Origin of the sequence: Streptomyces sp. NPDC059009 (assembly GCF_042740175.1) — a bacterium.
Lineage (GTDB): Bacteria > Actinomycetota > Actinomycetes > Streptomycetales > Streptomycetaceae > Streptomyces.
Map to the genome: position 1 here is coordinate 1 of NZ_JBHYJB010000004.1, position 56,261 is coordinate 56,261.

Annotated in this window: 51 protein-coding genes and 1 pseudogene (1 of these 52 running past the window's edge); 12 read left to right on the top strand and 40 right to left on the bottom strand. The window is 72.2% G+C overall.

All coding sequences use genetic code 11. The features are described 5' to 3' along the window. Positions 1 to 86: 86 nt before the first annotated feature. From ACFWYM_RS05190 to ACFWYM_RS05210, 5 genes are all read right to left on the bottom strand, one after another. Entirely contained in the window at positions 87 to 1,286 is a 1,200-nt protein-coding gene (locus ACFWYM_RS05190) for a glycine C-acetyltransferase (protein ID WP_384830177.1), read from the bottom strand. Between the two features lie 64 nt (positions 1,287 to 1,350). Beyond that, positions 1,351 to 2,379, bottom strand: coding sequence for an L-threonine 3-dehydrogenase (gene tdh / locus ACFWYM_RS05195; RefSeq protein WP_384830810.1), 1,029 nt, complete (start codon positions 2,377 to 2,379; stop codon positions 1,351 to 1,353). A gap of 192 nt (positions 2,380 to 2,571) precedes the next feature. After that, positions 2,572 to 3,756 carry a Gfo/Idh/MocA family protein gene (locus ACFWYM_RS05200; RefSeq protein WP_384830180.1) on the bottom strand — a complete coding sequence of 395 codons (1,185 nt, stop codon included), beginning with the start codon at positions 3,754 to 3,756 and terminating at the stop codon, positions 2,572 to 2,574. A 202-nt stretch (positions 3,757 to 3,958) separates the two neighbouring features. After that, the gene (locus ACFWYM_RS05205) at positions 3,959 to 4,705 is read right to left on the bottom strand and encodes a hypothetical protein (protein ID WP_384830183.1); all 747 of its coding nucleotides are present in this window, start codon (positions 4,703 to 4,705) and stop codon (positions 3,959 to 3,961) included. Between the two features lie 165 nt (positions 4,706 to 4,870). Further along, positions 4,871 to 6,361, bottom strand: a complete 1,491-nt coding sequence (locus ACFWYM_RS05210; protein WP_384830186.1) for a M1 family metallopeptidase — start codon at positions 6,359 to 6,361, stop codon at positions 4,871 to 4,873. Positions 6,362 to 6,491: 130 nt separating this feature from the next. Between ACFWYM_RS05210 and ACFWYM_RS05215 the strand changes: the two genes are divergently transcribed. Next, a complete protein-coding gene (locus tag ACFWYM_RS05215) occupies positions 6,492 to 8,471 on the top strand; it encodes a DUF2264 domain-containing protein (protein ID WP_384830188.1) in 1,980 nt (659 codons plus the stop codon). A gap of 53 nt (positions 8,472 to 8,524) precedes the next feature. Here ACFWYM_RS05215 and ACFWYM_RS05220 read toward each other — a convergent pair whose 3' ends face one another. From ACFWYM_RS05220 to ACFWYM_RS05245, 6 genes are all read right to left on the bottom strand, one after another. Then, entirely contained in the window at positions 8,525 to 9,112 is a 588-nt protein-coding gene (locus ACFWYM_RS05220) for a GAF domain-containing protein (protein WP_384830191.1), read from the bottom strand. Then, positions 9,109 to 9,702 carry an ATP/GTP-binding protein gene (locus ACFWYM_RS05225; protein ID WP_384830194.1) on the bottom strand — a complete coding sequence of 198 codons (594 nt, stop codon included), beginning with the start codon at positions 9,700 to 9,702 and terminating at the stop codon, positions 9,109 to 9,111. The genes ACFWYM_RS05220 and ACFWYM_RS05225 overlap by 4 nt, the downstream gene beginning before the upstream one ends. Next, positions 9,680 to 10,051: a DUF742 domain-containing protein gene (locus ACFWYM_RS05230; RefSeq protein ID WP_384830197.1), complete on the bottom strand. Its 372-nt coding sequence runs from the start codon at positions 10,049 to 10,051 to the stop codon at positions 9,680 to 9,682. Before ACFWYM_RS05230 ends, ACFWYM_RS05225 begins: the two co-directional genes overlap by 23 nt. A 2-nt stretch (positions 10,052 to 10,053) precedes the next feature. Then, the gene (locus ACFWYM_RS05235) at positions 10,054 to 10,497 is read right to left on the bottom strand and encodes a roadblock/LC7 domain-containing protein (RefSeq protein WP_384830200.1); all 444 of its coding nucleotides are present in this window, start codon (positions 10,495 to 10,497) and stop codon (positions 10,054 to 10,056) included. Positions 10,498 to 10,551: 54 nt separating this feature from the next. After that, a complete protein-coding gene (locus ACFWYM_RS05240; RefSeq protein WP_384830203.1) occupies positions 10,552 to 12,369 on the bottom strand; it encodes a sensor histidine kinase in 1,818 nt (605 codons plus the stop codon). 254 nt (positions 12,370 to 12,623) lie between these two features. Beyond that, entirely contained in the window at positions 12,624 to 14,873 is a 2,250-nt protein-coding gene (locus ACFWYM_RS05245) for a GH36-type glycosyl hydrolase domain-containing protein (protein WP_384830206.1), read from the bottom strand. Positions 14,874 to 14,966: 93 nt separating this feature from the next. Between ACFWYM_RS05245 and ACFWYM_RS05250 the strand changes: the two genes are divergently transcribed. Further along, positions 14,967 to 16,262, top strand: a complete 1,296-nt coding sequence (locus tag ACFWYM_RS05250) for a styrene monooxygenase/indole monooxygenase family protein (protein ID WP_384830208.1) — start codon at positions 14,967 to 14,969, stop codon at positions 16,260 to 16,262. A gap of 91 nt (positions 16,263 to 16,353) precedes the next feature. Next, positions 16,354 to 17,025: a histidine phosphatase family protein gene (locus ACFWYM_RS05255; RefSeq protein ID WP_384830211.1), complete on the top strand. Its 672-nt coding sequence runs from the start codon at positions 16,354 to 16,356 to the stop codon at positions 17,023 to 17,025. A gap of 60 nt (positions 17,026 to 17,085) precedes the next feature. Here ACFWYM_RS05255 and ACFWYM_RS05260 read toward each other — a convergent pair whose 3' ends face one another. Continuing rightward, a complete protein-coding gene (locus ACFWYM_RS05260; RefSeq protein WP_384830214.1) occupies positions 17,086 to 18,270 on the bottom strand; it encodes an MBL fold metallo-hydrolase in 1,185 nt (394 codons plus the stop codon). A gap of 226 nt (positions 18,271 to 18,496) precedes the next feature. On the opposite strand from ACFWYM_RS05260, the gene ACFWYM_RS05265 reads away from it, so the two are divergent. Continuing rightward, on the top strand, positions 18,497 to 19,060 hold the full coding sequence (locus ACFWYM_RS05265; protein WP_384830217.1) for a carboxymuconolactone decarboxylase family protein: 564 nt from the start codon (positions 18,497 to 18,499) through the stop codon (positions 19,058 to 19,060). Positions 19,061 to 19,098: 38 nt separating this feature from the next. Here the strand turns inward: ACFWYM_RS05265 and ACFWYM_RS05270 are convergent, their stop codons facing one another. After that, the gene (locus ACFWYM_RS05270) at positions 19,099 to 19,677 is read right to left on the bottom strand and encodes a TetR/AcrR family transcriptional regulator (protein WP_384830220.1); all 579 of its coding nucleotides are present in this window, start codon (positions 19,675 to 19,677) and stop codon (positions 19,099 to 19,101) included. A 91-nt stretch (positions 19,678 to 19,768) separates the two neighbouring features. On the opposite strand from ACFWYM_RS05270, the gene ACFWYM_RS05275 reads away from it, so the two are divergent. Next, entirely contained in the window at positions 19,769 to 20,215 is a 447-nt protein-coding gene (locus ACFWYM_RS05275) for an anthrone oxygenase family protein (RefSeq protein ID WP_384830223.1), read from the top strand. Here the strand turns inward: ACFWYM_RS05275 and ACFWYM_RS05280 are convergent. After that, entirely contained in the window at positions 20,155 to 21,390 is a 1,236-nt protein-coding gene (locus tag ACFWYM_RS05280) for an MFS transporter (protein WP_384830226.1), read from the bottom strand. The two genes, ACFWYM_RS05275 and ACFWYM_RS05280, sit on opposite strands and share 61 nt — an antisense overlap. A gap of 115 nt (positions 21,391 to 21,505) precedes the next feature. On the opposite strand from ACFWYM_RS05280, the gene ACFWYM_RS05285 reads away from it, so the two are divergent. Further along, positions 21,506 to 22,042 (top strand): DUF6886 family protein, encoded by a 537-nt coding sequence (locus ACFWYM_RS05285; protein WP_384830228.1) that lies wholly within the window; start codon positions 21,506 to 21,508, stop codon positions 22,040 to 22,042. Between the two features lie 9 nt (positions 22,043 to 22,051). Here ACFWYM_RS05285 and ACFWYM_RS05290 read toward each other — a convergent pair whose 3' ends face one another. Then, positions 22,052 to 22,810 (bottom strand): SIMPL domain-containing protein, encoded by a 759-nt coding sequence (locus tag ACFWYM_RS05290; protein WP_384830232.1) that lies wholly within the window; start codon positions 22,808 to 22,810, stop codon positions 22,052 to 22,054. A 272-nt stretch (positions 22,811 to 23,082) separates the two neighbouring features. Between ACFWYM_RS05290 and ACFWYM_RS05295 the strand changes: the two genes are divergently transcribed. Further along, a complete protein-coding gene (locus ACFWYM_RS05295) occupies positions 23,083 to 24,978 on the top strand; it encodes a propionyl-CoA synthetase (protein WP_384830235.1) in 1,896 nt (631 codons plus the stop codon). 30 nt (positions 24,979 to 25,008) lie between these two features. On the opposite strand, the gene ACFWYM_RS05300 is transcribed toward ACFWYM_RS05295, so the two are convergent. Then, the gene (locus ACFWYM_RS05300; protein WP_384830238.1) at positions 25,009 to 25,587 is read right to left on the bottom strand and encodes a TetR/AcrR family transcriptional regulator; all 579 of its coding nucleotides are present in this window, start codon (positions 25,585 to 25,587) and stop codon (positions 25,009 to 25,011) included. 59 nt (positions 25,588 to 25,646) lie between these two features. Between ACFWYM_RS05300 and ACFWYM_RS05305 the strand changes: the two are divergent. Then, positions 25,647 to 25,739: pseudogene (locus ACFWYM_RS05305) on the top strand (PT domain-containing protein); the annotation flags it as partial. 37 nt (positions 25,740 to 25,776) lie between these two features. Next, complete coding sequence (locus ACFWYM_RS05310; RefSeq protein ID WP_384830813.1) at positions 25,777 to 26,706, top strand: zinc-binding dehydrogenase; 930 nt, start codon at positions 25,777 to 25,779, stop codon at positions 26,704 to 26,706. On the opposite strand, the gene ACFWYM_RS05315 is transcribed toward ACFWYM_RS05310, so the two are convergent. Next, positions 26,692 to 26,925 carry a ferredoxin gene (locus ACFWYM_RS05315; protein WP_384830241.1) on the bottom strand — a complete coding sequence of 78 codons (234 nt, stop codon included), beginning with the start codon at positions 26,923 to 26,925 and terminating at the stop codon, positions 26,692 to 26,694. The two genes, ACFWYM_RS05310 and ACFWYM_RS05315, sit on opposite strands and share 15 nt — an antisense overlap. A gap of 3 nt (positions 26,926 to 26,928) precedes the next feature. Next, positions 26,929 to 28,134 (bottom strand): cytochrome P450, encoded by a 1,206-nt coding sequence (locus ACFWYM_RS05320; RefSeq protein ID WP_384830244.1) that lies wholly within the window; start codon positions 28,132 to 28,134, stop codon positions 26,929 to 26,931. Between the two features lie 227 nt (positions 28,135 to 28,361). Here ACFWYM_RS05320 and ACFWYM_RS05325 point away from each other — a divergent pair, with 227 nt between their 5' ends. Further along, complete coding sequence (locus ACFWYM_RS05325; RefSeq protein ID WP_384830247.1) at positions 28,362 to 29,132, top strand: MarR family transcriptional regulator; 771 nt, start codon at positions 28,362 to 28,364, stop codon at positions 29,130 to 29,132. 90 nt (positions 29,133 to 29,222) lie between these two features. Here the strand turns inward: ACFWYM_RS05325 and ACFWYM_RS05330 are convergent, their stop codons facing one another. Together ACFWYM_RS05330 and ACFWYM_RS05335 are read right to left on the bottom strand one after the other, a co-directional pair. Next, complete coding sequence (locus ACFWYM_RS05330) at positions 29,223 to 30,053, bottom strand: SGNH/GDSL hydrolase family protein (protein WP_384830249.1); 831 nt, start codon at positions 30,051 to 30,053, stop codon at positions 29,223 to 29,225. 193 nt (positions 30,054 to 30,246) lie between these two features. Then, the gene (locus ACFWYM_RS05335) at positions 30,247 to 32,376 is read right to left on the bottom strand and encodes an alpha-galactosidase (protein ID WP_384830252.1); all 2,130 of its coding nucleotides are present in this window, start codon (positions 32,374 to 32,376) and stop codon (positions 30,247 to 30,249) included. 171 nt (positions 32,377 to 32,547) lie between these two features. Between ACFWYM_RS05335 and ACFWYM_RS05340 the strand changes: the two genes are divergently transcribed. Further along, the gene (locus ACFWYM_RS05340; protein WP_384830254.1) at positions 32,548 to 33,345 is read left to right on the top strand and encodes a tyrosine-protein phosphatase; all 798 of its coding nucleotides are present in this window, start codon (positions 32,548 to 32,550) and stop codon (positions 33,343 to 33,345) included. Positions 33,346 to 33,363: 18 nt separating this feature from the next. Here ACFWYM_RS05340 and ACFWYM_RS05345 read toward each other — a convergent pair whose 3' ends face one another. After that, positions 33,364 to 33,702 (bottom strand): ArsR/SmtB family transcription factor, encoded by a 339-nt coding sequence (locus ACFWYM_RS05345; protein ID WP_384830257.1) that lies wholly within the window; start codon positions 33,700 to 33,702, stop codon positions 33,364 to 33,366. Positions 33,703 to 33,875: 173 nt separating this feature from the next. Between ACFWYM_RS05345 and ACFWYM_RS05350 the strand changes: the two genes are divergently transcribed. After that, positions 33,876 to 35,345, top strand: coding sequence for an MFS transporter (locus ACFWYM_RS05350; RefSeq protein WP_384830260.1), 1,470 nt, complete (start codon positions 33,876 to 33,878; stop codon positions 35,343 to 35,345). On the opposite strand, the gene ACFWYM_RS05355 is transcribed toward ACFWYM_RS05350, so the two are convergent. The 19 genes from ACFWYM_RS05355 to ACFWYM_RS05445 all read right to left on the bottom strand — a co-directional run. Next, complete coding sequence (locus ACFWYM_RS05355; protein ID WP_384830816.1) at positions 35,320 to 35,436, bottom strand: DUF6126 family protein; 117 nt, start codon at positions 35,434 to 35,436, stop codon at positions 35,320 to 35,322. The two genes, ACFWYM_RS05350 and ACFWYM_RS05355, sit on opposite strands and share 26 nt — an antisense overlap. Positions 35,437 to 35,494: 58 nt before the next feature. After that, entirely contained in the window at positions 35,495 to 36,133 is a 639-nt protein-coding gene (locus ACFWYM_RS05360; RefSeq protein ID WP_384830263.1) for a helix-turn-helix domain-containing protein, read from the bottom strand. A gap of 90 nt (positions 36,134 to 36,223) precedes the next feature. Beyond that, positions 36,224 to 37,609, bottom strand: coding sequence for an aspartate aminotransferase family protein (locus tag ACFWYM_RS05365; RefSeq protein ID WP_384830266.1), 1,386 nt, complete (start codon positions 37,607 to 37,609; stop codon positions 36,224 to 36,226). Then, positions 37,606 to 39,561: a 1-deoxy-D-xylulose-5-phosphate synthase gene (gene dxs / locus ACFWYM_RS05370; RefSeq protein ID WP_384830268.1), complete on the bottom strand. Its 1,956-nt coding sequence runs from the start codon at positions 39,559 to 39,561 to the stop codon at positions 37,606 to 37,608. The genes ACFWYM_RS05365 and dxs overlap by 4 nt, the downstream gene beginning before the upstream one ends. Before the next feature lie 25 nt (positions 39,562 to 39,586). After that, a complete protein-coding gene (gene ispG / locus ACFWYM_RS05375; protein WP_384830271.1) occupies positions 39,587 to 40,753 on the bottom strand; it encodes a flavodoxin-dependent (E)-4-hydroxy-3-methylbut-2-enyl-diphosphate synthase in 1,167 nt (388 codons plus the stop codon). A gap of 4 nt (positions 40,754 to 40,757) precedes the next feature. Beyond that, entirely contained in the window at positions 40,758 to 41,777 is a 1,020-nt protein-coding gene (gene hpnH, locus ACFWYM_RS05380) for an adenosyl-hopene transferase HpnH (RefSeq protein ID WP_384830274.1), read from the bottom strand. Between the two features lie 5 nt (positions 41,778 to 41,782). Next, complete coding sequence (locus tag ACFWYM_RS05385; RefSeq protein WP_384830277.1) at positions 41,783 to 42,427, bottom strand: 1-hydroxy-2-methyl-2-butenyl 4-diphosphate reductase; 645 nt, start codon at positions 42,425 to 42,427, stop codon at positions 41,783 to 41,785. Next, a complete protein-coding gene (gene shc, locus ACFWYM_RS05390) occupies positions 42,427 to 44,421 on the bottom strand; it encodes a squalene--hopene cyclase (RefSeq protein WP_384830280.1) in 1,995 nt (664 codons plus the stop codon). Before shc ends, ACFWYM_RS05385 begins: the two co-directional genes overlap by 1 nt. Before the next feature lie 119 nt (positions 44,422 to 44,540). Beyond that, positions 44,541 to 45,671, bottom strand: coding sequence for a polyprenyl synthetase family protein (locus ACFWYM_RS05395; protein ID WP_384830283.1), 1,131 nt, complete (start codon positions 45,669 to 45,671; stop codon positions 44,541 to 44,543). Beyond that, positions 45,668 to 47,074 (bottom strand): hydroxysqualene dehydroxylase HpnE, encoded by a 1,407-nt coding sequence (gene hpnE / locus ACFWYM_RS05400; protein WP_384830819.1) that lies wholly within the window; start codon positions 47,072 to 47,074, stop codon positions 45,668 to 45,670. The genes ACFWYM_RS05395 and hpnE overlap by 4 nt, the downstream gene beginning before the upstream one ends. An 88-nt stretch (positions 47,075 to 47,162) precedes the next feature. After that, positions 47,163 to 48,113 carry a presqualene diphosphate synthase HpnD gene (gene hpnD / locus ACFWYM_RS05405; protein ID WP_384830286.1) on the bottom strand — a complete coding sequence of 317 codons (951 nt, stop codon included), beginning with the start codon at positions 48,111 to 48,113 and terminating at the stop codon, positions 47,163 to 47,165. Further along, positions 48,110 to 49,012, bottom strand: coding sequence for a squalene synthase HpnC (gene hpnC / locus ACFWYM_RS05410; RefSeq protein ID WP_384830289.1), 903 nt, complete (start codon positions 49,010 to 49,012; stop codon positions 48,110 to 48,112). The genes hpnD and hpnC overlap by 4 nt, the downstream gene beginning before the upstream one ends. Positions 49,013 to 49,359: 347 nt before the next feature. Beyond that, positions 49,360 to 50,139 carry an ABC transporter ATP-binding protein gene (locus ACFWYM_RS05415; RefSeq protein ID WP_384830292.1) on the bottom strand — a complete coding sequence of 260 codons (780 nt, stop codon included), beginning with the start codon at positions 50,137 to 50,139 and terminating at the stop codon, positions 49,360 to 49,362. Further along, positions 50,132 to 51,079 carry an ABC transporter permease gene (locus ACFWYM_RS05420; RefSeq protein WP_384830295.1) on the bottom strand — a complete coding sequence of 316 codons (948 nt, stop codon included), beginning with the start codon at positions 51,077 to 51,079 and terminating at the stop codon, positions 50,132 to 50,134. The genes ACFWYM_RS05415 and ACFWYM_RS05420 overlap by 8 nt, the downstream gene beginning before the upstream one ends. 99 nt (positions 51,080 to 51,178) lie before the next feature. Then, complete coding sequence (locus tag ACFWYM_RS05425; RefSeq protein ID WP_384830822.1) at positions 51,179 to 52,051, bottom strand: glycosyltransferase family 2 protein; 873 nt, start codon at positions 52,049 to 52,051, stop codon at positions 51,179 to 51,181. A 20-nt stretch (positions 52,052 to 52,071) separates the two neighbouring features. Beyond that, the gene (locus tag ACFWYM_RS05430; RefSeq protein ID WP_384830298.1) at positions 52,072 to 52,851 is read right to left on the bottom strand and encodes a CDP-alcohol phosphatidyltransferase family protein; all 780 of its coding nucleotides are present in this window, start codon (positions 52,849 to 52,851) and stop codon (positions 52,072 to 52,074) included. After that, the gene (locus ACFWYM_RS05435; RefSeq protein ID WP_384830302.1) at positions 52,829 to 53,893 is read right to left on the bottom strand and encodes an iron-containing alcohol dehydrogenase family protein; all 1,065 of its coding nucleotides are present in this window, start codon (positions 53,891 to 53,893) and stop codon (positions 52,829 to 52,831) included. Before ACFWYM_RS05435 ends, ACFWYM_RS05430 begins: the two co-directional genes overlap by 23 nt. Further along, the gene (locus tag ACFWYM_RS05440; protein WP_384830305.1) at positions 53,881 to 54,633 is read right to left on the bottom strand and encodes a sugar phosphate nucleotidyltransferase; all 753 of its coding nucleotides are present in this window, start codon (positions 54,631 to 54,633) and stop codon (positions 53,881 to 53,883) included. Before ACFWYM_RS05440 ends, ACFWYM_RS05435 begins: the two co-directional genes overlap by 13 nt. Further along, positions 54,630 to 56,261, bottom strand: partial view of a DUF5941 domain-containing protein gene (locus ACFWYM_RS05445; protein WP_384830825.1) — the 3' portion only. It continues 174 nt past the right edge of the window; only the last 1,632 of its 1,806 coding nucleotides appear in the window; its start codon lies beyond the right edge, outside the window — the gene reads right to left on this strand; the stop codon is at positions 54,630 to 54,632. Before ACFWYM_RS05445 ends, ACFWYM_RS05440 begins: the two co-directional genes overlap by 4 nt.

Consider the following 56,261-nt stretch of genomic DNA (forward strand, 5'->3'; position numbering starts at 1 on the left):
GCCTTGCATCTCGACGCACCACAGCCCGCTCACCAGCGACGGACGGCACAGCTCGGAATCATGCGGCCTGATCCGCCGGACAGGCCCTAGCCCGCCAGCTCCGCCCGCGCGGCGACGAAGGCGTCGACCGCCCGGTTGACGTCCTCCGTCGAGTGCGCCGCCGAGAGCTGGACGCGGATGCGGGCCTGGCCCTGGGGGACGACCGGGTAGGAGAAGCCGATCACGTAGACGCCGCGCTCCAGGAGCAGCTCGGCCATGCGGCCCGCGACCGCCGCGTCGCCGATCATGACGGGCGCGATGGCGTGGTCGCCGGGCAGCACGTCGAAGCCCTCCTCGGTCATCCGCGAGCGGAACAGGGCCGTGTTGGCGGCGAGCTGTTCGCGCAGGTCACCGGCCGACTCGAGCAGGTCGATGACCTTCAGCGAGGCCGCCGCGATCACCGGGGCGAGGGTGTTCGAGAAGAGGTACGGGCGGGAGCGCTGGCGCAGCAGCGCGACGATCTCGGCGCGGGCGGCGACATAACCGCCGGAGGCGCCGCCGAGCGCCTTGCCGAGGGTGCCGGTGATGATGTCGACGCGGTCCATGACGCCGTGCAGCTCGGGGGTGCCGCGGCCGCCGGGGCCGACGAAGCCGACGGCGTGCGAGTCGTCGACCATCACCATGGCGTCGTAGCGGTCGGCGAGGTCGCAGATCTCGCGCAGCGGCGCCACATAGCCGTCCATGGAGAAGACGCCGTCGGTGACGACGAGCTTGCGCCGCGCGCCGCCCTCCGTGGCCTCCTTCAACTGCCGCTCCAGGTCCGCGAGATCACGGTTGGCGTAGCGGAAGCGGCGGGCCTTGCTCAGCCGGATGCCGTCGATGATGGAGGCGTGGTTGAGGGCGTCGGAGATGACCGCGTCCTCCGCGCCGAGGAGCGTCTCGAAGACGCCGCCGTTGGCGTCGAAGCAGGAGGAGTAGAGGATCGTGTCCTCCTGGCCGAGGAAGGCCGACAGGCGCCCCTCCAGCTCCTTGTGCACCTCCTGGGTGCCGCAGATGAAGCGCACGGACGCCATGCCGTAGCCCCAGCGGTCGAGGGCCTCGTGCGCGGCGGCGACGACCTCGGGGTGGTCGGCGAGGCCGAGGTAGTTGTTGGCGCAGAAGTTGAGGACCTCGCCGGGGCGCCCGCCGGACGTGACCTCGACGGTGGCGGACTGCGGGGTGCCGATGACGCGCTCGGGCTTGTGCAGCCCGGCGGCGGTGATCTCGTCGAGGGTGGCCTGGAGGTCCGCGCGTACGGAGTCGAACATCGCTGATTCCTTAGGGAGGTTCGGGAGGCTGGAAGGAGGCTGGCGGAGAGGACGAGAGGTCAGGTCAGTCGGTCCAGTCGAGGATGACCTTGCCGCCGCGGCCGCTCGCCGCGTCGTCGAACGCGGCCTCGAAGTCGCGGTGGCCGTACCGCCCGGTGATCACGGGGCTGAGGTCGAGTCCGCCCTCCAGGAGCACCGACATCGCGTACCAGGTCTCGAACATCTCGCGGCCGTAGATGCCCTTCAGCGTGATCATCGAGGTGACGATGCGGGCCCAGTCGACGGCGAACTCCTGGGCCGGCAGGCCGAGCATCGCGATCTTGCCGCCGTGCGTCATGTTGGCGATCATGTCGCGCAGCGCCGCCGGGTTGCCGGACATCTCCAGGCCCACGTCGAAGCCCTCGCGCAGGCCCAGCTCGTGCTGGCCGTCCGCGATCGTCTCCTTGGCGACGTTCAGGGCGAGGCCCGCGCCGACCTTGCGGGCCAGCTCCAGGCGCTCCTCGCTCACGTCCGTGACGACGACGTTGCGGGCGCCCGCGTGCCGGGCCACCGCGACCGCCATCAGGCCGATCGGGCCCGCGCCCGTGATCAGCACGTCCTCGCCAACCAGCGGGAACGACAGGGCGGTGTGCACCGCGTTGCCGAACGGGTCGAAGATCGCCGCGACGTCGAGGTCCACCGGCACCCGGTGCACCCACACGTTGGCGGCGGGCAGCGCCACGTACTCCGCGAAGGCGCCGTCGCGCCCCACGCCGAGGCCGATGGTGGCGCGGCACAGGTGGCGCCGCCCGGCCAGGCAGTTGCGGCACTTCCCGCACACCAGGTGGCCCTCGCCGCTGACCCGGTCCCCGGCCTTGATGTCCATGACGTCGCGGCCGGTCTCCACGACCTCGCCCACGAACTCGTGGCCCACGACGAGCGGCGCGCTGATCGCCTGCTGCGCCCAGCCGTCCCAGTTGCGGATGTGCAGATCGGTGCCGCAGATGCCGGTCCGCAGGACCTTGATCAGGACGTCACCGGACCCGATCGTCGGCTCCGGCACATCCGTGAGCCACAGTCCCGGCTCAGCCTTCTCCTTGACCAGCGCCTTCAACGCCCCAGCTCCTGTCGTACGCCACTTCTGTCCCGACGTCACAGGAATCTTCCGTACGGCAGCGCCCGGGTCCATCGAGGATTTCTTAAGCACCGTCGCAGCTTTCCTTCAGGCCCTGCGTACGGACCCGCGCAGGGCCCCGTACGGACCCGCGCAGGGGCCCGCGCCCGGGCCCCGCGCACCATGCCCGGCTCAGCGGATCTGGCCCCGCTCGAAGTACCCGATCAGCTCAGGGTCCAGCACCGGCACCTCGCCCGGCGCCCCGCCGCTCCGCAGCGACTGCGTCGCCCCCACCCCGGCCGCGACCGCCATCCGCGCCGCCACCGGAGAGGTGTCCGTCCGCCCGCCCTCCCGCGCGAACCGCACGAACTCGTCGATCAGCAGCGGGTCGGCGCCGCCGTGCCCGCCCTCGTCCTCCGCGTCCGGCACGGGGTACTCGGCGTCGGCCTCGCCCCGGTACGTCGACCGGCGGGAGTTCCACACCTTCACCACTCCCCCGGGCCCGTCGCCGAAGTTCTCCAGGCGCCCGGCGTCTCCGATCACCGTGTAGTTGCGCCAGTAGTCGGGGGTGAAGTGGCACTGCTGGTAGGCGGCCAACACCCCGTTGTCGAGGCGCATGTTGACCAGGGAGACGTCCTCGACGTCGATCACCGGGTTGAGGCCGCGCTGGGTGTGCGGCGGCCAGTGGCCGTCCTTGGTGTACCAGTCGTCGGGCTTCGGCTCGCCGGGCGCGCGGCGGTGCGGGCTGTCGCCGTAGACCATGAGGTCGCCGAGGGCCTGCACCTGCCGTGCGTAACCGCCCGCGAGCCAGTGCAGGACATCGATGTCGTGGGCGGCCTTCTGCAGCAACAGGCCGGTGGTGTACCGGCGTTCGGCGTGCCAGTCCTTGAAGTACCAGTCGCCGCCGTAGCCGACGAAGTGGCGCACCCACACGGTCTTGACGGTGCCGATCTCGCCGCGCCCGACGATGTCGCGCATCAGCCGGACGACCGGCATGTGGCGCATGTTGTGGCCGACGTACAGCCGCGTCCCCGTCTCGTACGCGGTGCGCAGGATCCGGTCGCACGCCTCGACGCCGATCTCCAGGGGCTTCTCGACGAAGACGGGCTTGCCCGCGTGCAGCGCGGCGCAGGCGAGGTCGGCGTGGGTGTGGTCGGGGGTGAGGACGACGACGGCGTCCACGTCCGGGTCCTCGATGACCTTGCGGTGGTCGCCGGATATCAGGGCCTCCGGGAAGGCCCGGGCGGCCTGTGCGCGGGCGGCCTCGTCGTGGTCGGCGAGGGCGGCGACCCGGGCGCCCTTCCCCGGCCGGTGCGCGGTGCGGGCGAGGGAGCCGCGCAGCCCGTAGCCGAGGACGCCGAGACGGAGGTCGGTCATGGAACTTCCTTCGCTAGTGCCGGTGTTGCGGGGGTACGGGTACTGCGCGTCCACGGGTGCCGCGGGTGTCACGTGCGGTGCCGATGAGCTTGATCCTTATCTATCCGGCCCCGGCCTCCCGTGTCGAGAAGCGTGCATGCACCAAAGGTCCGGCCCGCCCGGTCGGGGGCGGGCCGGACCTCGGTCTCCGGTGCGGCGCGGGTCAGAGGATCCCGACGTGGAGGCCGAGCTTCACGTCGAGGGAGACGTCGATGTCGGCACCCAGCTCCACGTCGACGTCGAGGCCGCCCGCGACGGCCGTGGCCAGGTCGACGCGGAGGTCGTGGGCCAGGCTCGCGTCCAGCCGCACGGCCGCCCCGATGGACCCGGTGAGCAGCGTCTGGTCCTCCTCCAACTGCACGCCGAGAATGCCGTGCAGCCGCTCCGCGGCCGCCGCGCTGAGGTCGATGTTGTTGTCGTCGACCAGGCCGATGACGACGTAGAGCAGGTTCGAGCCCGCGTCCGAGCGCAGCCGCAGGTACTCGGTGTCGATGTAGCCGAGGACCATCACCTTGCCCGCGACGGACGCGCGGACGGTGCCCGTCGCGATGTCGATGGACACGTTCTTCAGGGCGGCCCGGTTGTTCCCGGCCTTGAGGGTGATGCTGCCGCCGAGCCTGACGACGCCACCGGTGATCCGGTGGTTGGAGTGGATCAGACTGCCGCCGGAGACCTTCAGCGAGCCGCTGCTCTCGAGGTCGAGAAGCGGGTCCACCTCCAGCGTGGTCGGGCCCGAGACGATCGGGGTGGTGCCGGCAGGCACGGCGGCGGGGGCGGTGGCACGGGAACCCACGGGGGCGTCGGCCGCGGCGGCCGCCGGAGCGGCCAGCGCGGCGAGGACCGCGACGGCGACGCCGACACTGGCGGCGCCGCGCAGCGTGCGCGAGCGGTGAAGGGAGGGGAGGGACATGAACCTCACGGTTCCTTTCCTGGGGCGAGCGGTTCCTGGCGCGGTACCGCGGTGGCGCGACTCATCACTTAGTCGGACAATTCCGTGCAATCCGCCGCCTCGCTCCCCTCGGCCGCCCCTTCCACCCGTACGGCCCCTCGGCACACCCCCTTCACCGATGCCCCCTCAGGAGGCGCCGCCCCAGTCCGGGTGCCCCGGCATCGGCGGGTTGTCCAGGTCGTACAGCCAGTGCTCCAGGAAGGTGCCCACGGAGGCGTCCCCGGTGACGGCGACCGCGTCGTCGACGAAGTCCCGGGTGCCGGCGTTGCCTTCGCGGTGCCGGGTCAGCCAGGACTTCATCACGGCGTCGAACTCCCGCTGCCCCAGCTCCTGTTGGAGGGCGTAGAGGACCACCGCGCCACCGTCGTAGATGTTGAAGCCGCCGAGCTCGGTGGGCCGTCCCGGCGGGCCGTCGCTCTTGCGGACGGCGTCGAGCTTCTCGTACGCGGTCCGCATCTTCTCCTCGAGCGGCTGATAGCCCTTCTGGTCGGCCCACACGGCCGCGTAGTAGACAGCGGGCCCCTCGTTCAGCCAGGCGTCCTGCCAGGTGGCGGGCGTGACGGAGTCGCCGAACCACTGATGGGTGAGCTCGTGGACCATGGTCGCGGAGTACGTGGGGCGGTCGAACCAGGCGGGCCCGAAGAGCGACAGGGTCTGGTTCTCCAGGGCGTCGGCGTAGCCGTCGCGCACGATCTGCACGCCGTACGTGTCGAAGGGGTAGCGCACCCCGAGGGTCCGCTCCAGCCACCGCATCTGGCCGTCGGTCTCGGCCGCGACGGGTGCGTACTTGGCGCGCTGGCCGGCGGGGACGAGGTGGCGCAGCTTCACGCCGTGCGGTCCGCGGCCGTACAGGTAGGTCTGCCGGTTGACCGAGATGCCCAACAGCTCGGGCGCCATGGCCGACTTGAGGGCGAAGTCCCAGGTGCGCTTCGTGTCGCCCTTCGTGCGCCGCGTGCCGCCCTTCGCCTTCCGTACGCCGGTCAGGTTGCCGTTCGCGGCGGGCGTCCAGCCCTCGGGGGCGGTGAGGTGGAAGGACCAGGTCGCCTTGTCGGAGGGGTGGTCGTTGACGGGGGCGAAGGTGTCGGCGCGGGACGCCTGGGCGGCGGAGGCGAACCCGCCGTCGGACATGTACCGCCAGCCCGGAGCGCCGACCGGCTTCGTCCTGCCGTTGCCGTGGTAGGTCACCTCGACGGTGAAGCGGGCGCGGTCGTGGAGCGGCTCGGCGGGCGTGACCGTGAGCTCCTGGCCGGACTGTCCCGGTCGCACCGTCCAGGCGGCCGCGGCGCCGTCGACCTCGACCCGGTCGATGGCGAGCGAGTCGACGTCGAGGTTGAAGGCCGAGAGGTCCTGGGTGGCCCGCGCGGCGATCCTCATGGTGCCCGTGAAGTCGTAGCCGACGGGCGTGAAGTCGAAGGCCAGGTCGTAGTGGCGGACGTCGTAGCCGCCGTTGCCGAGGGTGGGGAAGAGCGGGTCGCCCAGGCCGTCGGCGCCGGGCCGGGGGTCGAAGGCGGAGGCATCGGCATGGGCGGGGGCCGCCGGGGCGGCGACGGCGAGGGCCACGAGGGCGACCGCGGTCGCCGTCGCGGAACGTGCGGTACGGGTCCAGTTCTCAGCCATGGGCCCGCAAAGTAGTAATCGCTTACTGCGACCGTCAACACCGTTGACACGGCTATCACTTGGCACGCGTGACCATGAAGTCCCTCATACCTCTGGCGCTCCATGGGGTTCGCAGTACACGCTTGCCGTCATGCCCGCACCTCACTTCGCGCTCCCGCCCACCGACCGTGTCCTCTCCCCCCGCACCGGCTGGACCCGGGCGCACTGGGAGGCGCTCGCCGACCGGCAGTTGGCGGCGCTCGTGCCATATGCGACGCCGGGCGGCGCGCAGTACCGGCTGCCCGGCCGCGCCGGCTGGTCGGGGGTCGTGTCGGACGGCCTCGAGGGCTATGCGCGCTCCTTCCTCCTCGCGGCCTTCCGCATCGCGGGCGCGGGCGGCGACGTGGACCCCGCACTCGTCGAGCGGTACGCGCGGGGCCTGGCCGCGGGCACGGACCGCGACAGCGGCGAGGCATGGCCCGAACTGACCGACTGCTCCCAGCAGATGGTGGAGGCGGCCTCCGTCGCGATCGGCCTGCACGAGACCCGCCCGTGGATCTGGGACCGGCTGGACACACGGGTCCAGGAGCGGGTCGTGGACTGGTTCTCCGGGTTCGTCGGCCGCCGCACCTGGGACAACAACTGGCGCCTGTTCCAGGTGGTTTCGGAGCAGTTCCTGGCCTCGGTGGGCGCCCCGTACAGCCAGTCCGACATCGACGGCGGCCTGGACCGGATCGAGGACTGGTACCGGGGCGACGGCTGGTACAGCGACGGCGACGGGCGCAACTACGACTACTACATCGGCTGGGCCATGCACCTGTACCCGCTGCTGTGGGCGCGGATCGCGGACCCGGGCGGCACGGGCGCGGACGGCACGGGCGCGGACAGCTCCGGTACCGGCGGCACGGGCGCCGACGGCGGGCGCGCCAAGGTCTACCGCGAGCGTCTCGGTCAATTCCTCGCGTCCTACCCGCAGTTCTTCGGGGGCGACGGCGCCCCGGTGCACCAGGGCCGCTCCCTCACCTACCGCTTCGCGGCCGCCGCGCCCGTGTGGCTGGGCGCCCTCGCCGACTGCACCCCGCTCGCGCCGGGGCTCACCCGGCGGCTCGCCTCCGGGACGGCCCGGCACTTCGTGGAGCGCGGAGTCCCGGACGAGCGCGGCCTGTTGCCGCTCGGCTGGTACGGCACGCATCTGCCGACCACGCAGGCGTACTCGGGTCCGGCGTCCCCGTACTGGGCGAGCAAGGGCTTCCTCGGGCTGCTGCTTCCCGCCGATCACCCGGTGTGGACGGAGCGCGAACTGCCGCTGCCCGTCGAGGAGTCGGACCAGTGCACGGCCCTGCCGGTGCCGGGCTGGCTGCTGCACGGCACCCGGCACGACGGCATCGTGCGCCTGGTGAATCACGGCAGCGACCACAACCCACTGACCGGCCCCGCCCAGGACGATCCGCACTACGCGAAGTTCGGCTACTCGACGGCGACGGCCCCGGAGACGGCGCCGCGCGCCTGGGAGCGCGCCGTGGACGGCCACCTGGCGCTGCTCACCCCGGACGGCACCGCCTCGCGTCGCCGCCGCATCCACCCGCTGACCTGCGCGGACGGCATGGCCTCGTCCCGCCACGACGCCGAACTACCGGGCTACGCAGGGCAGTTCCCGGTCGAGACGGTGAGCGCTCTGCACGGGCCGTGGGAGGTCAGGGCGCACCGGCTGCGGGCCCCGGCGGGCGTGGCGGTCCGGGAGGGCGGTCACGCGGTGGCGGACGAGGCGCGGCCGCACGCCGAACAGGGGCCGGGCTGGGCCCTCGTACGGACGGAGTCGGGGCTGACCAGCGCGGTGGTCGCCCTGTTCGGGTGGGAGACGTCGGGCGTGGCCCGCGAGGTGGAGGCCAATGCGTACGGGCCGCACTCGGCCACTCCGTATCTGCGCATCGACGGGCACCCGGGCGGCGACACCGTGCACGTCACGCTGCACGTGCTGACGCGGGACGCGGTGCGGCCCGAGGCGCTGCGCGAGTCCGTGAGCTGCGAAGTGGCGGACGACGGGCGGGTGTTGGTGGACTTCCCCGACGGCGCCCGGCTCACTCTGCAGACCTCGGATCCCACCGTGCGAACCCCGGATCCCACCCTGTGAACCTCGGATCCCACCCCGTGAATCCCGAATCCCGAATCCCGGATCCCGGATCCTCAGATCCCGCCCTCGCCCCGCCGTCTGATCTGCTCCACGAGCTCCGCCGCCATCGACTTGATCGTCTCCAGGCCCGAGCGCCCCCAGGGCCGCGGTTCGGTGTCCACGACGCAGACCGTGCCGAGCGCGAGGCCGCCGCGGTCGATGAGCGGGGCTCCCAGGTAGGAGCGGATGCCGATCTCGTCGACCACCGGGTTCCCGGCGAACCGCGGGAAGTCGCGGACGTCCTCCAGGACGAGGGCCTTGCGGCGCACCACGACGTGCGGGCAGTAGCCGTGGTCGCGCGCCATGTAGCGGCTCGCGACGCAGGCCCGGCCCTCCTCCTCCGCGGCGGGCTCGTCCGCCGGGTCGGCCTCGCCCCGCTCGCCGTCGGGGGTGTGCAGCCCGGCGAAGAACTGCCGTTCCTCGTCGATGAAGTTGACCATCGCGTACGGCGCGTCCGTGATCTTCGCGAGCCGGTCCGCGAACGCGTCGAACGCGGGGTCCGGCCGGTCCCCGATGCCGAGTCCGCGCAGTCGGCGCACCCGTTCGGGCGCCTCCTTGTCGACGGGGGTGAGCAGCAGGTGACCGGTCGGGTCGTACATCACGTGTGTGCTCCGTAGCTGGGGGCCGGGGCGTGGGCGAGCAGGTGCTTGACGAGGGTGAGCAGGGTCTGGATGCCGGAGCTGGAGATGCGGGCGTCGCAGCGCACGATGGGCACCTGGGGGTCCAGGTCGATGGCGCTGCGCACCTCCTCGGGGTCGTAGCGGTAGCCGCCGTCGAACTCGTTCACCGCGACGATGAAGCCCATGCCGCGCTGCTCGAAGAAGTCGACGGCCGCGAAGCAGTCCTCCAGGCGCCGGGTGTCGGCGAGCACGACCGCGCCGAGCGCGCCCTCGGAGAGCTCGTCCCACATGAACCAGAAGCGCTCCTGCCCGGGCGTGCCGAAGAGGTACAGCACATGCGCCGGGTCGAGGGTGATCCGGCCGAAGTCCATGGCGACCGTCGTGGTGGTCTTGTGCTCGACGCCGGACAGGTCGTCGGTGCCCTCGCTGACCGTGGTGAGCAGCTCCTCTGTGCTCAGCGGGGCGATCTCACTCACCGCGCCCACGAAGGTCGTCTTGCCGACCCCGAAGCCACCCGCGACGAGGATCTTCAGCGCGGTGGGGAAGGGGTCAGAGCTGTCGTCGTAGTCCATCGAGCACTGCCTCCAACAGGGAACGGTCAGTGGGGTTGTGGTAGGTGTCCGGGGCCCTCTCGGTGAGAGCCCCGCAGTCAATGAGGTCGGAGAGCAGCACTTTGGTCACGACCGCCGGGAGCTTGAGCTGCGCGGCGATCTCGGCGACCGACACGGGTGCCTCGCACAGTCCGAGCGCCGCCGTGTGCTCGGGCCCCGGGTGGCCGAGCGGGGGCGCGCCGGTGGCCATCACCAGGGACAGCAGGTCGAGGCTCGCGGTGGGTCTGGTCCGTCCGTCACTGATCGTGTACGGACGGACCAGTCGTCCCGCCGCGTCGTCGAGCCACGGCCCGTCGTGCGGGGCCACCACGTTCAGGGCCCCATCGGCGCGGGCTGCGCGGCGGGCCGCGCGGGCTTGCGGGGTGCGGTGATCAGGTACGGGCGGACGCTCTTGACCAGCATCGCCATCTCGTAGCCGAGGACGGCCGCGTCGGCGTCCCGGCCCGCGAGCACGGCGAGGCAGGTCCCTGAGCCCGCGGTGGAGACGAACAGGAGCGTGGAGTCGAGCTCCACGACGACCTGCCGCACGTCGCCGCCGTCCCCGAAGCGCACGCCCGCGCTGCGGCCGAGGGAGTAGAGCCCGGAGGCGAGGGCCGCCATGTGGTCGGCGGCGTCCGGGTCGAGTCCGTGGACCGACTTCACCAGGCCGTCGGAGGAGAGCAGAACGGCGCTGCGGGTGTGCGGGACGCGCTGCACGAGACCGCTCATCAGCCAGTCGAGATCGGACACCTGGCCGGTGGGCACATCGCTCGGCATGGGATCGACTCCTTGAGTACGAAAGGTACGTGCGGGGGGGTGAGGTGGACCGGCTCAGCCGTCCGGCGCCTGGTCGCGGGCCTCCTGCGCCTGCGCCAGGCCGATGCCGCGCTGGAAGGCGGCCATCAGGCCCGGGTCGTGGCCGACGAGGTGCTCGCCGTCCTGACGCGCGGCCGGCGCGGGCCCGTCGCGGAGCTGGGGCGCGAGGTGCTCCTGGGCGCGCCGCTTGGGGAGTTGGGGCCTGCCGACGCGGCCGCGGACCGGTCCGGCGCCCGCGCCGCCCACGGGCCGCGGGGGCGTCGCGGAGTTCTCGACGGCGGTCCGCCGGTCCTCGGGGCGGATGCCGGGCAGGGCGTCGGCGGGCGTGGGCCGCTCCTCGCGGGCGCCGCGCACCGGGAGGGGGGTGTGGGTGTGCCCGTTGGTGGCGGGCCGGGGGGCGGGAACGGGCGCGGGGGCCGGGGCGGCGGCGCGGGCCTCGTCCCGAAGGGGCTGCCGGGGCACGGCAGCCGGGGCCTGCCGCCGCTCGTGTACGTCGGTGGGGGCGGCGTGCGGGGCGGGGGGCTCGGTCGCGGTGGGGGCGGCGGGGGCGGGTGCGGCCGGGGCGGCGCCCGGGCGGGGCGTGCCGGTCGCGTTCTGCGTCGGCACCGGCGCCGGCACGGAGCCCAACAGGCCCTGCGGAACGATCAGTACGGCCTGCACGCCGCCGTAGATGTTGCCCTGGAGGCGCACCGCGATGCCGTGCCTGCGGGCGAGGGCCGAGACCACGTAGAGCCCGATGCGGCCGTCCTGGAGGAGGCTCGCGACGTTGACCTGGTCGGGGTCGGTGAGCAGCTGGTTCATCTTGTTCTGCTCGGTGACGGGCATGCCGAGTCCCCGGTCCTCGACCTCGACGGCGAGCCCGGCCGTGACGTGGTTGGCGCGCAGCAGCACCTGGGTGTGCGGGGCGGAGAACACCGTGGCGTTCTCGACGAGTTCGGCGAGGAGGTGGATGACGTCGGCGACGACGTGGCCGCGCAGGGTGCCGTCGATCGGGGGCACCAGCTTGACCCGTGAGTACTGCTCGACCTCGGCGATGGCGGAGCGCAGCACCTCGGTCATGGAGACGGGCTTGCTCCACTGGCGCCGGGAGACGGCGCCGCCGAGGACGGCGAGGTTCTCGGCGTGCCGCCGGATGCGGGTGGCCAGGTGGTCGACGTGGAAGAGGCCCTTGAGGAGCTCGGGGTCCTCGACGTCGTTCTCCAGGTCGTCGAGGATCGAGATCTCGCGGTGCACGAGGGACTGCAGCCGGCGCGCGAGGTTCACGAAGACCTCGACCTTCTGCTCGCTGCCCGCGTGGCTGGAGAGCTGGGACGCCTGCACGACGGCGGTGACGGCGCCGTCGTGCGCCCGGGTCAGCTCCTCGGCGAGCAGCCCGAAGTCGTCGCCCGCGGGGGTGCGCGGGGTGACCGCGCGGGCGGCGGTGGCGCGCACCGGCGGCCCTTCGCCGCGCCGCAACTGCTCGACGAGGGCGCGGAGTTCGGCCTGGCCGCGGGCGGTGCTGCGGCGCAGGGCGCCGACCCGGTCGCAGACGGCCTGCGCGGTGCGGTCGGCGGCCACGACGGCGCTGACGATCCCGGCGACCGCGATCGCGGCGGCCCCGCCGAGGACGGCGAGGAGCACGGGGTCGGGCCGGGTGCCGGTGGACCGCAGGAGATACAGCACGGCCGCGCAGGCGGAGAGCGCCACGGCGACGGCGGGCAGCACCGTGATGCGCAGGAGCTGGGGCCGTATGTGGGTCTCGGGCAGCGGGGGGACGGTGCGGCTCGCGGTCCTGCCGTGCCGTCCGCCCTCCCGGCGTTCTGCGCGTGCGGCCGGTGCGCGAAGGTGAGACATCTGCGTCCTCGGTACGGTGCGACGAGCGACGGGCGTGGGGCGTGCCGGGCGGAGGATCACGGGTGTGACCGCGGTGGCCCCGCGGGAACCCCCGGAGCGATCACCGTGATCGTTCCGTGGACCGGCGACCACTCACCGTAGTCGGCAACGCATCATGTGCGGTGGGCAGTTGACAAAGTCCGGTGGCCGAGGTCCCGCTCTGGTATGAGCCCTCGTACGGGCGGCCGATTCATGCGCGTGCCCGTCCTCGCACGTCAGTTCCAGGACAGCTCCGGGCCGCCCCGGTGGACCCTCCCGTCGCCGGTGACCACCTCGACGGGCCCGCGCCCCCGCAGCCGCCCCGACCCGTCGTCGCGCACCGTCAGGACCCGGCTCTCGAACAACCCTCCGCCGCGCACGCGGAGTTGACCCGTGGCCGTGGGGGCGACGCCGAGCAGCCGCAGATAGCCGAGCAGCGGCTGGCTGTGGGCGTGCTGGTTGGCGACGGGCCACGCCTGCATCGCCACCCCGAGCCCCGGCAGCCCCCAGGTGTGCCCGGCGCGCCCGGACTCGGGCGGCAGGTAGGCGTCGGGCCCGGACAGGGTGCCCTCCCAGATGTCCGGGTAGGCGGCGGCGTGCGCGTGCAGCGTCAGGCGCCGCCAGTGCGCCCACGCGAGCTCCGGTTCGACCCCCGCGGCGGCCCAGACGAGCGTCTGGTTGACGGCGTACCAGATGGTGCCCCGGTCGCTGTCGGGGGACGGCCACCGCAGGCGCGCCCCCAGCGGCGACCCGCCCGCGCACAACTCGTCGACGGTGTGCAGGAGTTCGCGCGCCCTGGCGTCGTCGGCCGCCCCGCACAGGATCGCCCAGGGCTGCACCTCCAGCCACAGGTCGTGCTCGCCGACGGTCTCGTCCCCGGGCCCGCGCCCGCGCCGGAACCACCGCCCGTTCCACTCCCCCGCGACCACGTCCCGCAGCCGGGCCCCGAAGGCGCGCGCCTCGGCGGCGGTGTCCGCGTCCCCGAGCCGCTCGGCGAGCCCCGCGTACACGGGCAGCACCCACGCCGCCATCGCGGAGTTGAGCACGGACTCCCCGCGCTCGATCATCACGTCCCTGGACAGCCCGGTCTCGTCGAGCACCAGGTCGTTCCAGTCGGCGTTGCGGATCCGCAGATGTCCGTGCGCGCCGGTCCCGACGACGTCGACGAGATACCGGAACTGCCGCCTCAGATGCTCCCCCAGCGGCACCTCGCCGGCTCCGTGCGAGGGATGGAAGCCGACCGGCGCGGCGAAGGCCGCGAGGTCCCCGGCGGCCGCCGCGTACTCGGCGGCCAGCCACAGCGCCCACAGGTTCTGGTCGGAGGGCCGGAACAGATCGGTGCGGGGCTGCTGCAACGGGTCGAGCGCGTACGGCAGTTCACCGTCCGGGCTCGCCCAGGCGCAGGTGTTGCGCAGCACGGACAGGGCCAGGTCCGGCTCCGTGTAGACGAGGGGCAGCGCGTGCTGGAGCGGATCGCGGGCGGCGCCGTTGAAGCCGTGCCGGAAGGAATAGGCCGAACCCTGGTCGAGGGAGTGTCCGCCGAGCAGCCCGTCGGCGCAGGCGCCGCCGCTGAGCAGGGCGGCGTGCCAGGGGATCTCGACGGCGGCCTCGGGCGCACGCCGGGCGGCCGCGCGCGGCAGCCGTTCCCGCAGGGCACGCAGGCTCCGCTCGTACGTGGCCTCCGGATCCCCGTACGTGTACGGGTCGTTCCCGTCGGCGCCCTGCGGCGGCGCCGCGATGCCGCAGCGGAACCAGACGGTGCGGCTCTCGCCGGGTGCGAGGTCGAGGGGGACGGTGGCGCGGAGGGTGCCGTGGTCACCGACAGCGGGCGGAATCCCGTCGCGCCCCGGTCCCACGGCCGCCACCGCGAGCGGCACGAGCCCCTCCCCCGCGGGCGCCGCCTCGCGCGGCCCCACCTCCAGGTACTCCAACTGCCGCTGTCTGACGTCCCATTCCTCGCCGAGCCGCCACCGCACGCTCTCCGCACGGTGGTTGGTGACCCGGACCCGGACCAGGACGCCGGGGTCCTCGCCCTCCGGGCACAGCACCGTGCGCTCCAGCTCGGCGCCGTCGGCGCGGGTGCGGGCGCGGGTGTACGCGGGACCGAAGAGCACGTCCGGTTCCGTGTCCGAGCGCAGGGCGACGCCGGTTCCGTCCAGGGTGCTCACGCCCGTGCCGTCCGGCTCCGGTTCGGTGAGCCAGCGCAGCCCTTCGTGCTCGTCCCACAGGCCGCTGCGTCCGTCGGTGTCGGCGACGAGGGCGATGCGCCGGTTGCCGAGGTGGATCCAGCGGCGGCGGGTGGGCGGGTCGATGAGCCGGTCCCACGCGGTGCGGGGCGCGTCGGGGCTCATCCGGAAGGCGGGCAGTCCGTGGTCCTCGGTCCAACTGCCGTACGCGCTCACCGGTTTGGGAGCTCCCACGGTGTCACCGCTCCCCTCCGTGCCCTCGTCCATCTCGCGCTCGCTCCCGCCCATGAAGTCCTTCACGGTTCCCAGCGTTCACAACAACGTCCGCTTCCGCACGCCCGACGTGCCGTTCGCATCTGGACATCTCCTGATATCAGCCGAGACAGTGAACCCATGCGCAGGATCGCGATCGTCGGTGCCGGTCAGGCCGGGCTCCATCTCGCCCTGGGGCTGCGGGCCCGGGGCTACGACATCACGCTCGCCGCCGAGCGCACACCGGACCGGGTGCGTTCGGGGCCGGTGCTCTCGACTCAGGTGATGTGCGGCCCGGCCCGCGCCCTGGAGCGCGCCGAGGGCCTGAACTTCTGGGACGCCGAGGTCCCCGCCATCCACGTCCTGCGGGGGTCGATGTGGGACCCCGGGGAGCCGGACGCCGTGCCCCTGACGGTGACGGGACGCTACGGGGAGCCCGCGCACTCCGTGGACCAGCGCGTGAAGATGGCGCACTGGCTGGAGAGGTACGAGGCCGGGGGCGGCCGGGTGGAGTACGGGGCCGTGGACGGCGACCGGCTCCACTCCCTGGCCGCCGCCCACGAGTTGACGATCGTGGCAGCCGGGCGGGGCGACCTCGGGCGGCTCTTCCCGCGCGACCCGGACCGCTCCCCGTACGACCGTCCCCAGCGCGCCCTCGCCTGCTTCTACCTCCGCGGTGTGACGCCCCACCCCGAGCTCGGTGCCCCGGCCGACCGGCCCCTGCGCACCTGTGGCCTGAGCGGCGTCGGGGAGGTCTTCTCCATGCCCGCCCTCACCGTCGGCGGGCCCTGCGACATCCTGCTGATCGAGGGCGTGCCGGGCGGACCGTTCGACTGCTGGCAGGACCGGCCCGCGCCCCGCGCCGGGGTGGCCCGCGCCCTGGACCTGCTGCGCACCCAGGTGCCGGAGGAGTACGCCCTGCACAAGGCGGCCGAGCCGGCCGACGCGGGCGCCGCGCTCTACGGCGCGCTCACCCCCGTGGTGCGCCGCCCGGTGGCCCGGCTCGCCCCGGGCCTGCACGTCCTCGGCCTCGCGGACGCCGTGGTCACCAACGACCCCGTCACCGGCCAGGGCTCCAACAACGCGGCCAGGGCCGCGGCGAGCCACCTGGCCGCCGTCGTCGAGCGCGGCGACGCCCCCTTCGACCCGGACTGGATGCAGCGCGCCTTCGACACCTTCTGGTCGCAGGTCCGGCACAGCACCGAGCTCACGAACCTCACCCTGCGCCCCGGCCCGCCCCCCGGCCACATGCGGCGCTTCCTCACGGCCGCCGCCCGGTCCCCGCGCATCGCCGGCCGCTGGGCCGACACCTTCGCCGACCCGTCGACCCCGCCCCACTGGTTCCTCGAACCGGACGCGGCGGACGCGTACGTGGCGGCGCACGCCGGGCCCGCCGAAGGGCCCGGGGCGCGGCCCGGCAGCGAATCGAGTGCCTGACGCCGGATCCGGTGCCGGGCACCGCCGCGCAGCCGCCGAGGCACCAGTGGCAGAGTGGAAGAAGTGTTCCGTTCTGTGGAGGTAGCCCCGCATGCGTCTGCTGCTCATACGCCATGGCCAGACCCCGTCCAACGTCAAGCACCTGCTGGACACCGCGGCACCGGGCCCCGCCCTGACCCCGCTCGGTCAGGAGCAGGCGGCCGCCCTGCCTGAGGCCCTGGCGGCGGAGCGGATCGACGCCCTGTACGCGTCGACGCTCGTGCGCACCCAGCTCACCGCCGCTCCCCTGGCCGCCGCCGAGGAGCTGGAGATCCAGGTGCGGGACGGCATCCGCGAGGTGGCCGCGGGTGACCTGGAGATGCGCGGCGACGACGATGCCATCACCACGTACATGACGACGGCCTTTGCCTGGTCCGCAGGGGACACGGACCGCCGTATGCCCGGCGGTGAGAACGGCGTGGAGGCCCTCGGCCGCTTCGACGCCGTCGTGGCCGAGGCGGCCGCGACCGGGGCGCGGACGGTGGCCATGGTCAGCCACGGCGCCGCGATCCGCACCTGGGTGGGCGCCCGGGCCCACAACATCGACGTGGCCTTCGCCTCCCACCACGCGCTCGGCAACACCGGGCTCGTCGTGGTCTCCGGCTCCCCCGAGGAGGGCTGGCGGGCCCTGTCCTGGGAGGGCCGCTCGCTGGGGCCCGAGGCGGACGACCCGGAGGGCAGCGGCCCGGCCGGTACGGAGACGGTCCCGGCCTCTTCGGCCTGAGAGCCCGGCCCTCGGCCCGCCGGCCCTACAGCCGCCGGCCCAGGGGCGCGGAACTCCGGTTCACCCCAGGGACGCGGCCCGCTCCGCCTCCGGGACGGACTCGGCGGCGTCCTCCGGCAGGGCGGGCCAGCCGCCCGCCGGCTCCACCGCGACACCGCGCCACCACGGGCGGTCGGGGACGGCGTCGCCCGTGGGCTCGAAGGGCTCGCCCGGCACCGGCAGCGCGACGCGGGCGCCCGCCTTGCGAGCGGCGGCCAGTGTGCCCTCGCCCGGCTCGGACCACGCGTGCGGCGCGAGGTTGAAGGTGGCCCAGTGGATGGGCAGCAGCACGCCGTGGCCGGGCTGCCCGGACTGGAGGTCGACGTGGGCGCGTACGCCCTCGTCGGGCGTCATGTGGATGTCGGGCCAGAACTCCGAGTAGGCCCCGATCTGGATCATCGTCGCGTCGAACGGGCCGTGCTCGGCGCCGATGTCCTTGAAGCCGTCGAAATAGCCGGTGTCGCCGCTGTGGTAGATCCGGTGCTCGGGTCCCGCCACCGCCCAGGACGCCCAGAGGGTGTGCTGCTGGTTGCGCAGGCCGCGGCCGCAGAAGTGGCGGGCCGGGGTCGCCGTCAGGACGAGCCCGGCGATCTTCGTCGTCTCGTTCCAGTCCAGCTCGCGCAGCCGGTCCGCCGGGACGCCCCAGTGCTCCAGGTGGGCGCCGACACCGAGGGGGACCGCGAACACGGTGTCCGTGCCCGCGAGGGCCTTGATGGTGGGCAGGTCGAGGTGGTCGTAGTGGTCGTGCGAGATCACGACCGCGTCGACCGGGCCAAGGGCCTCGATCGGCACCGGCGCCGGGTGCAGCCGCTTGGGCCCGGCGAAGGCGAACGGGGAGCAGCGCTGCCCCCAGACCGGGTCGAAGAGCACCCGCCGCCCGTCGATCTCGGCGAGCACGCCGGAGTGCCCCATCCAGGTCAGCCGCAGTCCGCTCGCGGGCGGCCGCGCCAGGTCGGCGAGGGTCGTGGCGTGCACCGGCACGGTGCCGACGGGGCCGCGGCGGGCCCGCTCCTCCTTGCGGAAGTAGACCTTCGCGAACTCGAGCATGGAGCCGGAGGGCCGGGTCCTGGCCCCCACGGGGTTCTGGAAGGACCCGTCGGCGAAGTTCGGCGACGTGCGGATCCTGGCCAGCCGCTCGCCCGCGGGGTCCGCGCCGAAGGCGGCGGGCCGCAGTGAACGGAGCCCGGAGCTCAGGGACCGGTTCACGGCACCTCCTGATGGGGGGGGATCGTCAGGCCCCATTATGTGCAGCCCTCCGTGCGCGGGCCCTGCGGCGGGGTGGCCGCCCGCCGTCGATCGCGGGCATCGGTGCAGGTCCCGCCGATGTGACAGCCGGATTCCGGCCGATGTCACATCCGCGGCCGCTCGTTCCGTCGCATCAGTGAAGGACAACGAAAGACAAGCCGACTCGCTCCTCCCGGAGGTGGCCCCCATGGCCCGTATCTCGCTCGCTCCGCGCCGCACCCTCTTCGTCCGCGCCGTGGAGTGGTACTCGAAGCGGACGTACGGGAAGGTCATGGACCCCACCATGGCGATGGCCCACAACCCTCGGGTGCTCTCGACCTACGCCCGCTTCGAGATGTCGCTCAAGAAGTGGAAGAAGCTCGACCCCGAGCTGAAGGCGCTCGCGGTGATGGCGTCGGCGGCCTCGATCGGCTGCTCCTGGTGCATGGACTTCGGCTACTGGGAAAATCACGAGCGCGGCATGTCCCCGCAGAAGCTCCGCGATGTGCCCGCCTGGCGCGACAGCGACGTCTACACGCCCCTGGAGCGGGACGTCATGGAGTACGCGGAGGCGATGTCCGCGACGCCGCCCACCGTGGACGACGACCTGGCCGGCCGACTGCTGTCCGCGCTGGACGAGGCCGCGTTCGTGGAGCTCACCGAGATGATCGCGGTGGAGAACCTCCGCTCGCGCACGAACGCGGCACTCGGTCTGACGTCGCAGGGATTCAAGGACTCCTGCGACATCCAGCGCCCGCAGACGGCCAAGTGAGGCCGAGCAGGACCGACTGAGGCCATCCGGACGGCGTGTCAGAGCACGGCGAGCCGGTCGACCAGCAACGTCACCCTCTGCTCGGCGTACTCGGGCGGCAGCCGTCCCTCCCGGGTCAGGGTGGCGACGCCGTGCAGGCACGCCCAGAACACTTCCGTGAACAGCCCTGGGTCGACGTCGTCCCCGGCGACCTCGCCCAGGGTCTCCAGGAGTGCGGCGAAGCCGTCCTTGAGCTGCGCCGGGGTGTCCTCCTGCGCGAAGGCCAGGCCGCCGTCGAGCTGGAACATGGCGTCGTAGACCGCCGGGTTGCGTGCGGCGAAGTCGAGGTAGGCGCGGGCCAGGGCGGTGACCCGCTCGCGCGGGCCGTCGGCGGCGGAGGTCGCGGCCCTGACCGCCACGGCCATCTCGGCCGCGCCCTCCAGCGCGACGGCGCCGATGATCTCCCGTTTGCCGCGGAAGTGGCTGTAGAGGACGGGCTGGCTGTATTCGATGCGCTCGGCGAGACGGCGGGTGGTGACGGCGTCCCAGCCCTGCTGCTCGGCGAGTTCGCGGGCGGTGGCCACGATGAGGCGCTCGCGTTCCGCCCGTTCGCGCTGCTTGCGTTCCTGTACCGACATGATTCGACCCTAGCATCGCTAGACAAGCGAGCGGTAGCAGTACTAGCGTTGCCCCATCAGCTAGCAACGCTAGTCATTCGGAGGGGTCGTCATGCTCAACGCACTCGAGGTCATCACCACCGTGGTCGTCGGCGTGATGGTGGGGGTGGAGTTCGCCGTCCCCTTCTTCATCAACCCGATCATCAAAGCCCTGCCCGAGGACAGCGGCCAACTCGCCCGCGCCCACAGCGGCCGCCTGGGCGGCGCCATCATGCCCTTCTGGTACATCGGCTCCCTCGTCCTCGTCGCGATCTGGGCCGTCGCCGGACGGCACCACGACGGCACCGCCCTCGTCGTCACCGCCGGCGCACTCCTGATCGTCAGCGTGCTCCTGTCGGTCCTGGTGCTCGTCCCGATCAACAACCGGGTCAAGGCGTGGACCCCCGAGAACCGGCCCGCCGACTGGAAGGAGCAGATGCACCGCTGGGACCGCTGGCACTACGTCCGCGTCGCCGTCATCGTCGCCGCCTTCGCCTTCCTGGCCGCCGCCCTCGCCTGAACCGCCACGGTCGCGAGCGCGAGCAGGGCCACACCCCCGCCGTACGTCATGAGGGCCGCCTCCGAGGTGCGGTCGAGGACGGCTCCGCCCGCGAGGGCGCCGAGCGAGAAGGTCGCCTGGAAGGCTGCGGTGAACAGGACGGACGCCGCCTCCGGGGACCGCGGTGCGGCGGCGGCGAAGCAGCGCTGCGAGACGACGGGCACGGCGCCGTAGGCGATGCCCCACAGGACGAGCAGCGCCACGGCACCCGCTTGCGCGTGCCCCGCCACGGGCAGCGCGAGGGTCACCGCCGCGATGCCGCTCGCCGCGGCCGCGGCCGTGCCCCGTGGCCACCGCGCCACGGCCGCGCCCCCGGCGAAGTTGCCGAGGACCCCGGCCACCCCGTAGACCAGCAGGAACACGGTGATCCGCCCGGGCCCGACGCCGGTGACCCGCTCCAGGAACGGCGTCACGTACGTGTACGTCCCGAAGTGCGCGAGCACGAGCAGGAACGTGAGCGCCAGCGCGTACCGCGTACGAGCGCCCCGCACCAGCCCGCGCAGCACCCGCAGCCGGGTGACGCTCCGGGGCGGCAGCGGCGGCACGACGGCCAGCATGAGCCCGAGCACGGCCACGGTGAGAACTCCCAGCACCACAAAGGCCGTTCGCCAGCCCGCGAGGTCTCCGACGAGGGTCCCCGCGGGCACCCCGAGGACCGAGCCGAGCGGCACCGCCGAGAAGATCACCGCGGTGGCGCGGCCCACCGACCGTTCGGGCACGAACCGCTCGGCGAGTCCGGCCGCGATCGACCAGAAGCCCCCGATGACGACGCCGACCACGACCCGGGACACCAGCACCAGCCAGAAGCCGGGCGCCGCCGCGAGCAGGTCGCCGAGGGCGAGCAGGACCATGAACCCGCAGAGCATCCGCCGCCGGTCGACCCGGGCCGTCGCGGCCGTGAGCAGCGGTGCGCAGGCCGCAGCGAGCAGCCCCGGCAGGGTCATCATGAGCCCGGCCGTGCCGTCGGAGACGGTGAAGTCGCCGCCGATGGAGGTGAGCAGCCCGATCGGCAGGATCTCGGCGGTGACGATGACGAAGATCCCGAGCGTCACGGAGCCGACCGCGGCCCAACCGCCTTTACGGGTACGGCCGTTCGGAGACGCTGCGGCCGGCGCGAGAGTGGGTGTGCGTAACATGCATCCACTCCAGCACCGCTACGGCGCCCGATCCGGCAGGAATTCGACGTCGTAGTCGCGGGACCGGCAGAAATGCGACGCCCGTACCCCCACCGGCCCCGCACAATCAACTCCCATGAGACCAGCGCCCGATGAAGTCCTGCACTTCTCCGAGGACCCCGCCATCACGGTGTTCCACCCCCACGTCGCCGCGACGGCCCGCCAGGCCGAGCCCTATGTGTGGGCCGTCGACGCCGAGCAGGCCCCCGCGTACTGGTTTCCCCGGCAGTGCCCGCGCGCCATGGCCTGGGTGGGGCCCGCCAGCACCGACGAGGACCGGCGGGCCGTCCTGGGCGCGGGCCGCGAGCGGCGGGTGCACGCCGTCGAGTACGCCTGGGCCGAGCGGTTCCTGACCGCCCGCCTGTACGCGTACCGGCTGCCCGCCGCCGCGTTCGAGCCGTTCGGCGCCCCGACCCCGAACGCCTCGGTGGCCACGCGGAGCGTGACCCCCCTCGGGCCGCCCGAGCCGGTGACCGGGCTGCTCGGCCTGCACGCGGCGGCGGGCATACAGCTGCGGTTCGTCACCGACCTGTGGGAGTTCTGGGGCGCCGTCACCCGCAGCACCCTCGAGTTCAGCGGCATCCGCCTGCGCAACGCCGCTCCCGCGCGGTGACCGCGCCGGTCAGCGCAGCTCGTACACCGCCGTGACCGTCACCTGGTCCTCGATCTCGCCGGGCGCGACCGGCACGCTCTCCTTGTCGAAGGCGATCGCGGGGACCGGCACCGGGCGGGGGCGGCCGCCGTCGGTCTCGTCGAGGGAGACGAGGGGGCCGAGCTTCTTGCCGGTCAGGCGCGCGTACTGGCGGGCCTTCTCGTGGGCGTCGTCGTGCGCGGCCTCGCGGGCGGCGCTACGCAGCTTCTCCGGGTGGGCGAGGTCGAAGGTGATGGAGCTGATGCGGCCCGCGTCGCCGGTCGCGTCCATGGCGGACTGCAGCACCGCGCCGGTCCTGGCGAGGTCCCGCACCTTGATGGAGAAGCTCTGCGCGGCCTGGTAACCGGTGAGCTTGGACTGGCCGTTGGCCTCCTGGTAGACGGCGGACAGGGCGAGGCTCTCGGTGCGCACGTCCCGCTCGGCGACGCCCGCCTTGCGGACGGCGGTCAGGAGCGCGTCGGCCGCGGAGCTCTGGGCGGCGAGGGCCTGCTTCGCGGTGGGCTTGGTGACCTCGACGCCCGCGCTGACCACCGCGAGGTCGGGCGCGGCGCTCGCGGCGCCCATGCCGGTCACGGTCACGGTCGCGGGCCTCGGGGCGGACGCCGTGGCGAGCGGGGCCGCGGGGGCGGTGGCGGGGGCCGCGAGCGCCGGGGTGCCGATGGCGGTGACGGCGAGGGCGAGCGCGAGGGCGCTGACGGGGCGGGCGGGCAGCTGGGGCAGCACGGGCATGAGAGCGGGTCCTTCCGTTTCCGCCGCCCTCCGAGGGGGCGGTCCGCGGTCATCCCAGCACCGCCCGCCGACCGGCACGCGCGCGTGCCACCGCGCCACTCCGCCCTGTCACCTCACCGGTCGATCCACGGGGCGGTGCATGCGGCGTCCGCCGGGGCGGTGCGCGGACGGTCGCCATGGACAGCCCTCCCCCGTACGGGAGTTCGCGCGCCGTCTTCCCAAACCGGCCCGTCCATGACGTACTCGTGCCGACACGGAGAACGGAGTGACGGTTGTCCCGCTACCAGACCACCCACCGCGAGAGCCTCCTCGACCCGGCCGCCTTCTGGGGCCGCGCCGCCGAGGCCGTCGACTGGTACGAGCCCCCGCGGCAGGTCCTGGACCCGGCCGCGCCCGCCGCGCCCCGCTGGTTCGCGGGCGGCGAGCTGAACACCTGTCACAACGCCCTGGACCGGCACGTCCTGGCCGGGCACGGCGACCGGACGGCGCTCATCCACGACAGCCCCGTCACCGGCACGGTCACCCGCCGCACGTACGCCGAACTGCTCGACGAGGTGGCGCGGACGGCCGGGATGCTCACCTCGCTCGGCGTCGGCAAGGGCGACACCGTCGTGATCTATCTGCCGATGGTGCCGGAGGCGGTCGTGGCGATGCTGGCGTGCGCGCGCGTCGGCGCCGTGCACTCGGTGGTGTTCGGGGGCTTCGCCGCGCCCGAGCTCGCCGCGCGCATCGACCACGCCCGGCCGACCGTGGTGCTCTCCGCGTCCTGCGGCATCGAGGGCAGCCGCGTCATCGCCTACAAGCCGCTCCTCGACCGCGCCCTGGACCTCGCCGAGCACCGCCCCGACGCCTGTGTGATCCTGCAACGACCGCAGGAAGAGGCCGAGTTGCTGCCCGGCCGCGACCTCGACTGGCAGCGCGCGCTGAGCACCTCGCGGGGCGTCGAGTGCGTGCCGGTGGCCGCCACCGACCCGCTGTACATCCTCTACACCTCCGGCACGACCGGCGCCCCCAAGGGCGTGGTCCGCGACAACGGCGGGCACGCGGTGGCGCTGCGCTGGACCATGGAGCACATCTACGACGCCCGGCCCGGGGAGGTGTTCTGGGCCGCGTCCGACGTGGGCTGGGTCGTCGGCCACTCGTACATCGTGTACGCGCCGCTCCTCGCGGGCTGCACCACGCTCCTGTACGAGGGCAAGCCCGTGGGCACCCCCGACGCGGGCGCGTTCTGGCGGGTGGTCGAGGAGCACCGGGTGCGCACCCTGTTCACCGCGCCGACCGCGTTGCGGGCCATCAAGCGGGAGGACCCCAAGGGTGAACTCGCCGCGCGCCACGACCTGTCGTCGCTGCGCGCCCTGTTCCTGGCCGGGGAGCGCCTGGACCCGGACACCTACCACTGGGCGCGCGGCCTGTTTGACGTCCCGGTGGTCGACCACTGGTGGCAGACCGAGACGGGCTGGCCGATCGTGGCCAACCCCCTCGGCATCGAGCGCCTTGCGGACCGCCCCGGCTCACCGGGGGTGCCCATGCCCGGCTGGGACCTGCGCGCGCTCGACGACGAGGGCCGCCCCTGCCCGCCCGGCACCGACGGCACCCTCGCCTTGAAGCTGCCGCTGCCCCCGGGCGCCCTCACCACCCTCTACCGCGACGACGCCCGGTTCGCCGCCTCCTACCTGGAGCGCTTCCCCGGCCACTACCTCACCGGCGACGGCGGCCGGATCGACGAGGACGGGCACGTCTTCGTGATGGGCCGCCTCGACGACGTCATCAACGTCGCCGGGCACCGCCTCTCGACCGGCGCCATGGAGGAGGCCCTCGCCGACCACCCGGACGTCGCGGAGTGCGCGGTGGTGGGCATCGCGGACCCGCTCAAGGGTGAACTCCCGCTGGGTCTGGTGGTGTTGCGGCAGGGCGCGGACCGGCCGCCCGCCGATGTGGAGGCCGAACTCCGCTCCCTGGTGCGCGAGCGCATCGGCGCGGTGGCGACGCCCCGCCGGGTGCTCCCGGTGGCCCGTCTGCCCAAGACCCGCTCGGGCAAGATCCTGCGCGCCACGGTCCGGGCGATCGCCGACGGCAGGGAGTTCACGGTCCCGGCCACCATCGAGGACCCGGCCGTGCTCACGGAGATCCGCGAGTCGCTGCGGGTCCTCACGGCCGCGCGGGACTGACGCCCGGCCCCGCCTCCTGGAGCGTGCCGCTCAGGCGCGCTCCAGGAGTGCGCCCGCCCACTCCCGTACGGAACGCGTGAACCGCCGCGGCTCGTCCGCCGTCGCGACGTGCCGCACGAGGTCGCCGTCGAAGAGGGCGAGCAGCGCGTGGGCCGCGAACTCCCCGTCGAGCCCGGGGCGTTCCTCGGCGAGCAGGGCGCCGAGGTGGCGGTGCCAGAACCGGTAGCTGGGGTCGGCGAACTTGTCCTCGGCGCAGGCTCGTTCATGGGCGGACAGAAGCAGGGCGTTGCCCTCGGCGATGGCGCACAGCGCGTCGAGGAAGGCGAGGAGCCGCTCGCGCGCGGGTGCGCCGGGGCCGAGCGGCGGCGGGCCGTCGGTGACCGCTTCGCGCAGCGCCCGCGAGCGCTCTTCGAGGAGCGCCTGCAACAGCCCGGCACGGCTCCCGAAGCGCCGGAACACGGTGCCCTTGCCGACCCCGGCGAGGGCGGCGACCCGGTCGAGCGAGACATGGTCACCACCGCCCTCGGCGAGCAACTGCTCGGTGGCGCGCAGCACCGACTCCCGGTTCCGCACCGCGTCGGCCCGCTCCCCGCGTCGCTCGCTCGCCACAACTCCCCCTTCCAAACGGCCCGTTGGTCCGGTTACTGTAGCGCCACGCTAACCGGACTATCGGTCCGCCTTGCCCTCCGTGTCGGCCGTCCGTTCAGCCGTCCGTTCAGCCGTCCGTTCAGCCGTCCGTTCAGCCGTCCGTTCAGCCGTCCGTTCAACCTTCCGTACGCGAGGAGCTCACCCATGCCCATGCACGCTCTCGTCGTCGACCCCGCCGCCCCCTGCGCCCTGCGCCGCGGCGACGCACCCGAGCCGGAGCCCGCCCCGCACCAACTCGTCCTGGCGGTACGGCACTTCTCGCTGAACCGGGGCGAGGTGGCGTTCGCCGCGCGCCGGCCCGCGGGGACCGTGCACGGGTACGACGCGGCGGGTGTGGTCGTGCGGGCCGCGGCGGACGGCACCGGGCCCGCCGTCGGCGCCCGGGTCGCGGCGTTCGGCGCGGGCGCCTGGGCGCAGCGCATGGCCGTCGACACCACCGCGGTCGCCGAGGTCCCGGACGGGGTCGGCCTCGCCGAGGCGGCCGCCGTGCCGATGGCCGGGATCACCGCGCTGCGCACCCTGCGCACCCGCTCCGTCCTGGGCCGCCGGGTGCTGATCACCGGCGCGGCGGGCGGCGTCGGCCGGTACGCGGTCCAGCTCGCGGCCCTCGGCGGGGCCCACGTCATCGCCTCGGTGGGATCGCGGGCCCGCGCCGCCGGGCTCACCGAACTCGGCGCCCACGAAGTGGTCGTCGGCCTGGACGGGGTCGACCGGCCCGTCGACCTCGTCCTTGACAACGTGGGCGGACCGCAGCTCGCCGCCGCCTGGGACCTGCTGGCCCCGGGCGGCGACATCCAGGTGATCGGCTGGGCCTCCGACGCACCGGCCGAGTTCGCCCCGTACTCCCTGTTCCACGTCGGCACCCCCAAGACGATCACCACGTTCGGCGACGTCCACGAGGTCGGCTCCGACCTCGCCACCCTGCTCGGGTTCCTGGCAGACGGGCGGCTCTCGGCGGAGGTGTCGTGGCGGGGCCCCTGGGAGCGGGTGGCCGACGCGGCGCAGGCCCTCCTCGACCGCAGGGTCGCGGGCAAGGCGGTGCTCGACGTCGAGCCGTCAGACCAACTAGCCGTCCGCTGACGCGGCTTGACCCGGCGCGCCGCCGGACGCGTCGGCCGTGATCACACCGGCCGGACAGAGCCCGGCGGCCTCGTGCGCCGCCTCCGCCGCCACCCCCGTGGGCGACGGGTCGAGCACGAGGACGAGGCCGTCCCCGGCGTCCTGGTCGAAGACCGTGGGCGCGGTCAAGGCGCACATCCCGGCACCCTGGCACTGCTCCCGGTCGATCCGGACCCGCATCGGCTACACCTCGTCCCAGGCGACCGGGAGGCCGTACACCCCGATGAAGGAGTCCTCGCGCGTCCGCACCTGGTCCGCGGGGACGGCCAGGCGCAGGTGCGGGAACCGGCGAATCAGCCCCCGGAAGCCCACCTGCATCTCGATGCGGCCGAGCTGCTGACCGAGGCACTGGTGGACACCGTGCCCGAAGCCCAGCTGTCCGACGGCCCGCCTGCGCACGTCGAGGGTGTCGGGGTCGGGGTACTTCTCCGGGTCGCGGTTGGCGGCGTGCATCGCGACCGCGACCGTCTCCCCCGCCTTGACCTGCCGGCCGCCGAGCTCGATGTCCTCGAGGGCCGACCGCGCCGAGACGGGGGCGATGGTCAGAAAGCGCATCAGCTCCTCCACGGCCCCGTCGATGAGCTCCGGCTCCGCACGCAGGGCCGCGAGCTGCTCGGGGTGGGAGAGGAGCGCGAAGGTGCCGAGGCCGATCATGTTGGTCGTGGTGTCGAGGCCGCCGCCGAGCAACAGCAGGGCGATCTGGATGAGTTCGGGTTCGGTGAGGTCCTCCTTGGTGAGGTCGCTGAGCAGGTCGTCGGTGGGGTCGGCGCGCTTGGCCTTGACCAGCTCGTAGAGGAAGGCCCCGGCCTCGTTCAGGGCTTGCTCCATCACTTCGGGGGTGGCGTCGGCGTCATTGATCGTCGCCGTGCGCTCCTGGAAGAACTCCCGGTCGGCGTACGGGACGCCGAGCAGGTCGCAGATGACCAGGGCGGGCAGGGGGCGGGCGAACGCCGTCACCAGGTCGGCCGACGAGCCCTGCCGCTCCATGGCGTCGAGCAGCTCGGACGCGAACTGCTCGATCCGGTCGGTGAGCTGACGCATGCGGCGGACCGTGAACTTGCCGGTGAGCATCGTCCGGTAGCGGGAGTGCTCGATGCCGTCGGCCCGGATGAACATCCCCGGGTCGGCGGGAGGCATCCGCTCCAGCGCGTTCGCCCCGGGCAGCGGGCTGTGCATCAGCTCCTGGCGCGAGCTGAACCGCGGGTCGGCGAGTACCTCACGGACCAGGGCGTGGCTCGTGGCCAGCCAGCCCACGTGGCCGTCGGGAAAGGTGAGGCGGCACAGCGGCTGCTCCGCGCGCAGCCGGGCGAACTCCTCCGGGGGGTCCCACGGGCGGCCCTCGGGGCGCGTCATGGGCAGTTCGGCCACCGCGGGAAGGGAGTTGGGCATCTCGGATTCCGTTCCGTCAGAAGTCTTCAGGACCCAAGAAACGCTAAGTTGCGTTTACAAACTCGTCAAACAATCACCCATCAATTCCAGCCGTTACAGGGCGTCGTGACGTTTTTCGTTGCAATGATTCTGAAAGGAAATGCATAAACGATCCCACAGCCATTGCAATGAGCTGAAGATGAACGCACACTGTCCACCGGGCCGGAGCACATCAGGAGGCGAACCCCATGCCGGGAGGCAGACTCACCGACCAGGACCGACGCGACATCGCCGCGGGCCTGGCCGAGGGACTCACGTACGCGGAGATCGCACGGCGCATGGAGCGCCCGACCTCGACCGTCAGCCGGGAGGTCACACGCAACGGCGGCCCCGGTGACTACCGGGCCGAGCGGGCGCGGCGGGCCACCGCACACCGCGCCCGCCGCACCAAACCGCCCGCCTCGGCCACATCGCAGGACGCCTTGGACGCCCTGGACACCCCGGACGCCCAGGGCCGGGACGCCGCGTCGGTGCGGGAGTTCGAGGAGCGGTTCACCGCGCTCCTCGTCCAGCAAGGGCTGTCCCGCATGACGGCGCGGATTCTCACTTGCCTGTATATGACCGATACCGGCGCGCTCACCTCGGCCGAATTCGTGCGCCGACTGCGGGTCAGCCCGGCGTCCGTCTCCAAGTCCATCGCTTACCTGGAGTCCCAGGAGCTGGTGCGGCGTGAGCGCGAGGGCGGCCGGCGGCCCGAGCGGTACCTGATCGACGACGACGTCTGGTACCGCGCCTGGCTGGCCAGCGCACGCACCAACGCGATGCTCGCCGACGTCGCCCGCGAGGGCGCCGCGATCCTCGGCGAGGGCACGCCCGCGGGGACCCGGCTCAGCGACGTCGGACGGTTCCTGCACCACGCGAACGAGGACGCGTTCGCGGCGGCCGAGCACTGGCGGCAGGTCATCGCGCGGGAGCGAACGGCGACAGCCCGTACCCCCGAAAGGCCCAGAGCCACCTGAAAGGCCCCGAGACACCGGCACGAGAACCGACGGAGGGCCACCGGACAACCGGTGACCCTCCGTCAGGACGCACAGCGCACGGGGCTCAGCTCAAGTCGCCGACTCCAGCTGGATCTTGATGGCGGTCGGGTCGACGAAGCCCTTCGCCTCCACGTGGTCGCCCGACGACTCCCCGCGCAGCCGTCGCCCGATCCACGGCACCAGGTACTCGCGCGCCCAGTGGATGTCGTCGCGGCGCACCTCCAGGGTGTTTCGCGGGGGCTGCGGCGGCCACGGCTGGTCCGGGTCGGCGGGCACGTCGAGGCCGAGGACCTGACCGGCCCGCAGCGCCACCCGGGTGTGCCCCTCGGCGGACAGGTGCAGCCGGTCGCCGTCCCAGGCCCTGCGGTCCTGCACGGTCTTGAGGGACCACAGGTCGAGCACCGGGCAGCCGTACCGGTCGGCCACCGCGCGCACATGGCCGTTGTACGTGGCGATCTTGCCGCGCAGATGCTTGAGGACCGGCACGCCCCGGGTGTCGAAGCCGGTGGTGACCATGACCGTGCCGACCGCCGAGGCGAGGTCCGCGACGGCCCGCTCGAAGCGCTCGGCGACCTCGTCCGGGTCGGTGCCGGGGCGGATGATGTCGTTGCCGCCCGCGCAGAACGTCACCAGGTCGGGGGCGAGCTTCTTCGCCTGCGGCACCTGGTCCGCCACGATCTGGTCGAGGAGCTTGCCGCGCACCGCGAGGTTCGCGTACCGGAAGGTGTGCTCGGGGACCCGGTCGTCGAGCAGCACGGCCAGACGGTCGGCCCAGCCGACGAAGGTCCCGTCGGGCCCGGGATCCCCCACGCCTTCGGTGAAGCTGTCGCCGACCGCTGCGTAGGAGGTGAATGCGGCGCTGTCCGCGCCCTGGTGGGAGGTTGTCGACTCTGCTGTCACAACGTCACATCCTTCACTCCTCTAAGTGACTTACGCCACCGTAGGGAGGGGTTGACGCGGGGTGAGATAAGCCACCCGTCAAGTTTCCTTCAAGCCGGAATAACCCGGAACGTGCGGGTGCGCCCCGCGCGCGTCGCCGGTCACGTCCCCCCTCGCGCCCCCCTCATCCCCCTCGTCCACTGCTCCCGCTCGCCTACCGCTCCCGCTGCCGCCGCAGCCGGAACACCCTCGCGTCCAGGTCCCCCCGCAGCCCCGTGCGCAGCCCGTGGTGGAGCAGCACCGCGCCCCGGTGCACCGCCCCGGTGTCCGGACAGACGTACGCCGCCCGCGGGTCGAGGCCGCGCAGCCGCAGCGGCGGGGCCTGTTCCCCGTACGACTGGCGGGGCAGCCAGGCCAGCACGACCACGTCGTCCCCGTGGACGTAGCTCACCGCGCTCAGCCCCGCGCCGCCCGGCGGCCGCAGCCGGTAGAGGTCGCCGAGCTGCACCACCGGCCTGATCTCCTTGTAGAGATCCACCCAGCGCTTCGCCTCGGCACACTCCTCCTCGCTCCACCGGGCGAGGTCGCCGCCGATGCCCAGCACGCCCGCCATCGCACTCACGAAGCGGAACCGCAGCGAGCTGACGCGGTCGTTGAGCTGGGTGTTGGGGCTGTCGGTGACCCAGGCGGCCATGACGCGCGCCGGGTGCACCTGGCTGAAGCCGTCCTGGATGGCGAGGCGGTCCAGCGGGTCGGTGTTGTCGGAGGTCCACACCTGGTCGGTGCGGGCCAGGATGCCGAGGTCGATCCGGCCGCCGCCGCCCGAGCAGGACTCGAAGGCGACGCCGGGGTGTGCGGCCCGCAGCCGGTCCACCAGTCCGTACAGGGCGTGCACATGGCCGTCCCACAGGTGCTGCGGATACTCGGCCCCCGGCCAGCCGGCGTCGCTGAAGCTGCGGTTGAAGTCCCACTTCACATAGTCGACGGGGGCGGAGGACAGCAGCGCGTGGAGCCGCTGCCACAGATACTCCTGTACGTCGTCCCGGGCGAGGTTGAGGACCAGCTGGTTCCTGAACTCGGTGCGCCTGCGGCCTGCTTGGTGCTGCACCCAGTCGGGGTGGGCGCGATAGAGCTCGCTGTCGGTGTTGACCATCTCGGGCTCGACCCAGATGCCGAAGCCCATGCCGAGGGCGTGCACGCGCTCGGCGAGCGGCCGGAGCCCGTGCGGGAATCGGTCGCGGTTGGGGGTCCAGTCCCCCAGGCCCGCCCGGTCGTCGACGCGCTGCCCGAACCACCCGTCGTCCACCACGAAGAGCTCCGCGCCGAGGGCCGCGGCCCGCTCGGCGAGCTCCGCCTGCCGCTCCTCGGAGATGTCGAAGCCGGTCGCCTCCCAGGAGTTGTAGAGGACGGGCCGGGGGGTCCCGGCGTCCGGGATCACGTGCTCGCGCTGGTACGCGTGCCAGGCACGGCTGGCCCCGCCGAAGCCGCCGTCGCTCCACAGCCCCGCGAACACGGGCGTGACGATCGATTCGCCCGGCTTCAGCAGCGCCTGCCCGGAGTCGTCGTGGCCGCTGCCGCCGGTGATCTGCACGGCCCCGTCCGGGAGTTGCTGCACGGCGATGCGCCACGACCCGGACCAGGCGAGGGCGCAGCCGTAGACCTCACCGTGCTCCTCGCCCGCACCTTCTGAACCATCCGGACCGGCCGCGTCGAGCGCGACCCAGGGCAGGTGCTGGTGGCTGGTGTGCCCCCGGCGGCTGCCGATGACCTTCTCCCCGTACGTGAGCGAGGCGCGCACCAGGCGGGACTCGGCGGCCCACCTGCCGTGCAGCTGCGAGAGCCGCCAGCCCTCGCGCACCGGGAGCGTCCAGGTGGCGGAGTCGGCGCGAAGGAGCTCCAACTCCGGGGAATCCGGGGGCCCTTCGTGCTTCATGTACACGAAGCGCTCGATCACGTCCCCGCGCATGCGGTAGGAGAGCGTGATCCCCAGCTGGTGCACGGAGTCCGTGAAGTACAGCCACAGCTCGCCGTGGCGCTCCCCCCAGTCCGCGAACCGCCACTCGCTCCCCCGCACTCCCCCGCCGCGCACCACGAGTGCGGGCCGCACGAAGCGCGGACCGCCCTCGACGGGGTACTCCTCGCGGCCGTCGAGCGGCGACTCGAAGCCGCGCGCGGCGGGCGGGGGTGCGGCGGCGAGCTCCTCCGCGTCGGCGAGCGCGATGCGCGGACCCCAGTGGAGGTGCACCAGCTCATCGCGGTCGGTGATGTGCAGCGCGTAACTGCTGCGGGGCCCGGAGAGCACCCACGTACGCCCGTCCTTCGCCGCTTCGACCCCTTCGACCACCGGGACCCCCTCCGTCGCCCTGCGCCGCCTGCGCGCCGCCCATCATCGAGCCGGGTCCACCGCACGGGCAACGGCCTCGCAGCAGGTGATTGCCCGAGGAACCTATGTCGTATGGTCGAAGGCGCAGTCATCCGGCGAGCAGCGCCGACACCCCCACCAGGAGGAGCCCCCGTGACGCAGCAGGTCCCGTCGACCGAGCCCGAGCTGGCCGGAGTGCGTAACTTCCGCGACGTGGGCGGGCTGCCGACGGTGGACGGCCGCCGGGTCGCGCCGGGCCGCCTCTTCCGCAGCGGGCACCTGGCGCACGCCACCGAGGCCGACGCGACATTCCTGTCCTCGCTCGGGCTGCACACGATCTTCGACTTCCGCAACGCCGCCGACCAGCGCCTGGAGGGCCCGGACGTCGAGCTGCCCGGCGTGCGGAACGTGAACCTGCCGCTGAGCGACCCGGCGGACGGCGCCGAGTTCTGGACGATGGTGCGCGACGGGAACACGGACCAGCTGCGCTCGATCCTCGGCGACGGCAAGGCCGCGGGCCGGATGACCGACTCCTACCGGTCGATCGTCACGGAGCGCACCGCCGAGCACAGCCGCGTGCTGCACTCCCTCGCGGACGACAGCGTCCCCGCCCTGATGCACTGCGCGGCGGGCAAGGACCGTGCGGGCCTCTCCATAGCCGTGACGCTGCTGGCCGTCGGCGTCGAGCGCGACGCCATCGAGGCGGACTACCTGGAGTCCAACGCCGCCCACCGCCGCTACAAGGTGCGCCGCCACAGCGACTCGGCCGAGGCGATGTCCCCCGAGATCATGGAGCTCCTGAGCCCCCTCTTCGACGCCCGCGCCGAGTACCTCGCCGCCGCCTTCGACCAGATCGAGCGCACCTGGGGCGACACGGAGACCTACCTCACCCAGGGCCTTGACCTCTCGGCGCAGACCCGTGAGCAGCTGCGCGCGCGGCTGCTGGACTGACCGGCCCCGCTTTTCCCGCTACTTTCCGCGCTCCCCCTCCTCCTCGGACTCCTCGTCGGTGCGCGCACCGACGAGGACCGAGTCGAGCAGTCCGGGGTAGCGGCGGTCGAGGTCCTCGCGGCGCAGCGAGAGGAGATTCTCGCGCCCCGAGGGCCGCTGCCAGATGACGCCGCTGTCCCGCAGGACCCGCCAGTGGTGGGTCATCGTCGACTTCGACACATCGCCGATCAGGCTTCCGCAGGTGTGCTCCCCGCCCCTGTCCAGGACCCGGACGATCGCGAGGCGCTTGGCATTGCCGAGCGCGGTCAGGACGTCCTGGATCCGGATCTGCTCGGGCGTGGGATGACGTGACGACATAGTTCCACTGTACCCAAACAGTCGAAGGATGCCACAGCTCCAACTCCCTTCCGCTGCCTGATTGTACGTATCTTGCCAAACAGTCGGACTGTACGTATGTTTCCGTACCGTCGATCCGACAGCGGGCCAACCCCCCGTGTTTCCCTGCGTCTTCAGGAAGGGCCCACCGCCCCATGTCCGCTTCAGCCGTCACCGCAGGACCCCGCCGCCCCGGCCTGGTCCTCACCCTGCTCGCGCTCGCCCAGATGACCTTCTCGCTGGACCTCAACATCGTCTTCGTCGCACTGCCGGACATCGGCGCCGACCTCGGATTCCCGGGCCAGACCCAGCAGTTAGTGGTGAGCGCCTATGTCGTGCTCGCCGGCGGCTTCCTGCTGCTCGGCGGGCGCGCCTCGGACCTCTTCGGGCGGCGCCGGATCTTCGTCCTGGCCCTGTCCCTGTACGCGGTCTCGTCCCTCGCGGGCGGTCTGGCCACCTCGCCGGCGACCATCATCGCGGCCCGCGCCGTCCAGGGCGTCGGCGGCGCCCTGATGCTGCCGTCGACCCTCGCGCTCATCAACACGCTGTTCGAGGAAGGGCCGCGGCGCAATCGGGCCCTCGCGGTCTGGGGCGGTGCGGGCGCCACCGGGCTCACCCTCGGCGCCCTGCTCGGCGGCGTCCTCACCGAGGCGTTCGGCTGGCCCGCCGTCTTCTACGTGAACGTCCCGCTGGCCGGACTCGTGGCGCTCGCCGCCCTGTTCGTCATCCCGCGCGACGAACTCCGCACCGAGCGGCGCACGTTCGACCTGCCCGGCGCGCTCACCGCGACCGGCGGCTCGACCCTCCTGGTCTTCGCCCTGGTCGAGGGGCCGGAGCTGGGGTGGGGATCAGCCGCGGTGCTCGGCGCACTCGTCGCCGCCGCCGTCCTGCTCGCCGCGTTCACGGTCATCGAGTCGCGCACCGCGGACCCGCTCATGCCGTTCCGGCTGCTGCGCAACCGCAGCCTGAGCGTCGGCAGCGCCATCACGTTCCTCTACATGGCGACGTTCGGCACCCTGCCGTACTTCCTGACCGTGCTGCTCCAGAGCGTGCACGGCTTCAGCGCCCTGCAGACCGGCCTCGCCTTCCTCGTGCCCTCGCTCGCCATCGCGGCGGGCACCCAGCTCGCCGAGCGCCTGACCGCCCGCCTCGGCACCCGCACCACGCTCCTGTCGGGCCTGGTCGTCGGCGCCCTCGGCACGGTCGCCCTGGCCTTCGGCTTCGACAGCGACGCGAGCTACCTGGCGCTCGTCCCCGGCCTGATCGTCTCCGGCGTCGGCCAGGGCATCGTCTGGACGGGCATGTGGATCACGGCGGCCACCGGCACCGCCGCCGAGGAACAGGGCATCGCCAACGGCGTCGCCTCCACCACCATGAACATCGGCAACGCCATCGGCCTCGCCGTCCTCACGGCCCTCGCCGACACGGGTACGGAGGGCAGGTCCGGCGCCGCACTGCGGGCCGCGACCGCCGACGGGGAGTTCCTGGTGGTCCTGCTGACGGCGGCGGGCATGGCGGTGGCCCTGGCCATCGCGCTCCTGCTGCCGCGCTCCGCCCCGGACCGGGTGCACGCCCCGGCCCCGGAGCGCGCACCCGAGCTCACTGGTTCTGGGCGCCCAGCGTGAACAGCAGATAGATGAAGGCCGCGAAGAGGTGGCCGACGGCCACGTAAATGATGAGCCGTATCCACAGGCCGCGGGGGAACTTCTCCTGCATCGTGTTCCGCGCGGGCCGGCCCGGCACGGGCTCCGGCGTCTGGTTCGTCTCAGCCGTCTCACTCATCTCGCATCTCCCTGTTGCTCGAACTCTGCGGAGCCCCGCCCAGGCACAGCGCCGTGGCGGGGCTCTGCAGCAGTGTGTGGACGAAGAGAAGGTCGGCACCGGCCGCGTCCGCCGCGGCGATGCGGTGCGGAGTCAGCGAGTCGAAGTGCGCGCTGTCACCCGGGGCGAGGAGGTGCGCGGTGTCCCCGAGGCGCAGCCGAAGCCGCCCCTTGAGGACGTACAGCCACTCCTCGCCCGGGTGGACGCGCACGATGTCGCCCTGCTTCCCCCTCGGCACATGCACCCGCAGCGCCTGCATCCCCCGCCCCGGCGCCCCCGCCTGCCAGTAGGTCCAGCCCCCCGCGTGGCTCGCCTCCATGTCGTCGGCGCGCACGACGGCGTCCCGTTCGGCGACCGTCTCACCGAGCAGCTCCGAGACCGTCGTACCGTAGGCACGCGCGAGAGAGAGCAGCATCGGGAGGGACGGCTGCCGCTGCCCGGTCTCCAGCCGGGAGAGGTGGGCGGGCGAGAGCCCGACGGTGCGGGCGGCGGCCTCCAGCGTCAGGGAGGCGCGACGCCGCAGCTCACGCAGTTGCGGCGCGACGGCGGGCAACTGCGGATCCGGCTGCGGATCCGGTTCGGCAGGGCTCATATGTCCGATTGAGCCAGAGTCTTACCTCTCGGGCAAATTCCTTGCCCGAGAGGCAAAAGGGAGCGGGCGCCCCGTGCGCACCCGCGGGCCTCAGCGGTTGGCGACGGCCTGCTTCACCAGCGTCTTGCCGAAGTCCCACATGAGCCCGCCACCACTGTGCGCGTCATCCATCACGGCGGTGAACGCCGTCACGAAGCGCTCCACCTCCGCCTCGCCCACGGTCAGCGGCGGAATGAGCTTGATCACTTCCAGGTGGTCGCCGGACACCTGCGTGAGGATCCGGTGCTTCTGCAGCAGCGGTACGACGACCATCTGCGCGAAGAGACCCTTGCGCGCGGCCTGCAGCATGGTCCAACGGCTGCGCAGTTTCAGCGACTTGGGCCTGCCGAACTCGATGCCCACCATGAGGCCGCGCCCGCGCACGTCGCTCAACAGCTCGTAGCGGTCGACGAGTTCGGTGAGGCGGGACGTGAGGAGCTCGCCCGTCGTGCGGGCGTTCGCCACGATCTTCTCGTCCTCCATCACCGCGAGGACCGCGAGCCCCGCCGCCATGGCCTGCGCGTTGGAGCCGAAGCTCGCCGAGTGCACCAGGACCCGGTCCATCGACGAGTAGACCTTCTTGAAGATCCAGTCCTTGCCGAGCGTCGCGCCCACGGGCACGTACCCGCCCGACAGCGCCTTCGCCACGCACACCAGGTCCGGCTCCACGCCCTCCTCGTGCTGGTAGGCGTAGAAGTCCCCGGTCCGTCCGAGCCCGGTCTGCACCTCGTCGGCGATGAGCAGCGCCTTGTGCTGGTGCAGCAACTCCTGGGCGGCGCGCAGATATCCGGGCGGCGCCTCGTGCACGCCCTTGCCCTGGATCGGCTCCAGGATCAGGCCGGCGACGTCGCCCTTCTTCAACTCCTTGCGCAGGGCGTCGAGATCGCCGAGCGGCACCGGGGTGTCGGGAAGCAGCGGCGCGAAGCCGTCCCGGAAGCCGTCCTCGCCGTTGACGGACAGGGAGCCCGTGGTCAGCCCGTGGAAGGCATGCGAGCAGTACAGCACCCTCGGCTTCCCGGTCGCGTACCGGGCGAACTTCAGCGCCGTCTCGACCGCCTCGGTCCCGCTGTTGCCGAAGAACACCCGGTCCAAGTGCGGGCTGTGGCGCAGCAGTTGCTCGGCGAGCAGACCCGGCAGCGGCTGGCAGTCGAAGCGCGTCAGATCCGCGAGCGAGGCGTCGAGCACGTCGTGCAGCGCCTTGCGTACGACGGGGTGGTGGCGGCCGAGGCCCATCACCCCGAACCCGGCGAGCATGTCGAGGTAGTCGTTGCCCTCCGCGTCCCAGAAGTAGGCGCCCTCCGCCCGCTCGTAGACCTTGTCGAAGCCGATGGTGTGCAGCATGCGGGGCAACTGGTGGTTCAGGTGCCGCGCGTGCAGTTCGTAGCGCTCGGCACCGCGCTCGGCGAGCAGCTGGCCGAGGTCGAACTCCTTGCTCATTCCTGGTTCTCCTTGACTGGGCCGTCCGGGCCCGGACCGGCCTTGGCCGCGTCGCCCTCGGCCGCCTCGTTCCTGGCCGCCTCGGCCTTGGCCGCCAGCGACGCCCCGACCCGCCCCGCGATCTCGACCGGGGTGAGCCCGAGGTCCGCGAGCACCTCGCCCCGCTTGGCGTGCGCCAGGAACTGGTCGGGGATCCCGAACCGCCGTACGGGCACGTCCACATCGGCCTCGCCGAGCGCGAGCGCCACCGCCGAGCCGACCCCGGCCTCCTTGCTGTTGTCCTCGACGACGGCGACGATCCGGTGGCGCGCGGCCAGCCCCGGCAGCTCGGCGTCGACCGGCTTGACCCAGCGCGGATCGACGACGGTGCAGCGCAGCCCGCGGGCGGCGAGCAGCTCGGCGGCCTGAAGGCAGACGGGCGCCATCACGCCGACGGACACCAACAGCACGTCGGCGTCCGGCTCTTGGAGGAGGACGTCCATGCCGCCGATCCGGTCGACCGCCGGGATCGGGGCGCCCACCGACTCCTTGGGGAAGCGCAGCATCGTCGGCGCGTCGTCGACGTTGACCGCCTCCCTGAGTTGGAGGCGCAGCTGGTCGGCGTCGCGCGGCGCGGCGATCCGCATGCCGGGCACGACCTGGAGGATCGACATGTCCCACATGCCGTTGTGGGAGGCGCCGTCGGGCCCGGTGACCCCGGCCCGGTCGAGCACGAAGGTGACGCCGCAGCGGTGCAGCGCGACGTCCATGAGGAGCTGGTCGAAGGCCCGGTTGAGGAACGTGGCGTAGAGCGAGACGACCGGGTGGAGCCCGCCCGTCGCGAGCCCGGCCGCGGTCACGGCCGCGTGCTGCTCCGCGATCCCGACGTCCCAGACCCGCTCGGGGAACTCCTCCGCGAACTTGGTCAGCCCCACCGGGTGCAGCATCGCCGCGGTGAGCGCCACCACGTCCTCGCGCTCCCGCCCGATGCGGACGATCTCGTCGCCGAACACCGAGGTCCAGGAAGGGCCGTTGGAGGGGGCGAGCGGTTCGCAGGTCAGCGGGTCCATGACGCCGACGGTGTGGAAGCGGTCGGCCTCGTCGGCGAGCGCCGGTTCATAGCCGCGCCCCTTCTCGGTGAGGCAGTGGACGAGGACCGGGCCGTGGAAGCGTTTCGCACGTCGCAGCGCCGACTCGACGGCCGCGGTGTCGTGCCCGTCGATCGGCCCCACGTACTTCAGGCCCAGGTCCTCGAACATGCCCTGCGGCGCGAAGGCGTCCTTGAACCCCTTCTTCGCGCCGTGCAGCGACTCGTACAGCGTCCGGCCGACCACGGGCGTGCGCTGGAGGACATCCTTGCCCCAGGCCAGGACCCGCTCGTAGCTGTCGGTGGTGCGCAGCGTGGCGAGGTGGTTGGCGAGGCCGCCGATGGTCGGCGCGTAGGAGCGTTCGTTGTCGTTGACGACGATGATCAGCGGCTCGTCCTTGGCGGCCGCGATGTTGTTGAGCGCCTCCCAGGCCATGCCGCCGGTGAGCGCCCCGTCCCCGATGACGGCGACGACGTGCCCGCGCTCGCCCTGCACCCGGCGGGCCTTGGCCAGCCCGTCGGCCCAGCCGAGCGCGGTGGAGGCGTGGCTGTTCTCGACGATGTCGTGCTCGGACTCCTCGCGCGAGGGATAGCCGGAGAGGCCGCCCTTGCCGCGCAGCTTGGAGAAGTCCTGCCGCCCGGTCAGCAGCTTGTGTACGTAACTCTGGTGCCCCGTGTCCCATACGATGCGGTCAACGGGCGACTCGAAGACCCGGTGCAGGGCGATGGAGAGCTCCACCACGCCCAGGTTGGGCCCGAGATGACCGCCGGTCCTGGCCACCGCGTGGACCAGGAACTCCCGGATCTCCTCTGCCAGTTCGTCGAGCTCCGCCTCGGTCAGCGCCTTGAGATCGCGCGGCCCCCGAATGGTTTCCAGAATGGTCATGCTCGGGCCCCCTAGCTGGTTGTCCTCAACTCACGGTGACGTCGGGCGCTCCCGACGCGATGCCCGCGTCCTCCATCTGCGCGGCGATCTTCATCGCCTCTTCGATGAGGGTCTCCACGATCTTCGACTCCGGGACGGTCTTGATGACCTCTCCCTTCACGAAGATCTGGCCCTTGCCGTTGCCGGACGCGACGCCGAGGTCCGCCTCACGGGCCTCCCCCGGCCCGTTCACCACACACCCCATGACGGCGACGCGCAACGGCACCTCCATGCCGTCGAGCCCCGCGGTCACCTCGTCGGCCAGTTTGTAGACGTCCACTTGCGCCCGCCCGCAGGACGGGCACGAGACGATCTCCAGACGGCGTTGGCGCAGGCCGAGCGACTCCAGGATCTGGATGCCGACCTTGACCTCCTCGGCGGGCGGCGCCGACAGCGAGACCCGGATGGTGTCCCCGATGCCCTCGCTCAGCAACGCCCCGAAGGCGACCGCCGACTTGACGGTCCCCTGGAACGCGGGACCGGCCTCGGTCACCCCGAGATGCAGCGGATAGTCGCAGGCCGCGGCGAGCTGCCGGTAGGCGTTGACCATCACCACGGGGTCGTTGTGCTTCACCGAGATCTTGATGTCGCGGAAGTCGTGCTCCTCGAAGAGGGAGGCTTCCCACAGCGCCGATTCCACCAGCGCCTCGGGGGTGGCCTTCCCGTACTTCTTCAGGAGCCGGGCGTCCAGCGACCCGGCGTTCACACCGATGCGGATCGGAGTCCCCGCGTCCTTGGCGGCGCGCGCGATCTCCCGCACCTTGTCGTCGAACTGCTTGATGTTGCCCGGGTTCACGCGGACCGCCGCGCAGCCCGCCTCGATCGCCGCGAAGACGTACTTCGGCTGGAAGTGGATGTCCGCGATCACCGGGATCTGTGACTTGCGCGCGATCGTCGCCAGGGCGTCCGCATCGTCCTGGGTGGGGCACGCCACCCGCACGATCTGACAGCCGGACGCGGTCAGTTCGGCGATCTGCTGCAGCGTGGCCCCGATGTCCGAGGTGCGCGTCGTCGTCATGGACTGCACCGAGACGGGTGCGTCGCCGCCCACGGCCACCGGCCCGACCTGGATGCGCCGCGAGACGCGACGCTCCGCGATCGGCCGGACCGGCAGCTCGGGAAGGCCCAGAGAAACGGGTTCTCCAGAGGTCATGACGTCACCGGTTCCCGGCGACGCTCTCGCGGGCCGCGCGGATCGACTCCTTCAGGGAGCCCATCGTGGCGAGGACGGCGGTCGGCTCGTAGCCGCAGTGCGCCATGCAGTTGTCGCACCGCGGGTCCTTGCCCCGGCCGTACTTGCTCCAGTCGGTCTCCTCGATGAGCTCCCGGTACGTGGGCACGTATCCGTCGCTCATCAGGTAGCAGGGTCGCTGCCAGCCGAAGAGCGAGTAGTTCGGGATCGCCCACGCCGTGCACTGGAAGTCGACCTTGCCCTCGAGGAAGTCCAGGAACAGCGGCGAGTGGTTGAGCCGCCAGCGGCGCCGGTTGCCGCCCGCGAACGCCTTCTTGAAGAGCTCACGGGTCTGCTCCACGCCCAGGAAGTGGTCCTGGTCGGGGGCCTTCTCATAGGCATAGGCGGGCGAGAGCATCATCTCGTCCACCTTCAGGTCGTCATTGAGGAAGTTGAGGACCTCAATGATGGTCTGCGGGGTGTCCGTGTTGAAGAACGTCGAATTGGTGGTGACGCGGAAGCCGCGCCGCTTGGCCTCCTTGATGGCCTCCACCGCCTCGTCGAACACGCCCTCCTTCGCGACGGATTCGTCGTGCCGCTCCCGCATCCCGTCGATGTGCACGGCAAAGGCGAAATAGGGAGAGGGCTTGAACTTGTCCATCTTCTTGCGGAGCAGCATCGCGTTGGTGCACAGGAAGACGTACTTCTTCTTGGCCACCAACTGCCGCACGATCTCATCGATCTGAGGGTGCATCAGCGGTTCACCGCCGGCGATGGAGACCATCGGCGCGCCCGATTCCAGGACGGCGCCCACGGCCTGCGCGACGGGCATGCGCTGCTTGAGGACTCCAGCCGGGTGCTGGATCTTGCCGCAGCCCTCGCACTTCAGATTGCACGCGAAAAGCGGCTCCAACTCGACGATCAGCGGGAACTTGTCCCGCTTGCGCAGCTTCTGTTCAAAGAGATACGTCGCGACCTTGACTGACTGGCGCAGCGGCATAGCCATCTGGCTCACCTCCGGGGGAGCAGCGAAGAACGGTGCCATTCGAAGAAAGCGGGAAGCACGGCACGGAGAACGCGGAAAGCTGATATTCCACCGCGCACCGTGCCGATGCGGACGAGTTCGTGCTGTGGGGCGTCCACGACCACCCGGACGGCCGCAACGGGGCGGTGTCCGGCGCGCACGGCGCTGCGCAGCGTCGCGGCGGACTCCATGTCCACCGCGATCGCGCCCGTGGCGAGCAGGTCGGCGCGCTCATGGCCGCGCACGACGTGGTCGGATCCGGTGAGGGGTCCGGTGTGCACGGTGCGGCCGGGCACGGCCCGCACCAGCTCCTTGACGAGCAGGTCGGTGCCCTCGCACGCCGTGCGGCCGTGCGGGTCCCGGGTCTCCTCGGCGACCACGAGGTCGCCGGGGTGCATTCCGGGGGCGAGCCCGGCACAGAAGCCGGTGGCCACGACGGCCGCGCCGGACAGGGCGTCCCGGCCGAGCGCCTTGATGACGGAGCGCTCGGCGTTCTTGGGCCCCATGCCCGTACGCAGCACGGTCACGGCCCCCGGCGAACCGCTGCGGTCGCCGGTGCGCAGGGCGAGGTGCTCGATGCCGAGCGCGCAGGCGATCAGCAGCGGCGCGGAGCCAGCCGTGGTTCCGGCCATCAGCTCCCCTTGCCGGAGCCGCCCGTGAACGGCTCGCCGTTGACGTACCGGCCCAGAGCGGTCAGCGGGAACACCTGCCGGTACAGGTGGTAGTTGATGGAGAAGTCCCAGGGGAACCCGGTGCCGGTGAAGTACGGCTCGTCCCAGGACCCGTCCTCGGCCTGCGTCTCGGCGAGCCAGGCGACGCCCCGCTCCACGGCCTTCGACTCCTGCTCACCGGCCGCCAGGAGGGCGAGCAGCGCCCAGGCGGTCTGCGAGGCGGTCGAAGCGCCGTGCCCGATCCACTTCTCCTCGCGGTAGGAGCGCAGGTCCTCGCCCCAGCCGCCGTCCTCGTTCTGCACCGACTCCAGCCAGCTCACGGCCCGCCGGATCGCCCGGTGCGAGCCGGGCAGCCCGGCCGCGGTCAGGGCGGGCACCACCGACCCCGTCCCGTAGACGTAGTTGACGCCCCAGCGCCCGAACCAGGCGCCGCTCGGCTCCTGTTCGGCGAGCAGCCACTCGATGCCGCGCCGGGTGCGCGGGTCGTGGGCCTTGCCCTCGATCGCGAGCATCTCCACGACATGCCCGGTGACGTCGGCGGACGGCGGGTCGATGACCTCGCCGAAGTCGCAGAACGGCAGCTTGTTGGGGAGCGGGCTGGTGTTGTCGACGTCGAAGGCGCCCCAGGCGCCGTTCTTCGACTGCATGCCGATGTTCCAGCGCACACCCCGCGCGATGGCGTTCTCCACCCGCTCCGGGTCCGGGTGCTTGACCCGCCGCAGCGCGAGGACGACCTCCGCGGTGTCGTCGATGTCGGGGTAGTTGTCGTTGTGGAACTCGAACGCCCAGCCGCCGGGCGGCAGTTGGGGCTTGCGCACCGCCCAGTCACCGGGCCGGACGATCTCCTCGCCCAGCATCCAGTCCGCGGCCTTCACCAGCTGCGGGTGGTCGGCGGGCAGGCCCGCGTCGGCGAGCGCGATGGTGGCGAGGCAGGTGTCCCAGACGGGCGACTGGCACGCCTCGATCATCCGCGCCCCGTCCTCGCGCCACACGGCGAACCGGTCGAGGGACTCCAACCCGCTCTTCAGGACCGGGTGTTCGAGGTCGTAGCCGAGCAGGTGGAGCGCGATGACGGAGTAGACCGCCGGGGGCTGGATGCCGCCCCAGCAGCCGTCGTTCTCCTGCCGCTCGATGATCCAGCGGGCGGCGCTGTTCATCGCCGCCTTGCGCAGCCGGCGCGGCGCGACCTTGTGGTACATGTGCAGCGCCTTGTCGAGGCGCTCGAAGACTCCGTCCCAACTCGCCACCGGGGAGGGGGCCTTGGGCGGGTTCGGTACGCGCGCGTCGGTGTGCAGCTCGTCCAGCGGGAACGGCGCCGGGCGGACCGGACGCTTCGCGGAGACGATGGTGAGGGGCACGATGGTCTGCCGCGCCCAGCACCCGAAGTCGTAGATGTTGAGCGGGAACCACTTCGGGAAGTAGATGAGCTCCGGCGGCAGTTCGGGCAGGTCGTCCCACTTCCACCAGCCGAAGAGGGCCAGCCAGATGCGGGTGAAGACCCGGCTGGCCGCGATGCCGCCCTGCGCGCGCACCCACGCGGACGCCTTCGCCATGTGCGGGGCGTCCGGGGCGTCACCGGCGAGGCGCAGCGCGACGTACGCCTCGATGGTGGTGGAGAGTTCGCCGGGGCCGCCGTAGAAGGTGGCCCACGTGCCGTCGTCGCGCTGCTCGCCGCGGATGAAGAGCGCGGCGGCGCGCGTGGTCTGCTCGTCGCGGATGCCGAGGAACTGGCGCAGGAGGAGGTCTTCGGCGTCCATCGTCACGTTCGTGTCGAGGTCGCCCTTCCACCAGCCCTGGGCGTCCTGCCGGGAGAGCAGGAAGTCTGTCGAGCGTTGTATGGCTCGCTTGGCGGCGTCTTGTGTCCCGGCCGTCTCGGGGGTCGTGTCGGCTGTTTCGGTGGCCGAGGGCGCAGGGGGCGTCACCGCTCCGGTGCTTCCGTCGGTCGTCGCTGTCATGGCTTCCCCTTCGTGCAGCTGCAGTTGGTACCTCTGCTGTGGGTCGACCGTCGGCCGGCGCGCCCCGAAGACGGGCGCGCTCCGGCCGGCGACTGCGAGTCATATCCGCGCGATAGTGATCATCTCTTTCGTACGACGACGAAGTCGGCGAGCGCGACCAGCTGCGCCCGCACCCGGTCCGGCATCTGGATGCTGTCCAGCGCCTCGATGGCGACGGCGTGCTGGCGCCGGGCCTCCTCGGCGGTCCACTCGCGTCCGCCCGCCTCTTCGATGAGAGCGGCGCGCGCGGCGAACTCCTCCTCGGAGAAGTTGTCGAAGTCATTGCTCTTGGCGTCGGCGGCGAGGAGCTCGCCGAGCCGCTCGGAGGCGGGACCGCCCGCACCGAGCGCGGCCACGACCGGCAGGGACTTCTTGCGCTGCCGCAGGTCGCTCCAGGTCTGCTTGCCGGTGGCCTCCGGGTCGCCCCAGATGCCCAGCAGGTCGTCCACGGCCTGGAAGGCGAGGCCGAGGTGGTAGCCGTACTTCTCCAGGGTGTCCGCGGTGTGGTCGTCGGCTCCGCCGAGCACGGCGCCGATGGACACCGCGCAGGCGAGCAGCGCGCCGGTCTTGTTGCCCTCCATCTCCAGGCACTCGACGACGCTGACGCGCTCCCGGTGCTCGTACGAGATGTCCTGCGCCTGGCCGTCGATGAGGGCGCGGGTCGCGGTGGTGAGGCGGCGGGTGGCGCGGCCCGCCTCGACGGTGCCGAGCTCCAGGAGGATCTCGTTGGCGAGGGCGAACAGGGCGTCGCCCACGAGGATGGCCTGCGCGGGGCCGTGCACCTTCCACACGGTGTCGCGGTGGCGGCGCTGTTCGTCGCCGTCCATCAGGTCGTCGTGCAGGAGCGAGAAGTTGTGGACGAGCTCGACGGCGACCGCGCCGGGCACGCCGACCTCGGGGGCGGCACCGGCGGCCTCGGCGGAGAGCAGGGCGAGCGCGGGGCGCACGGCCTTGCCGCCGTCACCGTCGGACGGGTTGCCCGCGGCGTCGATCCAGCCGAAGTGGTAGGCGGCGACGGTGTCCATGGGGGGCGCGAGGCGGTCCACCGCGGCCCGCAGCACCGGGGTGGCCAGCGTCCTTCCGCGCTCGAGCAGTGAGGTCACGTCCACCGTGTCGGCAGCCGTTTCGGCCGAGGGCACAGTCGGCACAGTCTCTCCTCTTGTTCCGGTGCGGGGTTCCTGGGGACCTGACCCCAGGACGTCGAGCTTCACGCCGCCTCCTCGAAAGCGAAGAGATGATCGCGGGGGCGGTCGAGTGTGGAGAGAGCGGCCCTGGCCGCGCTGATGCCACTGCGCACGGCGCTCTCCATGGTCGCGGGCCAGCCGGTGGCGGTCCACGCGCCGGCCAGGTACAGGCCGGGGGCCCGGGTGCGGGCGCCGGGCCGCAGCCTGCCCACTCCCGGGGTGGGCGCGAACGTCGCGGTGCGCTCGCGCGTGACGAAGAAGTCCCGGACCTCGGCGCCGTGCGCGGCGGGCAGCAGCCGCTCCAGCTCCGGGAGATAGCGCTCTCTCAGTGCGGCGACGGGCGCGTCGATCTCGTCCTGCGCGGCCGACTGGGAGACCGCCAGATACTGCCCGTCGGCCAGGCCCGAGGCCTCGGTCCGGTCGAAGACCCACTGGACGGGGGTGCCGAGCGCGGCGAAGAAGGGCTGCTTGAGCACCTTGCGGTCGTACACGACATGGAGGTTGAGGATCGGCGCGGTGTCGATGTCCAGGAGCCGGTCGGGCTCGTCGAGGGCGCCGTCCGGCAGCAGGTCGTGGGTCTCGGCCTGCGGCACGGCGAGCACCACGGTGTCGGCCTCGATCCGCTCACCGGGAACATCGACGCCCCAACTGCCGTTCTCCATACGGGAGATGGAGGTGACCTTTGTCCTCAGTTCCGTACGTACGCCCGCGGAGTCGAGCGCCTTGCGGGCGAGCCCGTCGTGCAGGTCACCGAGGGGCACCCGGGCCCAGCCGATGTCCGCGGCGCCCGGGTCGGAGAGCAGCCCCGTCTTGAAGACCATCGCGGCGAGGCCGAGCGAGGAGTCGCCCGCGACCGCGTTGAGCGTGGCGACGCCGACCAGGTCCCAGAGCGCCTCGATGGCGCGCGGCGACTGCCCGTGCCTGGCGAGCCAGGTCCCGAAGTCCTGGGTGTCCAGGGCGGGATCGGCGAGGTCCAGGCCCTTGAGGGCCAGCGCGGCGCGGCCCACCTTGGCACGCTCGGCGAGGGAGAGGTGCGGGTAGGTGGCGAGGCTGGCGGCGAGGTGCAGCGGCACGGGCAGCGCGGCCCGGCGCAGGCGTCCGAGGCGCTTGCGGTCGGCGTCGAGCACAGGTACGTCGAGACGTTCCTGCAGCGGCGCCAGGTGGCGACCCTCGACCCGGTCGAGGAACCACCGGTAGGCGGTGCAGCAGCGCAGATAGACGTGCTGGCCGTTGTCGACGGTCAACTCGCCGCGCTGGAAGGAGAAGGCGAGCCCGCCCAGGCGCGGCCGCCCCTCGAGCAGCGTCACCCGCATCCCGGCATCGGCGAGCGAGAGGGCGGCGGTGATCCCGGCGAGACCACCGCCCACGACTACAGCGGCCGTCCTTCCCGGACGGCCCGCACGATCCTCTTCGACCCCGCCGGGCCGCATGTCGTCACTGCTCATGCACCCTCCCCTTCGGTCGTTGCAGTCTGGGACGCCGCCTCGGCGCGGAGGGTTGCCTGCCGCTGTCCGCGCATCACGTACGCCTCCTGACGGTCTGCCGGGAGACGGAGCGCGCATCGAGCCCGGACAGGCCGCGCACGGCGACGTACGCCTTCTCGCGGCCGGGCAGCGAGACCCGGCCCCGCAGCACCGCCTCGGGCTCCCGCTCGATCCGGTCGAGCAGGCGCCGGTAGATCCCCGCCATCGCCGCGACGCAGGCCCCGCTGCGCCGGTCGAGCAGGGGAAGCAGCCGGTAGCCCTCGGCGAACAGGGCCCGCGCGCGCCGCACCTCGAAGTGCACGAGCCCGGCGAAGTCGGAGCCCGCCGGCGGCGTGGAGCCCGAAAAGCCCGCGGAACAGCCGAACTTGGCGAGGTCGTCGGCGGGCAGGTAGGTGCGCCCGCCCTGGGCGTCCTCGCGAACGTCCCTGAGGATGTTCGTGAGTTGGAGCGCGAGGCCGAGCGTGTCGGCATACTCCGGCGCGCGCTCCGCGTTCAGCGCCCCCCGCTCGGTGCCGAAGACGCCGAGCGAGAGCCGCCCGATCGCCCCGGCCACACAGCGGCAGTAGACCTTGAGGTCCTCCCACGTCTCGTAGGTCTCACCGCGCACGTCCATCAGGACGCCGTCGATGAGCTCGTCGAACCCGCCGAGCGGGAGCGGGAAGTTCGCCGCGGCGTGCGCGAGCGCGACGGCCACCGGGTCGGTGTCGTCCTCCGCCACGTCCCCCTCGCGGATGCGGGCGAGCAGCGCCCGGGTCTCGTCGAGCCGCACCGCCTTCACGTCCACGGGGAGCTCCCCGTCACCGATGTCGTCCACGCGCCGTGACAGGGCGTAGAGCGCCGACATCGCGCGGCGTTTGGGCGTCGGCAGCAGTCTGATGCCGTACGCGAAATTACGTGCCTGCTGCCCGGTAACGGCCTCGCAGTAGCTGTACGCGGCGAGTACCGGCGCGGACACGTGCGGGTCTCCCTCCACGGTCCGGCTCACCCCTCTCCTCGCAGAACCGCTCCCACCTCGCGCACCAAACGGAGCTTCGTGGGCTTCGGCGGCCTTGGAAGTACGTCGTATCCGGCGGCGGCGATCGCATGGACCGTCGCCCTCCCCCCTGCCACGAATCCGGCCAAGAGCACCTTCAGCCTGCCGTGGACGCTACCCACCAGGGGGGTGCCTTCATTCAGGAGGCAGTGGGCGCGTTCTGCTTCATATGCAACCAGTGCGCGCACCGACGCGCCTGCCGTGGGGACGGCCAGATCCCGCTCCTGGACGTGGAAGCGCTTCATGTCCTGGGCGGGCAGGTAGATCCGGTCCCGGCCGAGGTCCTCGCTCACGTCCTGGAGGTGCTCCACGATCTGGAGGGCCGTGCACACCGCGTCCGAGCGGCGGATGCGCTCGGGGGTCGCGGTGCCGGTGAGGGCGAGGACGAGGCGGCCGACCGGGTTCGCGGAGAGCTCGCAGTAGGCGAGGAGGTCGTCGTAGGTCTCGTACCGGCCGACGAGCTGGTCCTGGCGGTTGGCCTCGATCAGGGCCAGAAAGGGCTCGGGGGTGAGCTCGCGGCGGCGCACGGTGGGGCGCAGTGCGCGCAGCAGCGGGTGGCCGGGCTCCTCTGTGGTGCTGAAGACGCGGCGCAGGTCGGCCTCGAAGGCGTCGAGCAGGACGAGCCGGTCGTCGGCGGCCTCCGGGTCCACGCCGAGGAAGCGGGCGTCTGCGCCGCCGGGGGCGAGGTCGCCGTCACCGATGTCGTCGACGAGCCGGGCGAAGCCGTAGACGGCCATGAGGTCGGCGCGCCACGCCTTGGGGAGGAAGAAGGGGGCCACGGGAAAGTTCTCGTCCGCTGCCTTGTCGAGGACGGCTGACGCAGCGTGGAGCTGGAGATCATCCGTAGCCATTGCCGTCACGACTCCCGTTCTACACTGCCGACCCAATACATCCTATTTCGGACACGCCGCTCGGCACCCCGCCTGGCGCAGCAGGCCCCTCCCCCAGGGCCCCGTGCGATATCACCCCACTTGCCGCGAATCAGCACCGGTACAGCTTACGTTGTACAACCAACGGCGCTTCGTCGGGGTGTTCCGCACATCACAACAACGCACCGATTGGCGTCAATCTTCCCTGAACTACCGGGAGTTGAGAGGCAGGCGGGGCGAATGTCGGCTGAAAAGGCGTCAGGGTCCCGCCGGAGGTAATTCCGGTGGGACCCTGACGCTCGGGACGGGCTGGGGAAGGAACCCGGGGGCTACTTCCCCGTGAACTTCTCGTACTCCTTGATGACCTCGTCGGTCGGGCCGTCCATGCGCAGCTCGCCACGCTCCAGCCACAGCACGCGGTCACAGGTGTCGCGGATCGACTTGTTGTTGTGGCTGACGAGGAAGACGGTGCCCGCCTCCTTGCGCAGCTCGCGGATGCGGGCCTCGGAGCGCTTCTGGAACTTCCGGTCGCCGGTGGCGAGGGCCTCGTCGATCATGAGGACGTCGTGGTCCTTGGCGGCCGCGATGGAGAAGCGGAGACGGGCCGCCATACCGGAGGAGTAGGTACGCATCGGGAGCGTGATGAAATCGCCCTTTTCGTTGATTCCCGAAAAGTCGACGATCTCCTGATAGCGCTCCCGGATCTGCTCGCGGGACATGCCCATCGCGAGCCCGCCGAGTATGACGTTGCGCTCCCCCGTCAGGTCGTTCATCAGGGCCGCGTTGACGCCCAGCAGCGAGGGCTGGCCGTCGGTGTAGACCTTGCCCTTCTCGGCGGGGAGCAGACCGGCGATGGCCCGCAGCAGCGTCGACTTGCCGGAACCGTTGGAACCGATCAGGCCGATGGCCTCGCCGCGGTACGCGGCGAAGCTGACGCCGCGCACGGCGTGCACCTTGCGGACCCCGCGCTCCTCGCCGCGCTTGAACATCCGGCTCAGCGCCGCGGTGGCGCTGCCCTTGCCCGTCTTGGCGCCGTTGACGCGGTAGACGATGTGCAGCTCGTCGGCGATGACGGTGGGGATATGGGCGTCGGCCCTCTGCTCAGCCACGGCCGTACCTCTCCTCAGCCTTCCAGAAGTACACGAAGCCGACGACGCCGGTGACGACCGCCCAGCCGAGCGCGAGCGCCCAGACGTGCGGCGGCAGCTCCTGGTACTTGCCGATGTCGTCGATCAGCGCGTACCGCATCAGGTCCATGTAGACCGCCGCCGGGTTGGCGAGGAGCGCGTCCGCGACCCAGGACGGGGCGCTGGCCTTCTCCAGCATGTGGCTCAGCGGGAACATCACGCCGGACGCGTACATCCAGGTCCGCAGGACGAAGGGCATGAGCTGGGCGAGGTCGGGCGTCTTGGATCCCATCCGCGCCATGATCATGGCCAGGCCGACGTTGAAGAGGAACTGCAGCGCCAGGGCCGGCACGACCAGCAGCCACGACCAGGCCGGGAAGTGCCCGAAGCCGAGGAGCACGACCACCAGGACGATCATGGAGAACAGCAGCTGCTGGAGCTGCTGCAGCGAGAAGGAGATGGGCAGCGAGGCGCGCGGGAAGTGCAGCGCCCGCACCAGACCCAGATTCCCCGAGATCGCCCGCACACCGGCCATCACGGAGCTCTGCGTGAAGGTGAAGACGAAGACACCCGTCACCAGGAACGGGATGTAGACGTCGTTGCCCATGCCGCCCCGGCCGCCGAGCAGCAGGCCGAAGATGAAGAAGTAGACCGCGGCGTTCAGCAGCGGCGTCGCCACCTGCCACAGCTGGCCGAGCTTGGCCTGGCTGTACTGGGCGGTGAGCTTCGCCTGCGAGAAGGCGAGAATGAAGTGGCGCCGTCCCCAGAGCTGGTGGACGTACTCGAAAAGTCCGGGCCGGGCGCCGCTGACGGTCAGACCGTACTTGGCGGCGAGCTCGGCCAGGGAGAGCCCGTCATCGGGCGACGGAGTCGACGGCGATGCTGTCACCGCGACCCCGCCGTCATGCGTTGTCTCACTCACGAGTGGAAACTTTCGTCTTCAGAAGCGCAGGCCGGTCGGGCATAGGCATGGAGGGCCAGGGACCGGGGTATGGCCCGCATGCTCTCAGATCCGAGCTTGTCAGATGACAGGAGGTCGGCCCAGTCGGGTCAGGCGCCACACCGTACGCCACTTCATGGGGCGGCGCGGACCGCACGGGGTGGCCCAGCCCTCCTTGAAGCCGCCGAACCACGCCTTGAGGGCAGGTCCCGAGGGTCGCCGGGCCAGCGTGAGCAGCATCCAGACGCCGAGGTAGACCGGCACCAGGAGCGCGGGCAGATTGCGGCGGGCCAGCCAGACGCGGTTGCGGGCCACCATGCGGTGGTACACCGCATGCCGGGAGGGGGCGGTCGTCGGGTGGAACAGGACCATGTCGGAGCGGTAGTCGATCATCCAGCCCGCGTCGAGGGCCCGCCAGGCGAGGTCGGTCTCCTCGTGCGCGTAGAAGAACTCCCCGGGCAGCCCGCCGACCTCGGCGAGGACCTTCGTACGGACGGCGTTGGCGCCGCCGAGGAATGTCGTCACGCGCGAGGAGCGCATCGGGTCGGAGGCGCGCAGGCGCGGCACGTGGCGGCGCTGGGTCTCGCCGGTGTCCGGGTCCGCGATGCGGAAGCTGATGATGCCGAGCCTGGGGTCGGCGGCGAACGCCTCGCGGCACAGCTGGGCCGTGTCCATGTTCGCGAGCAGGCCGTCGTCGTCCAGGAAGAGCAGGACGTCGACGTCGGTGCCGCCGGGGCCGAACGCCTCGATGCCGACGTTGCGGCCGCCGGGGATGCCCAGGTTCTCGGGCAGCTCGACGGTGCGCACCCCGGCGGGCACCTCCGGGACGGGGGCGCCGTTGCCGACCACGACCACCTCGACCGGGTCGCCGTCCTGCTTGGCGACCGAGTCGAGGAGGGCGCGCAGCTCCTGCGGCCGGTTGCCCATCGTGATGATGACCGCGCCGACCTTCATCGTCTTGTCCCCTGCCGTACTCACTTGAGCCTGCTCGAAGCCAGGATGGACACGAGGTGCAGCAAGGTCTGCAGGAGCGCGATCCCGGCGAGGACGGCGACGCCGAGCCGCGAGAAGAACAGGTCGCCCCGGATCTGGTCCACGATCGCCAGGACCAGGATCAGCAGGGACGCCTCGATGCCCAGGATCAGGCGGTGGAACTTCAGTGCGGCGGCGGCCTTGCGGGCCAGGGCCATGCCGGAGCCGCGCATCTCGGACGCGGCTTCCTTCACCTGCTCCTTGCCGCTCTGTGCGCGGGCCACGGCGACCAGGTCCGTCTCGGCCTTGATCAGGATGGCGCCGAGAGCGGCGAGCGTGCCGAGGAACGCCCACAGCCAGTCGATCCGGCCCGAGCCCCACAGGTCGGCGGCGCGCAGCCCGAAGCCGACGAGGACGGCCGCGTCGGTGAGGTAGGCGCCGACGCGGTCCATCCAGACACCGGCGAGCGAGTACTGCTTCCGCCACCGGGCGATCTCGCCGTCGACGCAGTCGAGCAGCAGATACAGCTGGACCGCGACGACACCGAGGGCCGCGCCCCAGATGCCCGGAACGAGCAGGGCCGGGGCCGCGAGGACGCCGCAGACGGTCATCAGGTAGGTCAGCTGGTTGGGCGTGACCTTGGTGTTCACCAGGTGGCGGTCGATGCGCAGCGAGATCTCGCGCATGTAGAGCCGTCCGCCCCAGTGCTCGCCGCTCCGCCGGTCCTTCACCCCCGCGGGGTGAACGACCGGGCGGAGCTCAGCTACCGATGGCTTTTGCATAGTCGGCGTATGCGTCCCTGATCTGGTCGGTGGAGAGGTCGAGGTGTTCGAGGATCGTGTAGCGGCCCGGACGGGTCTGCGGCGCGAACTCCACGACCTGGACGAACTCGTCCACGGTGAAGCCGATCTCCTCCGGAAGGACGGGCAGTCCGTGCCTCCGCAGGACCTGCGCCATGAAGGCCGACTCCTCGTGGGCCCCGCGCAGGTGCATCGCGAAGGCCGCGCCCAGGCCGCACTGCTCGCCGTGGCTGGCCGCGCGCTTGGGGAAGAGCAGGTCGAAGGCGTGGTTGATCTCGTGGCAGGCGCCGGACGCGGGCCGGGAGTCGCCCGAGATCGACATGGAGATGCCGGTGAGGACCAGGCCCTCCGCGAGGACCTGCAGGAAGCCGTCGTCGCCGACGCCGCCGGGGTGGCGGAGCACGGCCTCGCCGGCCTGCCGGGCCATGGCCGCGGCCAGCCCGTCGATGTCCTCGCCGCGCTCGCGGGCCGCGAGCTCCCAGTCCGCGATCGCGGAGATGTTGGACAGGGCGTCGCCGATGCCCGAGCGCACGAAGCGGACCGGGGCCTCACGGATCACGTCGAGGTCGATGACCACCGCGATCGGGTTCGGCACCCCGTACGAGCCGCGGCCCGCGTCGTTGTCGAGGGTCGCGACCGGCGAGCACAGGCCGTCGTGCGACAGGTTCGTCGCGACGGCGACCAGCGGCAGGCCGACGCGCGCCGCGGCGAACTTGGCACAGTCGATGATCTTGCCGCCGCCGAGGCCCACGACCGCGTCGTAGCGGCCCTTCTTCATGGCGTCGGCGAGCTTGATGGCGTCGTCGAGCGTGCCGCCGCCCACCTCGAACCACTCGGCGTTGGGCAGCGAGGGCTCCAGGCGCTCACGGAGCACCGCGCCGGAGCCGCCGCTGATGGCGATGGCGAGCTTGCCGGTCGACGAGCAGATCCGCTGGTCGGCGAGGACGGTGGCGAGGTCGTTGAGCGCCCCCGCCCTGATGTCGACGACGACCGGCGAGGGGATGAGCCTCGTCAGTACTGGCACGCGATCTCCCTGCCCTTGGCGAGGTCGTCGTGGTTGTCGATCTCGACCCACGAGACGTCGCCGATCGGCGCGACGTCGATCTTGAAGCCGCGGTTGACGAGCTCCTGGTAGCCGTCCTCGTAGTAGAGGTCGGGGTCGCGCTCGAAGGTGGTCTTCAGGGCGTCGGCGAGCTCGTCGGCGGCCTCTCCCTCGATGAGCGTGACACCGATGTACTCGCCGGTGGCCGTCGCCGGGTCCATCAGCTTCGTGATCTTCTGGACGCCCTTCTCGGGGTCCACGATGACCTTCATCTCCTCGTCGGCCAGGTTCTTCACCGTGTCCAGGGCGAGGATGATCTTCTTGCCGTCGCCGCGGGCGGCGAGCAGGGTCTTCTCGACGGAGACCGGGTGCACGGTGTCGCCGTTGGCGAGGATCACGCTGTGCTTGATCGCGTCACGGCCGCACCACAGGGAGTAGGCGTTGTTCCACTCCTCGGCCTTGTCGTTGTCGATCAGCGTCAGCTTGAGGTTGTACTTCGCCTCCAGGGCGGCCTTGCGGTCGTACACGGCCTCCTTGCGGTAGCCGACGATGATGGCGACCTCGGTCAGGCCGATCTCGGCGAAGTTCTTGAGGGTGAGGTCGAGCACAGCCAGCTCGTTCTCGGTCCCCTCGCCCACGACGGGCACCAGCGCCTTGGGCAGCGTTTCGGTGTAGGGACGCAGACGCCGTCCGGCGCCTGCCGCAAGGACGAGGCCGATCATGCGGGTTCTCCTTCATCGTGTACGGCGGGTGCTCCGGAGGACACCCAGAAGCGGATGCTCTCGATGAGCACCACGAGTGCGACGGCCACGGCGAGAGCCGTGAGCGCGACGCGGAAATCTGTGTCGGTCAGCAGGACGGCGGCCAGTGCGACCACCAGGGTCCTGCCCTCTTGCCCGCCGATCGCCCGCACCAGCCAGTGCGGGGGCGCGCCGGCGTTGCCGCGGATGCGGTACACCGTGTCGTAGTGATGGTAGGCGACCGCGGACACCAGGCCGAAAGCCGCGGGCAGCGCCCCGTTCACATCGGCTTTGGCCGCCAGTACCAGTACCGTCCCGTACTCGGCGGCGCGGAAGAACGGCGGAACCAGCCAGTCGAGGGGGCCCTTGAGGGGCCGGGCGAGGGCGAGGCCGGAGAAGGCGACGTACACCGCGGCGCCCACCACGACGACGATGCTGCCGTAGGAGTTGGCCAGTGCCGTGCCGATGAGCGCGGCACCGCCCGCGAAGGCGAACACCGGTGCTCCCTGCGTCCGGGGGCCGAGCACGAAGCGCGAGAAGAGCCCGGCCAGCGGGCCGTTGTCGGCCAGGTCGCGCAGCGCCTGTGCGGCCCGGTCGGTGCGGGTCGCCTTGCGAGTCAGTGAGCGCAGGACGCGCCCCGCCGTGGTGTAGCAGGCGGCGATCGCGCAGCCGATGAGGAGCACGACGAGGGTGATGCGCGGGGTGGTGACCGCCGTCAGTACGGCGATCATGGCCCAGCGCTCACCGATCGGCAGCACTATCATCCGGCGCACCCAGACCGTCCAGCCGACGCTGTCGAGCTTGTCCGAAAGGGCCGCGGTGGGGCTGGTGTTGGCGGTCGCGTCGTGGTTCGCCTCGTTGAAGGAGAAGTCCACGACGTGGCGGCAGGTCTGCAGGATCATCGCGCCGAGCGCGAGCGCCCACACGTCGTCGCCGCCGCGGGCCGCGCCGAGCGCGAGGCCCGCGTAGTAGGCGTACTCCTTGGCGCGGTCGAACGTCGCGTCCAGCCAGGCGCCGAGCGTCGAGTACTGCAGGGAGTAGCGGGCCAGCTGCCCGTCCGTGCAGTCCAGGACGAAGGAGAACAGGAGCAGCAGCCCGGCCGCGACGAAGCCGCCGCGGGAGCCGGTGGCCGCGCAGCCCGCCGCGATCAGGGCGGTGATCAGGGACGCGGTCGTGACCTGGTTCGGGGTCAGGCCGCGCCGGGCGCACCAGCGCGCGATGTAGCGGGAGTAGGGGGAGATGAAGTGCGTGGTGAAGAAGCCGTCACGCGACTTGACCGCGGTGCGCAGCCGCACGGCCTCCTCGTCGACGGCGTCCACGGCCTGCCGGGCCTCGTTGCGGGCCTGCGGGTCGGAGGGGACGGCGGCGACGAGGGTGCCGAGGTCGGGCCGGTGCACGGCGTCGCCCTCGGCCTCCATGGCGGCGGCGAGGTGGTCCGGCAGCGCGGCCTGCGTGGTGACGGTGGTGCCGCCCTCGGTGGGGGCGGCCGCCGCCGCGCGCAGGGCACGCGTCAGCTGACCGCGCGCCTGCGGCTGTACGGAGACGGCGCCGGGCACCGCGGAGGCGTCGAAGCGCGGGTCGGTGAGGCCGAGGCGCAGCGCGTGGACATG

Coding starts and splice junctions, on each gene's coding strand:
- ACFWYM_RS05190 (WP_384830177.1), bottom strand. CDS start 1,286: ATGTTCGACTCCGTACGCGCGGACCTCCAGGCCACCCTCGACGAGATC.
- ACFWYM_RS05200 (WP_384830180.1), bottom strand. CDS start 3,756: ATGACCGACCTCCGTCTCGGCGTCCTCGGCTACGGGCTGCGCGGCTCC.
- ACFWYM_RS05205 (WP_384830183.1), bottom strand. CDS start 4,705: ATGTCCCTCCCCTCCCTTCACCGCTCGCGCACGCTGCGCGGCGCCGCC.
- ACFWYM_RS05210 (WP_384830186.1), bottom strand. CDS start 6,361: ATGGCTGAGAACTGGACCCGTACCGCACGTTCCGCGACGGCGACCGCG.
- ACFWYM_RS05215 (WP_384830188.1), top strand. CDS start 6,492: ATGCCCGCACCTCACTTCGCGCTCCCGCCCACCGACCGTGTCCTCTCC.
- ACFWYM_RS05225 (WP_384830194.1), bottom strand. CDS start 9,702: ATGGACTACGACGACAGCTCTGACCCCTTCCCCACCGCGCTGAAGATC.
- ACFWYM_RS05235 (WP_384830200.1), bottom strand. CDS start 10,497: ATGCCGAGCGATGTGCCCACCGGCCAGGTGTCCGATCTCGACTGGCTG.
- ACFWYM_RS05240 (WP_384830203.1), bottom strand. CDS start 12,369: ATGTCTCACCTTCGCGCACCGGCCGCACGCGCAGAACGCCGGGAGGGC.
- ACFWYM_RS05250 (WP_384830208.1), top strand. CDS start 14,967: ATGCGCAGGATCGCGATCGTCGGTGCCGGTCAGGCCGGGCTCCATCTC.
- ACFWYM_RS05255 (WP_384830211.1), top strand. CDS start 16,354: ATGCGTCTGCTGCTCATACGCCATGGCCAGACCCCGTCCAACGTCAAG.
- ACFWYM_RS05265 (WP_384830217.1), top strand. CDS start 18,497: ATGGCCCGTATCTCGCTCGCTCCGCGCCGCACCCTCTTCGTCCGCGCC.
- ACFWYM_RS05270 (WP_384830220.1), bottom strand. CDS start 19,677: ATGTCGGTACAGGAACGCAAGCAGCGCGAACGGGCGGAACGCGAGCGC.
- ACFWYM_RS05275 (WP_384830223.1), top strand. CDS start 19,769: ATGCTCAACGCACTCGAGGTCATCACCACCGTGGTCGTCGGCGTGATG.
- ACFWYM_RS05280 (WP_384830226.1), bottom strand. CDS start 21,390: ATGTTACGCACACCCACTCTCGCGCCGGCCGCAGCGTCTCCGAACGGC.
- ACFWYM_RS05285 (WP_384830228.1), top strand. CDS start 21,506: ATGAGACCAGCGCCCGATGAAGTCCTGCACTTCTCCGAGGACCCCGCC.
- ACFWYM_RS05290 (WP_384830232.1), bottom strand. CDS start 22,810: ATGCCCGTGCTGCCCCAGCTGCCCGCCCGCCCCGTCAGCGCCCTCGCG.
- ACFWYM_RS05310 (WP_384830813.1), top strand. CDS start 25,777: ATGCACGCTCTCGTCGTCGACCCCGCCGCCCCCTGCGCCCTGCGCCGC.
- ACFWYM_RS05315 (WP_384830241.1), bottom strand. CDS start 26,925: ATGCGGGTCCGGATCGACCGGGAGCAGTGCCAGGGTGCCGGGATGTGC.
- ACFWYM_RS05320 (WP_384830244.1), bottom strand. CDS start 28,134: ATGCCCAACTCCCTTCCCGCGGTGGCCGAACTGCCCATGACGCGCCCC.
- ACFWYM_RS05325 (WP_384830247.1), top strand. CDS start 28,362: ATGCCGGGAGGCAGACTCACCGACCAGGACCGACGCGACATCGCCGCG.
- ACFWYM_RS05345 (WP_384830257.1), bottom strand. CDS start 33,702: ATGTCGTCACGTCATCCCACGCCCGAGCAGATCCGGATCCAGGACGTC.
- ACFWYM_RS05350 (WP_384830260.1), top strand. CDS start 33,876: ATGTCCGCTTCAGCCGTCACCGCAGGACCCCGCCGCCCCGGCCTGGTC.
- ACFWYM_RS05355 (WP_384830816.1), bottom strand. CDS start 35,436: ATGCAGGAGAAGTTCCCCCGCGGCCTGTGGATACGGCTCATCATTTAC.
- ACFWYM_RS05360 (WP_384830263.1), bottom strand. CDS start 36,133: ATGAGCCCTGCCGAACCGGATCCGCAGCCGGATCCGCAGTTGCCCGCC.
- ACFWYM_RS05365 (WP_384830266.1), bottom strand. CDS start 37,609: ATGAGCAAGGAGTTCGACCTCGGCCAGCTGCTCGCCGAGCGCGGTGCC.
- dxs (WP_384830268.1), bottom strand. CDS start 39,561: ATGACCATTCTGGAAACCATTCGGGGGCCGCGCGATCTCAAGGCGCTG.
- ispG (WP_384830271.1), bottom strand. CDS start 40,753: ATGACCTCTGGAGAACCCGTTTCTCTGGGCCTTCCCGAGCTGCCGGTC.
- hpnH (WP_384830274.1), bottom strand. CDS start 41,777: ATGGCTATGCCGCTGCGCCAGTCAGTCAAGGTCGCGACGTATCTCTTT.
- ACFWYM_RS05385 (WP_384830277.1), bottom strand. CDS start 42,427: ATGGCCGGAACCACGGCTGGCTCCGCGCCGCTGCTGATCGCCTGCGCG.
- shc (WP_384830280.1), bottom strand. CDS start 44,421: ATGACAGCGACGACCGACGGAAGCACCGGAGCGGTGACGCCCCCTGCG.
- hpnE (WP_384830819.1), bottom strand. CDS start 47,074: ATGCGGCCCGGCGGGGTCGAAGAGGATCGTGCGGGCCGTCCGGGAAGG.
- hpnC (WP_384830289.1), bottom strand. CDS start 49,012: ATGGCTACGGATGATCTCCAGCTCCACGCTGCGTCAGCCGTCCTCGAC.
- ACFWYM_RS05425 (WP_384830822.1), bottom strand. CDS start 52,051: ATGAAGGTCGGCGCGGTCATCATCACGATGGGCAACCGGCCGCAGGAG.
- ACFWYM_RS05430 (WP_384830298.1), bottom strand. CDS start 52,851: ATGCAAAAGCCATCGGTAGCTGAGCTCCGCCCGGTCGTTCACCCCGCG.
- ACFWYM_RS05440 (WP_384830305.1), bottom strand. CDS start 54,633: ATGATCGGCCTCGTCCTTGCGGCAGGCGCCGGACGGCGTCTGCGTCCC.